The sequence below is a fragment of the Siccibacter turicensis LMG 23730 genome (assembly GCF_000463155.2).
GTDB classification, from domain to species: domain Bacteria; phylum Pseudomonadota; class Gammaproteobacteria; order Enterobacterales; family Enterobacteriaceae; genus Siccibacter; species Siccibacter turicensis.
Genome location: NZ_AWFZ01000050.1, coordinates 1 through 57,671 on the forward strand (window position 1 = coordinate 1; position 57,671 = coordinate 57,671).

The window sequence follows — 57,671 nt, forward strand, 5'->3', positions numbered from 1 at the left end:
GTCGGCGTCTCGGTCGGCGTCTCGGTCGGCGTCTCGGTCGGCGTCTCGGTTGGCGTCTCGGTTGGCGTCTCGGTTGGCGTCTCGGTTGGCGTCTCGGTCGGCGTCTCGGTCGGCGTCTGCGTCGGCGTCTCGGTTGGTGTCTCGGTCGGCGTCTCGGTCGGCGTCTGCGTCGGCGTCTCGGTTGGCGCTTGCGTCGGCGTCTGCGTCGGCGTCTCGGTTGGCGCTTGCGTCGGTTCGACGGTCGGCGTCGGCGGTTCAGGCGGCCAGACCGGCATCGGTGGCAGTGGAATCGGCAGCGCCATCAAGCCAAACCCCAGTCCTGCCAGGCTTGAAAGCGCACCGAGTCCGCCCCCGCCGCCGCCGCCGCCGCCGCAGCTGTCGCCCGGGTTCAACTGAACCTGACCACCCTGAATTACCACTTTGCTGGAACCTACGATCTTGATGACGCTGGCACTGATGGTCAGTTCGCCCCCGGCACTCATACTGATGGCTCCGCCGGCAACCAGCGTCGCAGCGCCGCCGACCGCTACCTGATGGGCCCCGCCAACCGACATCGCGTTGTATCCGCCGACGTTAGTCATGTTGGCCCCACCAACGTTCAACGAATTCGCGCCGCCGACTGACAGGGAATTTGCAGCCCCGACTATCGTGGAACGGGCCAGCCCCACCTGCAACGAGGAGAGTCCGCCGATGCATTTGCTGTAGTGCAGCCCCACCATAACATCGCGGCTGACCCCGACTTTGAGGGTCGAGTTGGCACCGATGGTCTGCACCTCGTCATTTTTGGTGACGCGATCCATATTGCGTTCGGCCTGCTCCCAGTACTGCTCGCGTCCCGGTTTGTCTTCGAAACGAATGCCGTTGAAGTTGGTGCGACCGCCGCCCACGGTACGGCTGATAAGCCCGCTCTGGGTGCTGTTGACCGGCAAATCCCACGGCGGCATGGTGACGTTGTTATAGAGACTGCCGATGATCAGCGGGCGATCCGGGTCGCCGTTGATAAAGTCGACGATCACCTCATGGCCGACGCGCGGGATGTAGATCCCACCGAAGTTGTTCCCGGCCCACGCCTGGCTGACGCGCAGCCAGCAAGAGTCAGACTCGACGTTTTTACCGTAGCGATCCCACAGGAAGCGCACCTTGACGCGCCCATATTCATCGGTCCAGATCTCCTCCCCCGGCGGTCCAACGATAATGGCGGTCTGGGGTCCGTGGGTACGCGGACGCGGGGTCAGCGTCGGATGGCGGTAGATTTTGGTGGTTGGCTGGACGGTAAAATGCGTCTCATATTTAAATTCGTCGCCGCCGCTTAGCTGCTGGATTTCCGTTACCGTCAGGCGGCTTGAGATCACCATGTACTCGCGGTTTGCTTTCTCAACCGGGCAGCCTTCCATTTCGAAGTTACATCCGCAGACGATCCCGCGGATCTCACCCGACCCGGTGGCACGCGAGCCGATCGCCCCGCGCTCTTCCGCCCTTACACGTGCCAGCTGTTCGCCGATGGACGGCTGCTCGTAGTCCCCCGGCCAGTGGAAGATCTCCATATCATTGAAGCTGGTTTTGCGCGGCTTGTTATCCAGCGCCAGAATATCGGCACGGGATTTCTGAAAGTCATAATCGTTCGTTACCCAGCGACCGCTGGTGATGGTTTCCTGGGTATGGAACTGGCTGATATACTCCTCGCCCGCTTTCGGGTTATCGGACTGATAGTGGATGACGTGGTAAGCCTCGCTAAAGTAGGGCTTATGCGCGCCCACGTTATCCACCAGCACCAGCTTATGCTTGTGATCCTGATGCTCGAAAAACCAGTAAATTCCCCACTCTTCCATCAGGCGCTGGATAAAATTGAAATCCGTCTCGCCGTACTGCACCTGGTAATCCAGCTGGGGATAGCTACCGGAGAGGCGTTTTTCAAACGGGAAGTTGTAGTCGCCCAGGATCGCTTCAATAATCTCCACTACGTTTTTTTGCTGGAAGATTTTGAAGTCTGAGGTCAGATCCGAGAGATAGAGCCAGGGGCGAATGACGATCTCAAACATCGCCTGGTTAGCATCGCGTCCGATAAAACGCGCCTGCTGCACCAGACCGGAGATTTCGCGCGTGCCTCGGCCAACACCACTTATCTCGTCCAGACCGTTGCCGTCCAACTCCAGCACGACGGTCATCTCTTTACCGATAAGCGCTTTGAGATCCACATTCGACGCCGCCTGCCAGGGAATGTCCGGATTGGCCGGCGTACGCGCGGTAAGGGTATAGGAATAAAGAGACGAGAACGCCTCTTCGCCTGATAACTGTGATAATACCAGCGCAGGTTCGCCCAGAAGGGACGGCATCGCCGGCGAGGTTAACGTAATAGTACGCGACATCTTGACCTCTGATTGTCCATTAAAAATTCTCCCTGGTACTGGCACGCGTGCCATTTACTTATGGATGAGTGAAATACGACGTGAATCGACAATTCGCCCATGCTGGTTCTGTTTCCAGAGCCACAAATAGCCACCATTATTGATAACGGCGGGCCAGGCCGCCCACGGCATACAGGCCACCCCGCAGCGTTCTGACCCGGCGTAATCCTCCTCGCAGCAATCGGCAAGCAGCGCCATCAGCGCAGGCGGCTGCTTACTGCCCGATGCCGCGCAAAAGTGCGTTTCTATCAGCCGACAGGTTCGACGCAGCCGACGGGTCGATGTTATCGGCCGGGCCACCAGCGCTCTGGCAAGCCAGAACGCTAATGAATGCGTCGGTTGCAGAAACGCCTCCAGCGCCGGTTCGGGCAGCGACACATAAAGCACCGCGCCTGTGTGCATCTGTACGGCGCCGATAAGCGGCCCGGTGTGACCGGCGACTCCCGCGGGTAAGGCAAAACACCAGGGGTAGTCCTGCGTGCTGGCCTGTTGCCCATCGCCATATTCCTTCAGCAACGTTTCAAGCGCCGTCGCGGCAGTGGCGTTCCTGCGTCGGAAACGCCAGCGCGACAGACGTCTGATGCCCGGGACGATAGGCCGGACGACGATGCGTTTTTTTCTTCTGAACCACATCGGGATTACTGGTCCCCGGGACAATGGAAGCGCTGCAACAGGCCCAGCAGGCTGCCATCCCCATAGCGCAGCCCGGTAATCTCGAGGTCGACCCGGCGCTTATCGAGGCTGAAGGTCATCAGCTCACTGTCAGAAGGCTGCGGCTCAACCTTCACGGCGCGATCGTGCAGCCGGAACAGCGCCCAGGCACCGTTGATTTGCAGGCGGCTCAGGGGCACGCTGGCTTCATCGGTGCTGGCCGATACCGGCTTCGCAAACAGTCCAATGCCGGGCCGCGCGCCAGGCCACTTCACATAGAAGGGCGTTACCGGCCCGTGGGCGTATTTGAACTTTTCACCGTCAACGGCGAGCGTCAGCTGCATCAGACCTGGGGCGAGATGCGGCACCGTCACGCTCAGATCGAGACTCAGTTTTCGCCCCTCCTCCTGCTGGAAGAACGCCGCGCGGATCTCCGCCGCCTGCTCAAAGATTTCCAGCCCTTCGCTTTGCGCCGTTCCCTTGTAACGCCACGGGGAGGCGGAGGTATCCACTTTTCCGGCAAGATTTTTGGTGAAGTAAGCATCCACCAGGCCGCCCGCGGCAAAGAAGCGGGTAAAGGCGCTGAGACTCACCTCTTTCTCGCTATCAGCAAAAGGATATTTCCCTTCAAGCGTGGTGCGGCACACCTCGCCAATGCCGGAGCTGATGGCGTCGTTATTCAAGCTAACCTGCTGGATTTCTACGTTTGAGAACGCGCTCGACAGCAGAGGCTCCACCATCTCCCGGAAAGGATCAGGCCAGGTCTGGGCCTCTGCGAGCAGCTTTTTTCCGGCTTCCGTCACCGGCGGCGTGTCGCCATTTGCCATCGCGTTTTTCGAGATAACCAGCATGGTGTACTGCTCATTGAGCAGCGCAATCATGCGGTTGAGCGGCGTCACGCCACCTGCCGCGCCGCCGCCGCGTACAAACTCGTGCAGCGCGGTAAAATGCTCATCCACACCGCTACGCACCAGTTTTTTTTGCTGGCGTTCCAGCAGAGCATCAAATTTTTTAATTCGTGACAGCGTCTGGCTGCGGTTGGTCATTTTCAGCACGTCGCCAATGGTTTCCCCCTCCTCGCTGAGGGTGGTTTGTCTGGCGACTTCTTTTGCAAAATGGGTCAGGGGCGACGGTGACGACGCGAGCGTGCGTAGCAGCCATAGCTCGACAGACAGACCGGCGGAGACATCCTGCGACGGCTCGCGTGCGAGCGCGAGATGAACGTCAGACAGGAAGCTGCGCCAGTAGCGGGTGTAGTCGCTCAGGTAGCGCGACAGTACCTTGCCGTAGAGCTCAATTTGCTGAGAGGAGCTCACCGGCTGTCCCATCACCCAGCCATTTTCAGCCGCGAACGAGGCCACCAGCGGGAGTCCTTTTTTTTTAACCACGTCATAGTAGCCCTCCAGGGTAAACAACCCTGGAATGCCCTCTTCGTTCAGCTGCGCGTCATTGAGGGCAAACACCGGGCTGGTATCGTCCCCGCTCAGGATGGCGAGCGTCATATTCGGCGGCGCATCGCGATTAAGCAGCGTGGTTACACGCTGGTAGATGCGCTGGTCTGGCGACTGCTGGGCCAGCCGGGCACGCGCCTCGCGGATAAGTTCGACGTCGGCGGGCTGCCCGTAGCGGCGCCAGTCGTCAGGCCCGAACAGACGTCGCAGATGGCCGATAAACGCCGCGTTGGTCTGGTAAGCATCCATTTTCCCGGTGGCTTCCCAGCGGTCGGACAGTCCGTCCTCCACGGTGGTGCGATCGAACTTCCCTTCGCCGAAGATCATCAGGTAGAGCTTCAGCGCCTCATAGAGGCGATCGGGATCGCCTGCCGGGATTGCATCGCGCAGCGCCTGGGTGGTTTGCTGCTCGATCTGGGGTAGCAGCAGGCGGTGCAGCAGCGCCTCGTAGAGTCCGGTAGCGTTATTGACCATGTTGAAACCAACGTACAGCCCGTAGCGCCACATCAGTTCCGGGTTGTTCACATCCGCAGGAGACATCTGCGGTAGCGCCTGGCTTAGCGCCAACAGCTCCGGGACCAGGCTGTCATTTTTGGTTTTCACAAAGCGCCCCGCGCTGCTCTCAAGCGATGCCAGCCGGTTTTCCACGACGTCCAGATAGCCGTCATTGAGGCCGAAACTGGTCACAATGCCTTTAACAAGCACCACGGTCAGCAGAATGCCGACGGCATGTCCTGCCAGGGTCACCAGACGGTTACGGTTCGCCGCCTGCAGGTTGTAGCGCACCAGCCCCGCATCCTTAACGATCACTTCGGCAAACAGCTGCTTGAGGAAGTAGTGACGCCCGCTCCAGCTGGAAATCAGCGCCTCCTCGCCGTCCGTTCTGTCAGCCTCCCTGGCCTCGGTGGCCGGCTGACCGCTCAGGGCGCGGCGCCAGCGCTGAATAAGGGTGGAGGGGTTTGCCAGCGGCACCTCGTTCTGCTGACGCGCACTGGCAAAATAGACGCCGCGCAATGTGCTGTAGAATTGGGTTTCGTCGTAACGCGAGGCAAAAAAGACGTTCTGGAGCACCGCAGCGACGTTCTCCGTCAGGGCACGGAAATCCTGCGCCAGGGTGTACATCTTGCGGCGCTCCGCCACGGCGTACTCCTCCTGCTGGCGGGCGGAAATGGTGCTGTCGATACGCGCAGTAAGCAGCGCCAGTTCGCGATCAATATGCTGCTCGGCGACGGTGGCATTGATTTTTTCGCCATAGGGGAACGTGACGCCCCAGATCTGATCCCGCCCTTCGGCAGTCAGATCGCGGAAATAGGCCTCAAAGCCCGCCAGCCTGTCCATTTTTGTGACAATGACATAGACCGGGCAACGCACCCCCAGCGTGGTACGGATCTCATGCAGACGGCTGCGAAGCAGCGCCCCGTAGTCGCGCAGCGCCGTCTTACTGGCGCCCATCACCTCCGCTGCACTAATCGCGACAATCACCCCATTGATGGCGTTGATGGGGCGATATTTGCCAATCGCATTCAGGATGCCATCCCACTCTGGCCGGGCGTCATTTGTATCGGTGAGGAGCCTGCCGGCGGTATCGACAAACAGCGCATCGTTGGCGTACCAGCACTCGCAGTGCGCGGTTGGCGCATTTCTACCTGTGGTACGCGCCAGCTGCTCCGGCAGAGGAAACTCCTGCCCGGACGAGACGATAAGCGAGGTTTTCCCCGCGCTTTCATTACCGATGACCAGATACCAGGGCAGCGCATCCTGCGCCACCATGAAGAAGCGACGCCAGCCGGGAATACCGGCGCGTACCCGGCGCGTGCGAAGCGCGGCTTTGCGAATAATTGCCACCACCTCCAGCATCTCTGCCGGTGGCCGAATTTTACCTTTGCGGAATTTATGAAAATCATCCAGCAGGTGCGGGTTGCGCGACAGCGCCAGCAGCAACAGAGCACCGGCATAGATAAGCGTCACAAAGGCGATGACGGCAATAATGATTAGCCGACGCAGGGCGCTGGTCAGCGGCCAATGTTCACCAATAAGTACAAACGGCCCCATCTCCCACACCAAAATGCACAGCGTAGCCGCGACAAGCAGGAAGAAAGGGATGCGCCAGAAGAAACGCGCAAACCAGGCACCTGCCAGCAGGATGAAGACAATGCGCGTATGTGCAGCAGCAAAAGGCCGCGTTTTGCCGAAGCCCGTGAAGGGCCCCAGATACCAGATGGCCGCCGCCAGCAAAATAAAGCAGGCGATCAGCAGTATGGTTTTCAGCGATCGTCCCGAGAACAGACGGTTTAAATAGAACATGAAGGTACTCATTTGTAGGTCACAAAAATTTCAACCCGTCGGTTCAACGCGCGCCCTTTGGCATCATCGTTCTGACTGACAGGCTGGCGATCGCCCATGCCCTCGATGCGGATATAGGATCCGGGTACGCCCTGGGACTGCAGCACATTCGCAACGTCGGTGGCGCGCATCTCAGAAAGCATCTGGTTATCCGCGATGCCCGGTTTGTGGATAGGCAGCGAATCGGTATGACCGACGATAGCGACCCGACCATTTACCCGGCGTATTTCATCCGCCACGCGCTTGAGAATGCCCATCATCTCCGGGCGAACGTTGGCCGACCCCACCTGGAACATCGCATCGCTGTGGAAAATGACTTTGCTGCGGCTGCTGGTTTCATCCACGGATACCAGTTGCTGTTTAATCTCTTCTTTAAGCAGCACCGCCAGGCGCAGGCGCTGAGCAGGCTGCACGGTAAAGCCCTGCAACTCGCTTAAGGCAGCGATGCGCAGTTCAGCGGCGCGCTCACGTGACGCAAGCAGGTATTTACAGGTGATAAACGATCCGACGACCAACAGTACGCCGAAGAGCGCAGTCACGCGCACCGGTACGGCATAGCGTGGCCGCTTTACCGCGCCGCGCAGGGCCAGCGCATGGGGTGACAGCGCGGCAGGAACCGTATCGCGCGTGCTTTGCAGCAGCGTCAGCAGCTGCTGGCGGATTTTAGTCAGCTGCCGCTCGCCGTTTTCAATAATGCTGTAACGTCCCTCAAGCCCGAGCCCGAGGATGCGCAGCATGATTTCCAGAACGTCGGCATACTCCTGCGGGTTAACGGACAGTCGCCCGACCAGCAGGAAAAACTTGTTGCCCCCGTCGTTGTCGCCTTCAAAGTGGTTAAGCAGGTTGCTCTGTGACCAGGAGCAGGCGAGCCCCCACGACGTGGCATGCGCGGCTTCATCCAGCGCGGTACACAGGCAATAGCGCACAATCGCCATCTTTTTCCACGGGATGTTGGTTTCATCACACACGACGCTGAACAAGTTGATTTCATTGACCAGCGTACGCTTGAGCACGCTGGCGTGGGCGGGCGAGGGTATCGCCTCCGGCATCTCGCTCAGCGCACGTAGCAGCGGCTGTGCCGCCTCCAGCAGCGGAATGGCCGCAGCATTAACCGCCATTACTCGTTGCTGAACGCTGTCGGTTTTCACCACCACCTCTGCCGCTGGCGCGGCAAATAGATCGGTATCGTCTGTAGCCGGACGCGGCGAGTGGCCGGAGGCAGGCCGCGAGAAGCCCTGCGACTCATTCATCAGGAACTTGCCCAGCGCCTGAAGGCTGTCGTCATCCTGCATGGTCAAATCGGGCACAGGCACTTGCGGTGAGTCGGTCATCTGCGATTCACTCATTACTCACGGATCCCCCACATCTCCATACGCAGCCCCGGGAATTCCCCTGCCACGTGAAGCGCAATCGCGCCGGCGGCGGCGATGTGCTCCCAGAAAGCGCCGCTTTTTTGCAGCTCGAAATAGACATAGCCCGCGCTATAGGGAATTTGACGCGGCGGAACCGGCAAGCTTTGCAGCAGGAGGCCTGGTAAGTGAGAGCGAACCAGATCGTGCAACTGCTGGGGAGCGCTGATTTTGACCTGCGCAAAAAACTGCTGTTGCAGCACATCGACAGGCAGTTGGGCGTTGACCGCCAGCACCAGGTTGGAGAAGGAGCGTAGCTCGTGCGGCATTACCGAAGCAGACCAGATGCCGTGCCCTTTCTCATGCAGCGGGATAACCTGACCAGCGCGCACCAGGATCTGATTAAGCAGTTCATGAACATCCTCAACCAATGGGCGGATGGACTGGTAAAGCCGGGCATGATCGTAGCCGGGTGCCGCTTTTGGACGCCGCGTCTGGGTACGCAGGAAGGTGGAGAGCTCGCCAGCAAACTTCGCCAGCTCCTGATATAGCACGATGGGCGGCAGCTCCGGAATGGTGCGCAAATGATTAAGCACCGGCTCATATTTATTAAAAATTTGCAGCAGCAGATAGTCGACGATTTCTGCACTGGCGCTGGCCTTACCGTTGCTGCCGGTGAGATGGCTCGCCAGCATACCGGCACGAATTTTGACCAGCCCGCTCAGGTGCGTCAGCCATTCGGTCAGCAGCGGATTGGCCGCGTAGCCGGTCACCGGTGGAATAAAATCTTCATCATGCAGCAGGACGCTGCCGTCCGGCTGAATAGCACGGATACGCGTTAGCGGGAGGCCGATCCATGACTCGGTCATCTCCTGCTCACACATCAACCTCAGGCGCATCTGGGCAAGTTGCACCGGTTTCGGCCCCTGATGCACGGCATTCGTATCGTTAATCTCATCTTCCAGCGCGCAAAAACGCGCCAGGGAGCGTGTATCGTAAGGATCGAAAATCGTTTCGTCGCTGTTGTCGAGGCGCAGCGGAACCGCCAGACAAATAACCTGACCCAGGTGCTCCGGGGTCACCGTCAGCGGTTCGGGTGCATCAGCATGCCCCGGGAAATCGAAAGGCGTTCCGTCAGGTAGTACGCCTCTTCCGGATCGTAATACCAGTTTGCCGTAAGCGAGTGCCTCGGGGTCGATTTCATATTGCGCAAACCCCCAAAAGAAGGGAGTAATTGTCGCAGCGCGTTTATGCGCAAAATATTCAAAATAGCGCTCTTGCTGCTGAAATAGTTGCGGACGAAGAAATAACCCTTCACTCCAGATGACTTTATTTGTTCTCACGGCTTAATCCACTTCCTTGATAGTGATCGCTAATGGTTCAATACCCACCTGCAATACGGTCGAACCTTCCGGTAACCACCTGATATACCAGGGACGATTATCCTTACGTTTAATCGGCCAGGTTTTAATCGCGTCGGCATGGTTAATATCCCGATAGGCGACAACGACGCCCAGGGCAACAGCGTCCGGCGCAGGTGTTAATTCCATTTCGCGCTTCTCGCCGGGCTTAATCATTCCTTCATAAATTTTTTGGGTTTGTGTCAGAAGTTCAGGATCGCTGGCTTCGCTAATAGTGAAATAATCACTCATGGCAAACGCATCTGTACTTTTCAGCTCGTATATACGGACGCTGACCGGACTCGCCTGCCCTTTCTCATTAGGATTAATTTTTTTGGAGGCCAGGAGTTCAAGCTCCAGGCTTCCTTCTTTTTTAGCAGGCGCACTACTACAGGCGCTTATTTGCAATACGCACCCTGATAGCAACACGCCATAAACCACCAGGCGAATCTGTTTTAATAACCTTTCCATGTCATACGTTCTCCATGCGCAAAGCGCTATCCGCAATACGAGGCAAGACCATGCATTGCGTGATAGTGCCTGAAAGCGTCCCGCAAACGCGGGACGCTTTAGACGTTATCAATTAACCGTGCAGGTTAGCTTTAACATCATAAGTAGCAGAAATAACGCCAGCTTTATGCCCTTCAGCATTCTGCATAACGTAATCCTGAGTCATCTTCGTGAAGGAGAATTTCACCAGTTCACGCGGACGTGCTTCGTCTTCCAGTGAACCCTGCATACCCACGTGGGTAATAATGACATCAGTGAATTTGATGATCAGATATTCCAGCGGATCGCCACCTGCTTTACGAACCACAAACTGAATGTTTTTGATATGCTTACCGGTCAGGCAGTAATTCAGCAGATTCGGACTGGCTTTGTCGGTATAGTGAACAAAGGCAAAGTCATCAACGCTGGCACGTCCAGAACCACCACCGGATCCGCTGTGCATATTAGAATGCTGTGACACATCCCATTTCCAGTTCAGTACCTGAATTTCATTTTTATGAGTGGCATCTAAAGACTCCCCTTCGATACCATCAATTTTAATAAACATATCTTGTGCCATAAAATCCTCTTAAGCACACACATTGCGTGTAATTGACAACTACATAAATTAAAGAGACGGGAAAATAATATTTCACCCGCTCTTTCCCATTTGTAATATTACTATTACAAAAACATAACTACGCTAATGAAGGCCGAGGCTCTCACAAGGTAGAAAAAAAGATTATGCTTCTTTCAGTGAAGGCAGTTTCGCAACCATACGCAGCGATACTGTCAGGCCTTCCAGCTGGAAGTGCGGGCGCAGGAAGAACTTAGCCTGGTAGTAACCCGGATTTCCTTCCACATCCTCAACCACTACCTCTGCAGCGGCCAACGGGCGACGCGCTTTGGTTTCCAGCGTTGAGTTAGCCGGATCGCCGTCCACATAGTTCATTACCCAGTCATTGAGCCAGCGCTGCATCTCATCGCGCTCTTTGAACGAACCGATTTTGTCACGCACGATGCACTTCAGATAATGCGCAAAACGTGAACAGGCAAACAGGTAAGGCAGACGCGCGGATAGGTTGGCGTTAGCCGTTGCATCTGGATCGTAATACTCTGCAGGTTTTTGCAGCGACTGCGCACCGATAAAGGCGGCATAGTCGGTGTTTTTACGGTGAATCAGCGGGATAAAACCGTTTTTAGCCAGTTCTGCTTCGCGACGATCGGAGATGGCGATTTCGGTAGGACATTTCATATCCACGCCGCCATCGTCTGTCGGGAAGGTATGAGAAGGCAGGCCTTCCACCACGCCACCGCTTTCAACGCCGCGGATCAGCGTGCACCAGCCGTACTCTTTGAAGGAGCGGTTGATGTTGGCTGCCATTGCATAGGCCGCGTTGGACCACACGTATTTATTGTGATCAGCGCCGTCGGTGGTTTCTTCAAAATCGAAGGCATCCACCGGATTGGTGCGGACACCGTATGGCAGGCGCGCGAGGAAACGCGGCATTGCAAGGCCGATGTAGCGTGAGTCTTCCGACTGGCGTAATGAGTTCCAGGCCGCGTACTCCAGGTTCTGCGTAAAAATTTTCGTCAGATCGCGCGGGTTTGACAGCTCCTGCCACGAATCCATTTGCAGCACGGTCGGTGACGCACCGGTGATGAACGGCACGTGAGCTGATGCGGCTACTTTTGCGATTGAGGAGAGCAGGTCCACATCCGGCGCGGTATGATCAAAGTAATAATCGGCAACCAGGCATCCGTAAGGCTCGCCGCCCAGCTGGCCATATTCTTCTTCATAGACTTTTTTGAACAGCGGACTCTGGTCCCACGCAACGCCTTTATAGCGTTTCATATTGCGACGCAGCTCGTTCTTGGAGATATCCATAAAACGAAGCTTGAGCTTCTCATCGGTTTCGGTGTTGGTCACCAGGTAATTCAAGCCGCGCCATGCGCTTTCCAGCGACTGGAATTCGCTGTGGTGCAGGATCAGGTTGATCTGCTCGGTTAATTTACGATCGATCTCCGCGATGATGGCCGCAATGCTTTTATAAGCATCTTCGGAAACCATCACGGTATTCGCCAGCGCCTGTTCGGCGAGGGTTCTTACCGCGCCCTCGACGGCAGTCTTCGTTTCATCCGTTTTGACTTTGAACTCCCGGGAAAGCAGAGAGTGAAAGTCGCTTTGTTCAGCTACAGCCGGGGCCAGTTGTTGCTTTGCAGTTTGTGCAGTCGTCATGATTCGTCTCTTCTTAATTATTCTTCATCTGGGGTTTCAGCGGCCTGTTGCGGGGCCTTTGGCGCAGATGCCAGCGTATTAAGCAGAGCTTTGTCCTGAAGCAGTTTCATCACCAGTTCTTCCGCACCAGCTTTACCGTCCATATAGGTCTGGAGGTTTGCTAACTGCGTCCTCGCTTCCAGTAAACTTGCCAACGCACCTACTTTCGTCGCGATAACGTCCGGTGAGAAGTCATCCATACTTTCGAATGTGACATCCACCATCAACTGACCTTCGCCGGTAAGCGTATTAGGTACAGCAAAGGCAGCGCGGGGTTTCATCGCTTTCATGCGCTCATCGAAATTATCAATATCAATATCGAGGAACTTCCTGTCAGCGACGCTGGGTAGCGGTTCGACTGATTTACCGGATAAGTCAGCCATCACGCCCATAATAAAAGGGAGTTCGACTTTCTTTTCGGAACCGTAGATTTCTACGTCGTATTCAATCTGAACGCGGGGTGCACGGTTTCGTGCAATGAACTTTTGCGAGCTACGTTTATTAACAGCCATGATGGTCCTTTTCACTGTGTAATTAACAAATACTCACAGCATCGCCGTACAACCGAAGACGCTGTGAATAAATATTCCTCTGAGGCAATCCTTAGAGAGAAATAAAAGAATTAAAAACTTAGCGGTAAATCAAATTAATGCTAGCCATTGCATTAACCAGTCCAGGTGTTACGCCACCAGCACTGTTTGCGTAGTACATCGCCTGATAATCATGGGAGATATCTCCTCCCGCATCAGGAATAATGTAGTCCTGCACGCTATTACGATCGTTTATAATCATCTGCGAGCCAGCGGCATTTCGTAGCCGCAGTTGAACATTGTTGCTGTATTCTGAGCCTGTCGCATTCACCATATTACCAGTAGCACTGTCCGCATCATTGCTGGCAAACCAAAGTGATACCGTTTTTTTGACAGGGCACCCTTTCAGCAAAATAGTAAAGGATACGCTGCCTGCTTCTGCGCCATTCGACTTCAATGTAGCGGTAGACAACGTAGGTAACACTACCGTTTCGGTTGATGAGCCATTATTTATAACAACGTCGCAGGTATCTTCGAGATAGGTACCCTTAAATAACACCCCGATTTTACAATTACTGCCAGAGCATGATTCGGCCTCAGCGTTGGATATGATCCACAGCATACCTGAAGCCACCAGTAAAAATGCCCGCAGACTATGTGTTACTGAATACATGTCATCTCCCGCTGTTCGATAGTGCTATTTTCAGCACTAAGTAATGATGGCCGCGTGCTGCTGTTAACCAGACGACAACGTGTTTTTCCAGCATTAAGAACCGCATAAAGGGAACTGGATAACGGATTCCAGCCGCGTATAAATGCCATGCCCCCCTGACCGATGACGCTTTGTGCGACGTTTTTATCATCGACAAGCATGGTCCCGATGGGCAGGAACTGATTGTGACTGTTACGCGCAATAATAATGATGGGTTTGCCAACCATCGTTTTCATCTCAACGTCTATAGCGGCACCTAAACGAGGGACAACGACCTTCTGGTTTTCCATAACATCGACATCTGCCGGCAAACCTTTGGTGTCGACCATGACCGTATTTTCACGGTAAGGCGTCAGGGACGGCATAATGGCGTATCCGTTGCCATCAATTTGTGTACCGTAGCCATTTATCACTCGCGCGCCCTGCGCTCCTTCTGCATGAATAATGGCAAACGGATAATCCCCAAGCTGCGCGCCTGGTGTCAGACCGCCGCGATGCGCCACCAGACTGCCATTCGCCGACAGCGAAATTTGGCGCGAAGAGGTATTGTTCGCCGAGGCAGTCATGCCAATCTGCCCTACCGGTGTACGGTAATTCATATTTCCTGAAATCGTTTCCTGTCCGTCAGAACCGTGCGTGCCGGAAGCCGCCGTCCCGATACCATAGGTCAACTCACTCTGCTCGCCCTGCGTCCCGTTCGCGTTAAGCTGGAACGTATCGCGCCCGTCGGAATCATGACTGGCGGTGGTATAAATAGAGTTAAATAACGGATGCGACGTCTGGGAGTCGCCAATCGGCACGTTCAGCCCCAGCATAATGCTGTCGTCATATTCTCCTTCGCCATCGTCAGTACGCATTGCGGTAACTGACCATGAAAAATAGCGCTGGGATTTGTTAAACGTGACCGAATATTGTTTTCCCGTCTCCCTGTCATCCCAGTAGTCATACAGGCTGGCTGACAGGGACAGCGAGCTGTTTGCCCACAGTTGCTGGGACAAGTTAGCGGTGAAACGCTGCTTTGTTCTGTAATCAATAGCCACATCATCGTCGTCATCATTACTGCCGCGACGTGCCAGCGTTGCATCCCTGAAGGTATAAAAGCCGTCAGACGAATAGCGATAAGCAGCCAACGTCATGTTGGTATCTGTTTCATCCAGATATTTGGTATAGCCGACGCTGAAACTGTTGCCCGATGCGGTTTTACCGTCGTTCAGGTCGCTTTCCGCGTGCGTAATGTCAAACGATATTCCCCCCACCGGAGTATTGATCGAGTTACCAACGGCTGCTGACTTATAATGTTCAGCGATCTGCGTACCCGCGTAAACGGTATAGTTATTGCCGAGGCCATAGTAATAGACACCCTGCAAAATTTTTGCTTTATCTCGTACCGTATCGTCATGCAGTTCACCAATGGAGGCACTAAAACGTGACACGCCTTCGTGCAGCAGCATAGGCGGCGCCGAAAAGGGAATCGTCTGTACACGCTGACGACCATCCGCTTCGGTAATAGTCATTTCCATATCGCCGCCATACCCCATAGCGCCAATATCATCGAGCGTGAATGGACCTGGCGGTACTACGGTTTCATAGACTTTTTGACCATGCTGCGTCACCGTTACGCGGGCGTTGGTTTCCGCGATGCCCTTAATAACAGGAGCATAGTTACGTAAGCCCTCAGGCAGCATGCGATCGTCCGACTGCAGCTGCGCACCGCGCAGTACATAGCTGTCAAAGAGCTCACCGGACGTATTGGTATCCCCTAGCGTGATACGGCTACGCATCGCGGTAATATCGCGCTCAACATAGCCGAGCAGGCTATCCGTGCGCATATCCTCACCTTTGATCCAACTGCTGTTTAGCCGCTTACGCACGCGCCATTCGCCGGCATTAAAGCCCAACAGTAAAGCGATGTTGCCACTATAACTTTCTTCTTTGGCATCTGAACTGGCGTCATAGAGATTCGCGTTATAATCAACGAATCCCGCCGTTTCGCCCGTCTCCCAACGTTTTGGATCAATATAGCCACGTGGCAATGCAATCGTGTTTGCCTGAGGCACCGTGATGTTGAGTTCAAAATCGCCATCGTTATAAACAACTTTCGCTTGCGGGATATGTTGTTCTAATGGGTGGCAAACGTCCCCTTTATCCTGGTTTGCACCAGGTTTTTTCTGCGCAGTTAACTTTATCCCCAGTGCCGCCAGGTCATCACGGGTGAAGCATGCCGTTCCGCTCTGACTGTCGCCCTGCGCAACAAAATTAATATCATGCAGTCCGCGATTTTCACTATTAACAATAACGGTAACAGTATGAGTGCCCGGTGCAATAACATTGCCTTTTTCATACTGTGAAACGTCTATGCCTGTGCCATGTACAAATCCGGCATTATATTCAACGTCGGAAGGCGCAGGTGCCGGTGTTTTATTCGCGTCAACCTGAACAGGAGCTGCCCACCCGCGTTGAATTAATAAAAATGAATAGAATACAGTACAGGCAAAGCGCCGTGAAGGCAGGCTCAGCTTAAATTGCAGGCACTTATCATTTGTTACTTTTTGTTTTTTATTATAATGTTTCAATTTGCTTCCCTTCCTGACAAAGCTACTGCTATTGCGATGTTGGTAGCGACAACTTCCTTATGACGCTAGTTGAAGGCGTAATTATTTTGATGTATCCGCGGTTAGCGTTAATGTATTTCCCTCACCGCTTTTAAGTTTTCTTATCATTGCTGCACCAAAATCGTTGATGATGCGAATATTCGCTGAACTTATTGTACTACCAGCTGGCATAGACGGCATGGCGTAGAACTCTTTGGACTGAAGGGGCGCAAGCATATCCAGATCAATATTCCAGACCCGCCCGCCTGCAGTGAACTCTCCTCCGTCAAAATTCATAAAGTATGCCGTCGGATTACTTATTTTTACGCCACGCCCAAATTTTGGATTGTCGATGACCTGCCATGTCACATCGTGCAGCTTCTCTACACCGCTATAACCAAGTGAGGATGGGCGGTATATGATTTTTATACGTGTCCGAAACGCTAACTCAAGGCGATTTTTGTTGTCCGATGTTTCACTTTGCGCAGGGGGGATCTCCAGCATATTAAACCAATAAAGCGATTCCCGATCCTGTGGCAGAGCCATGCCATTATAGATCACGCGTACCGTCTGCCCTTTACCCGGCTCAACACGATAAATAGGCGGCGTAACGATAAAAGGTACCTTCATGTTATTCACATCACCGGTAGTTTTACCGTCATCGACCCACACCTGAACTAATGGCGGGTGATCACCCCTGTTATTTGTTCTGACGCTGACTTCTTTTTCGCCGCCAGGATAAATAATACGAGTACCACTAATTGTCATCGCCGCTGTGGCTGAGAAAGACAACATGACAGATAACATTGCCAGTGCAATTTTATTCTTGAACATAAACAGTGCCTTATTTTATAAGTGCGTCACGCACCGTCTGTTGGCCGTTGCTAAATATCAATGAAATATATGCCCCGCCATCACTGGCGGGGCATGCCAGTTACGGATAAGCCAGGGTATAGGTTACCTGAGCTTTAACGTTACCTGCGGTAGTTTGACCGGTAGCATAGTAACCACCGAGGTACTCCATTTTTGCTGTATGCGCGGTAGCATCAACCGGGAAAGCTTTGCCCGTGGATCCAATACGGATTTGAGTTGAATCGTCATTGTACAAACGCACCTGCGCTTTGGTTGCTGATTTCGTTGGATCGTCAACTTCCAGCTGGTTAATCAGGTTGCCCGTGGACGAGTCATATTCGCTATTGAGAACCTCAAAGTGCGCGGCAACTTTGGTAATTGCTGTCGGGCAATCTTTAACATTAATGTCAAATGCGGATGAACCAGCTTCGTTGCCTGCCGTGCTTAATGTTTTAGTAGAGAGCGTTGGCAGTGTGACGATGATATCTTTGGAGTCGTCATTAATCGTACAGGTTTCATCGATCAGTTTTCCGTTAAAGGTGACGGTGCCCTGTCCAACGACATCAGCTGCGTTAACGCTTACGGATGCAACAGCCAGAGCGATGGCGCACACAGCAATTTTCATTTTTGACATAACTTCTATTCCTTAGAATGTCGTATAGTTTGTGCGGTAAATCATTACGACTTACCGTTTTCCCAAAGTGCTAATTGATTACTGCTTTTTTTGCGATTCCTCTTTAGATAAGCGCAACCGCAAATCTCTTCTTATCATTTAACGTCAGTTCAAGGTTCTTATCCGTGAGATCGTTGTTATGTCTGAGGATAAACCCACCTAACAGCGGCATAATATTTTTCTCGATATACCGTATTAATGTCCGCACACCTGTTTCCGCAACGGGAGCCTGAGCAATGATAAAATCAACGACGTCACCACTATAATGAAAACCTAACGTATATTGCTCGCCAAGCCGTTTTGCAATACGTTCCAGATGTAGGCCGACAATGGTTTTTAATGATTCATTATCCAGAGGGATATAAGGAATGACACTCATTCGCCCCATAAATGCCGCAGGGAATACGTCCAGCAACGCAGATTGCAGTGCTTCATTTATTTTGGCGTCATCGGTTCGTGTTTCCGTGTCGCTATAAGCACCACTAAGGATTTCACTCCCCACATTGCTGGTTAACAAAATAATGGTGTTTTTAAAGTCGATATAACGACCCTCACCATCTTCCATCCAGCCCTTATCGAAGACCTGGTAAAAAAGCTCATGCACGTCCGGATGCGCTTTTTCAATTTCATCAAGCAGAACGACACTATAGGGTTTACGACGGACGGCCTCGGTTAGCACACCACCTTCACCATAACCAACGTAACCCGGCGGTGATCCCTTCAGAGAGGAAACGGTATGCGCCTCCTGATATTCACTCATATTGATAGTAATGAGGTTCTGCTCACCACCGTATAAACTTTCAGCAATGGCCAACGCTGTTTCAGTTTTACCAATACCTGATGGCCCAACCAGCATAAATACGCCTATCGGCTTTTGCGGATCGCCCAATCCAGCGCGAGCAATCATAATGCTTTCGCCGATTTCGCTCAGGGCGTGATCCTGGCCAATCACGCGCGCAGACAGACGTTGTGGCAGTTCGAGTACCGCACGCACGTCGTCTTTCAGCATTTGTCCAACCGGAATTCCCGTCCAGTCAGCAACGATACTTGCTACTACCCCAGCGTTAACTTCCGACTGCACCAGTGGCTTCTCACGACGTAAGGCGTCAAGGTGCGCTTCGCATTCAGCCAGCGTAAGCTTGCGCGCTTCAATATCGTCATTATTCACATCGCCCTGTGTAACCGCGTCCTGGAGCGCATTGCGTAACGATACTACCTGTTGTACCTGTTCTTTTTCGGTTTGCCAGCGCACTTCTAAAGCACTTGCCTCCTGCAGACAGGCATCAAAACGCTGTTGAAGCAGCCCCTTTTTATCCGCATTGTCCTTACCAAACTGACTCGCTTTATCCAGTAAAATGAGTTCGTTCTGGATAGTTTCCATTCTGAATTTTAAGGTTTGTAACTCCGCCGGTAACGCGTGCTGGGCTACTGCAACACGCGCACACGCGGTATCCAGCAGGCTAATGGCTTTATCCGGTAGCTGACGCGCAGGTATGTAGCGATGCGACAAGCGTACAGCTGCCTGAAGCGCTTCATCCATAATCCAGACACCATGATGTTTCTCAAGCATAGGGACAAGGCCGCGCAGCATTGCAGTTGCGGTATCCTCAACCGGCTCGGCCACCTGAAGAACCTGAAAGCGACGCGTCAGCGCCGGATCTTTTTCAATGTGCTTCTTAAACTCGCTCCAGGTGGTTGCACCGATAACCCTGAGCTGCCCGCGTGCCAGCATGGGTTTGAGCAGGTTTGCTGCATCCCCTGTTCCGCTGGCACCGCCCGCGCCAATCAGGGTATGAACTTCATCGATAAATAACACAACCGGATCCGGTGAAGCGGTGGCTTCTTCCAGAACCCCTTTCAAACGCGCTTCAAATTCCCCTTTCATACTGGCGCCGGCCGACAGCGCGACGATATCAAGGGCCAATAAACGAACCTGTGACAGGGCGGGCGGCACATTTCCAGCAACAATCGCCAATGCGAGGCCCTCTACTACGGCTGTCTTACCCACTCCGGCTTCCCCTGTTAACAGAGGGTTGTTCTGACGGCGACGCAGCAGGATATCAATCATGGTGCCAATTTCATGATCGCGGCCAAGCACAGGATCGATTTTTCCATCTCGCGCGAGGGCAGTAAGATCCGTTGAATAGTTGGCAAGGTTGCCGCTTTGACGAACAGAAAGCGCGTTAATGGACTCACCCGGCGTGTCGGCTCCATCTTGTGCGGCTTCAAAGACTTCCGGCGATGAATCGGTGATAGAGTCAAATTCGCGGTTTAGTATTTCAAGCGCGATACGCTCTAACGACGGAGCAATAGCAAACAGAGCGCGACGCAATTCCATATTTTCAAGTATTGCAGCGAGCAGTTGTCCGCTGCGGATACGCGTACAGGCGCATTCCAGACTTGCGTATACCCAAGCACGCTCGATAGCGAGTTCGATCTGCCATGAGAAGTCAGAAATAGTACTGGACCCGCCAGGGAGGCGTGCAAGCGAAGCGGCAAGTTCACGCTCAAGGGTGTCGGCATCAATGCGGAAATAAGTAATGATAAGCTTAAGATCATTACTTTGATCCTGTGTCCAAAGCTGATTAATCCAGTGTATCAGCTCAACATAGGGGTTCCCCTTGAGCTTACACAGTGCTGTTGCGCTCTCAATACTTCTGTACAGAGTCGTATTCAGCTTGCCGAACAAACTTTTCCTTGTAATAGCCATAACCTTAACCCGAGCGTCCTTTTCGTTATATCAATAGCCAGTTGGTCATTCATTCCATAACAACCGTTTTCTGAAGATTAACGACAAAAGCCGAGAAACTAAACCCGGAAAAATCATTAAGTCTGATATTAAGAATTATGCTCGATAAACAATCCGTTTATGTACTTCATGATATAGGAAAACTCAGTGAAACAGCTTACTTTACGCGTCACCAGACCTTTAATGCTGGCTTTATAAATTGTATGACACTGCGCTTAATGCCATAGTGATTAGTGCATGACGCAGTCGCTTAGCTTCTTTACTTTCGGGACAATAACGCGCGACCACTTCCTTTGCTACATATATTTCAACGTTATTAACATAATACAGAGTATTATCCTGGATCGAACATGAGGCTGTGAAGTGAATCATAATTTCTTAGATTATTACAATAAAGAACTTACATTCATGCGGGAGATGGCTGGCGAATTTGCCGAGAAGCATCCCAAGATTGCAGGCCGTTTAGGCATGCACGGTATTGACGTTGCCGATCCTTATGTAGAGCGTTTGATAGAAGCTTTCTGCTTTATGTCTGCGCGTACCCAGTTAAAACTAGATGCCGAATTCCCCTACTTTACACAACGTTTGCTGGATGTTATCTACCCAACTTACAATGCCCCGACCCCATCAATAGGGGTTATTCAGCTTCACCCAAATATCAAACAGGGCGATCTGACCCAGGGTTATACGCTTAAGAAGGACAGCGCGTTCTGGTCACGTATCGCCCCTGGCGAAACGACGCGATGTGAATTTCGAAATGGTCAGGACGTCACGCTGTGGCCTTTAGAACTTATCGAAGCACGCCTTACATCTGTCCCGCCAGATATACCGCCCATGGAACCGTGGCGTATCAAGCAAAGCACGCTTAAAGGCGCGCTGCGTATTCGACTCAAAGTTCCCGATGACCTGGATTTTTCCCAGCTCAATGGGCTTGATAGCTTACCGTTATATATTAACGGTGATGAACGTGTGGTATCGCATATCTTCGAACTGCTGCACGCCCATACGGTTGCAATGATTGTCCGCTCCGGTAAAGGTACAGAAACAAAAGACGTTGTAGTCAACAAATCACCGCTCATTTTTGAAGGTCTGGACCCATCGCAAAGTCTTTTGCCAGGAACATGGAATATATTCCATGGACATAATTTAGTTCATGAATATTTCGCTTGTCGCCAGCGCTTTTACTTTTTTACACTGACCCAGCTCTTGCCTGCACTGCGTCAGAACAAGAGTAATGAAGTCGAACTGATCATTTTACTGGATTATCTGTCGCACGACTTGACAGGACATATTGATGCATCCCGTTTTGCACTGTTCTGTACGCCGGTGATAAATCTCTTTCCACGCCGGCTGGACAAAATAGAAATCAATCGTGCGCTGAATGAATTTCACGTTGTGCCTGACCGCAGCCGCCCGCTCGATTTTGAAGTTTACGCCGTTCAGAAAGTGTTCGGTCAGCAGGCCGAGAGCAGTGAAGAAGTGGTTTTTAATCCCTTATTCCAGACTCGCCAGGAAGATAATGGCAATTATGGGCGCTACTTCTCTCTGAGCCGGAAGCCACGCGTAAAAGATAAGAATCAGCGCAAATATGTTACCCGAACCCCCTATTCAGGTACGGAAGTTTTCATCTCATTAGTCGATCAGCTTGAAGCCCCTTACAGCGACCATATTCGTTACCTTTCGGTTGATGCGATGGTGACAAACCGGGATCTCCCTCAACTGATTACCCATAGCAGCGGCGTGGATCTGACAACGTCGGATGCAGCCCCGTTGCTTGGCGCAAAATTTATTTGCTTACCTGGACCTCCTCGCGCCCCGTTTGCCGCAGGTGAAGCATCATGGCGACTTATTCGTCAACTCAATTTCAACTACCAGCCGCTCTCTGACAGCGAGCATAAGCCCGGTGGAGAAGCGCTTCGGGACATGTTACGCCTGTTTGTTGATAGCGCAGACCATGATGCAAATGCGCAGATAAGCGGCCTGGTTGGGTGTAAAACCACACCGGTCATACGACGCCTCCCAGGAAACGGGCTATTGATTTACGGACGCGGGATTCGCTGTGAATTGACGGTCGACGAAGACAACTTTTCTGGTGTGAGCCCCTATCTCTTCGGACTCATCATGGAAAACTATATTGCCCGCCATGTTTCCATCAATGTTTTTACTGAGATGGAACTGCGGTCAATGCAGCGGGGGCTCATCGGAAAATGGCAGGCCCGTCCCGGCAGACGAGGTGCGGCATGACGATGGCGGGCTCATCCTCTACCACGGAACTCTTAGCCTCACTTCAGCTTGGTTATCAGACTGATGAACCGTGGCGTGCAGGTTTTATCAGCCTGATGCGCATGATTGCCGCCAGAACCGCCACGCTTCCTCCCCCGGGTAAAGCGGCCCTGCCGGCGCAGGAGCGTTTTCGTATAGGCCAGCAGGCACATATGATTTTCTCACCGCGCGAAGTAGCGCAGGTGAAAATAGAAGGCGGCAAGATCGGGCTTAATCTTTTCAGCCTGGGGATGTGGGGTCCGCAAGGTGCGATGCCGCTGCAGATGACCGAACAAGCCTATACGCGTGCTGAAGTGCACGATTCAACGCTGATTGACTTCTTTAACATTTTTCACCACCGCGCGCTGTCGCATTTTTATCGCGCATGGTTCGTTTCGCAGGACACGGCCTCGCTCGACCGGGTCGACGACGAACATTTCTCCTGGTATGTAGCCAGCCTGGTAGGCCTCAACCCGGAAGAGTACCGCTCAAGCCCTCTGCCGGGCCATGCCCGTCTGGCATCGGCAGCGCATCTGGTACGTGAATCACGTAATCCCGAGGGGTTACTGGGGGCGTTGCATTACTACTTTGGAATTCCCGTTGAGATAGAGGAATTTTCACCGCAGTGGATCCTGCTCGAGGGTAATGAGCAATCCCAGCTGGGAAATAATGAGAGTTCGCTGGCGCTGGGCGAGACCGCCATTCTGGGCAACACCGTGCAGGATAAACAGCATAAATTCCGGCTTATCCTTGGCCCATTAACGTTGAAGCAGTACATGCGTTTTAGCATCTGGGGGCAGGATCTTCCGGTGCTGCGGGAGTGGGTCAGAAACTTTGTGGGTTACGAATACGCCTGGGATGTAAAGCTTGTCCTTGCCGCAGAAGAGATACCAAAGGCCACGCTGGATGGCTCGCATCAATTAGGTTATGCCGCCTGGCTTACGCGCGAGGCAGCGAATACACCGGTATCCGGAATGAGTTTTGAGCCAGAGCTCAGCATGTAGTTACTACGGCATCAGCAGGGTGCCGCCAACAGGAATGATTTGAACGTAAGGACACGATGGTGAGTAATCAGAACGTTAATCTTTCACCTTTTTACCAGGCTATTGTTGATGGCGTCATTGACCAGGGCCCGTGCGGCGTGAGTCTGGAATATGACCCGGGATTCCTGCTTTTGCAGGGGCGTCTGCAGCCCAAAATGGGCGCGGAATATGGCGATTTCGTTGAAGCAGCAGAACCGATCAACTGGGGTGAGGTAGAACGAGATTGCCGTACCCTGCTGCAAAAATCGCTCGATGTCAGGCTAATCATCACGCTTGCGCGCTGCCGCATACGCCAACATGGTGCCGCCGAGCTTGCCGCGGGTTTAGCTGCGTTGATACATGTGCTCGTTACGTGGCCCGATGATTTGCATCCACAGTTAATTGACGAGGGCGAATTCGAACCCTTGATGCGCGCCAATGCGTTTTCCGAGTTGACCGACTCTGATGGCTTTCTCGCCGACGTACGACATCTTTTGCTCCCTAATGCCCTGGGGCTGACCGTAGCTATTAAAGATTACGAGAAGTCATTCTCGGTTCCGCGCGATGAAAACGCGCTTTCAGAAGCGGCGATCACGGCACTGCACCACGAATGGTGCGAACATCCTTCCCCCAACATTACCGCGCTGGGCACGGCCAATGCTCTTGTTGCGCAACTTTCGCAGTTGCTCTCATCTCAGCTTGGCGACAGCGCGCCGGATCTGGATCGCCTCGCCGTTGTGCTCAGGCTCTTTGATTTTGATAACGAACCCTGCACGACTCCATCAGAACTGCCCATGCAAGAGATAGCTACCCTGCCGGCCGAACCGGAAAGTGGATGTAACGAAATAAAGGATACGAGGAGCGAGCAAACGCCGGCCGTCGTCAACACACCTGTAATGCGTCATCGAGCCGTTATCAACAATCGGGACGATGCCCTCGAGAGTCTGAAAGACGTCCGTGCCTGGTTTAGCCGAATGGAGCCAGGCAGCCCGGTAATATTGCTGCTCCAGTTCGCAGAAAAAATGATGGGTAAAAGCTTCGGTGAATTACTGCGTTATATGCCGATGGATATGGTTTCTCAACTTGAGAATGACAAGGAGTAAAATGACATGCGTAAAATAACTATCATGATAGCCGTGTTGTGTTCCCTGGCGATGAAAGCACATGCAGACTGCGATTTAAGCCCCACCACGGGCGGTGGCCCCTGGATTGCCACTATTCCTGCCGCCATTATTACGGTGGATGCCAACCAACCTGCAGATACTACCAATCCTATTGCGCAGTACGACAGTCCGACGCAGGGTTACGGCCAAACCTATCTTCACTGTATGAAAGGCACGCCCTATGGCAGGGACGTTTATGGATTATATGGTATGGATGCGTCCACGCTTATTTATAAAACCAATGTGGATGGCATTGGCGTAAAGCTGTCATGGAGTAACGGTGCAAACCTGGGCACCATTCCTAAAGATGCGACCTATACCCCCACTGGCGAAGATAAAACCCAGGGGGATTTTATGTATCCCGCAAATTCATACTTTCGCGTTCAATTTTTTAAGACCACGGATTCCTTAACGTTGACCAACGCAGATGGCGATCTGGTTCTGCCCGCAGGCGAGATCGCGTATAGCTGGCTGAAAACGAAATCGCCTGCGGCCTACACGCAACAACTCAATATTGGTCGTATCCTTATTGTCAGTACACCTTCCTGTACCTACTCGGCCGACCAGACCATCGATTTTGGCACCGTGACCTCTAATACCTTAACCAGTAATGGCATTGAGCGCCCACTACCGTTCAATATTAACTGCCGTACCGACTATGGTTACTATTCTGCCAGCGCCACGTTGACTACCCTGACGCCCTCTTCCGACAGCAGCTACATAAAAGTAACGGACGCTGGCGGCAAAGACGACCGCATGGGAATTAAGATACGCAATAGTAAGGGCGAAGATATGAAGGTAGATGGCTCATCCAGTGAAGCTATTAACAATAAAGCCAGCACCGTTCCTGCACAGTTTAACTGGACCGCAATCCTGATCCCGACAGGCACCACGCCACCAACCGATGGTGATTTTACTGCCAAAGCAGAGATCGTTTTACAACTACGGTAAGTACCATTTAGTAACGTTTAACAGGATTATCCCATGCGGCCTGCAGAAACCCTATTTGTCAGCATCGCCAGCTATCGCGACCCGGAGCTGATACCGACATTGAAAGACATGATTGCCAATGCAGCGCATCCAGAAGCGCTGCGCATTGCAATATGCTGGCAGCATGATGAAGATATCAGCCTTTTTATCGATGCCGGAATGACGCTGTGCCAGAGTTACATTCACAGCAATAATGATATTTTTGTTTTTGAGTATCAGTCAGCCCGCATAACCATTCTTAGCATTCATTATTACCATAGCCAGGGCGCCTGTTGGGCGCGGCATATGGCAGAACAGTTTTATAATGATGAAACCTGGTTCTTGCAGATTGATTCCCACTGTCGATTTATTCATCATTGGGATAGCGAAGCCATTGCGATGATGAAATCGCTACAGAAGCGCTGCCCTAAACCGATATTATCGACCTATCCACCGTCCTATAACCCAGCAGATGAAGCCAACCGGTCAGCATTTATTAGCCGTCTGACCTTTCGGGAGTTCTCACCCGAAGGGCTGCCTATGCTGAGCTCAACCACCTTTAGCGCAGATGAGCCGCCGCGCTGCGGCTACCTGGCTGGCGGCCTTATATTCGCACCGGGAAGCTTTGTACTGGAAGTCCCCAATGACCCAGAAATATTCTTTGCCGGGGAAGAAATTGCTATGGCCGCGCGTGCGTTTACCCATGGCTATGATATTCACACACCTAATAAAATACTGCTTTGGCATTTTTATCAGCGTAGTGAAGCGAATAAGATTTGGGGCGACCATAATAATAAGGCCAAAGAAAACGGCAGTGTCGATCTCGTGTGGTGGGAACGGGATAAGGTTTCAAAAAAGCGGGTGCGATCGCTGCTGGGTCTGGAATCATCTCCCAGCGAGCCTGGTGCATATGGCCATGGCAAGGCCCGTACTCTGGCAGAGTTTGAAAGACGCATCGGGGTGCATTTTTGTTCGCAAACCGTGATGCCGGATGTTGTGGGTGACGCACGCCTCAGTTATTTCCCCGATCGCAGCTACAGCGAAAGCGACTGGCTTGAAAAACGTATCCATCCAAATCATAAGAAAATTCAGTTCAGCAAGGATGAAATCAGCCATCACCACGCCGATATCCACCGCTGGCACTTCGGCGCTTACTGCGCAAATAATGTATTACTCAAGAAAATTATCCTTACCCCTGAAGAACTTGAAAAATGCTTCGTAAGCCAAAAAGGCATTTACGAAATTGCGTTTTCCTTTACCTCTCCGCCGTCGGTTAAGCCGTCCGTTATCAGAGGCTGCCCCTTTCATCGCCAACAGGGTTGGGGCGAGGTCGTGGAGAAAAAATGGTGAACAGCCAGTACGTTTTAAATACGTTAACCACGGTCGATACGCTGCTCAATCTGGGAGGAATAATTCCTTCGCTCTCAGAACTTCAGGCAAGACTCATAGACATTATGAATGAATTTAACCGGGCGTTGAGCGATGAAGGGGTGCCCAAAGAGGACGCCGATGCGCTTCGTCGGGTCGCCTGCGCATGGATTGACCGAACAACAGAAACCAACCTGACGCGTAGCTGGCTAACCTGGAAAAACTACTCGCTTGAGTCCTATTTTTTCGACGCGCCGCGCGATGCAGCTTTTTATACGGCTTTACTCGCCAGCGCTATGCACAGCACGCATGAAAGCGTTCGGGCCAGCGCGACAAGTCTTGTGTTATTGCTTTGCGAGACTCGTTCCTCAGACGCCGGCTTGAACGAGCTCAGGGCGGAAATTGCTGTCCCCGCCGTCAACCATTCCCAACAGCCTCTGCCGGAAAAACCGGGCGTGCAAATCGAGCGGCTCTCGCCGGAACCGCCTCCGGTGACGCGCGTAGGATTCGATTGCCTCATTTTCATGACCCTGTTAGCGGCGCTGTGGCGCTGCTGCTCTCATTTTCTCGACGCGTGGTACCAATGTCTTTCTTGAAAAAATCTGGCCGTATAGCACTGCTGTGGAGCTTGTCTGGCGTAGCGATGCTGGCATGCCTGATAAATTTCTCACATCGCTATGTACCGGCTTTTGCCTGGGTGGCGTTGCTTGCCGCCGCACTTCTGGTGTTGCGCTATAACCACAGCATGCGGAGTAAGCCGGTGATTACCCGAATAACCAAAGATGAAATACGTGAAAGCGTAGTGTTCATTCTTGGCCCGTGGGCAAAAACCTGGTTCTCGGGCGCGCTGGATAATGACGGGATTCGATTAGAAAAAGGCAGGGCGTGGTTTCTGGCGTCCTCGCCGGGTGAATTAACCCGGCATCTGGAGCGTCTGAAGGCAAACCACCCTGAGGTGATACCGTTGGGATTTTTCCCGTTAATGCCCGACGGCCATGCCACGTCAGAACTTATGAATTCGCAGCTGGTGATGTGGAAAAATACCTTTGCCGCTCTCAACCTCGCCGAGCCGCTGCCCTGCACGTTTGCGTTGTACACGCAGATGACCGAAGAGCGTCATGCCTGGGATCCCGGTGGTGCAATCTGGAGCAGCGCGTTTCCGGCAGCCAATACCGGGCAGTGCGACATCAACCAGGGCCTGGCTTCAGCGCTTGGAGCACTTGCTGCTCAGCGAGACAGTAATCATCATGCGGTTCGTCGGCACGCCATGGGCTGCACCCTGCGTGAGTGGCTAAACGAGACGGCGATTCAGTCTTCGCTTGACGCACTGTTTACCCACTCTTCTCTGCGTTTGAACGGCGTATTGCTGGCGGATTACGGGACAGGGTTTGTTCGCCACGGGGCATGGTCTGCCTGGTGTGAAAAGACGCTGGCCTTATTACCTGGCCTGACTACATCACTGACTACGCCACCGTTACCGGTGCCTCAGTCTGTTTATCAGACAACGCATATTACCCACACCACGCCGCCTCGGGTGTCCAAAGGCTATAAAACCATGGTGGTGGCATTCACGGCCGCTGCGCTGGCCTTGATTTTCATTTGTTACCTTCAGGCGGAGCGAGCGCTCAGCCTGCGCCATCAAATGCAGCGTCTGGTTATCGCTGAAGCACTGAATGATGGTAATCAAACACAGCTGGCTAACGCGCTTGAACAGCATCAGGCGCTGGTCGACTGCCTGCCGGTAAAACCTTTTGGATGGACCGTGTTCGCAGGATGCGAAAAGCTTAAGCATGACGTGGCGGTTCGATTACACCCGGAGGCGTTTACGAATTCCGATGTCCCTTTCTCTGTGGTTGGGCAATTTGCCTCTTCCAGCGCGGCGTTGTCTTCCGGGCATGAAGAGCGGCTCAACGCCTTACTCCCGCAACTGCTCGCCAACGGCGCAGCACACTATCTGATTGTTGGCTATTCAGATAACACAGGCAGCGCTGAACAGAATCGGCTGCTGTCGACGCAGCGGGCCGTAGCGGTAAGAAACTGGCTGGTGCAACATTCGGCTCTGCTCCCGGAACGTTTCGTTTTGCGGGGTGCCGGCACCCGCAATCCGGTATCAGACAATACCAACAAAGCCGAGCGCGCTAAAAATCGGCGGGTTGAATTTTATACATTGCAATAACGCCATATCTGACATGGAGGGTTCCAACAGTGGCAAAAAGTACCTTAACCTACGCTCTATTTGAGGGGGCGTTTATTACGGATGCACCGGCGCTGGATCGCACGGTGAATATCTTAATGTTCAGCGATCCCGATGAAAACGCCTATCAGATTATGATCAACAGGGCGCTGCTGAATGAAGATCAAGAGCCTGAGGCATGGTGCGAGCAGCAGACGGAAGTGCAGCGTAACGAACTGCCCGGTTTCAAAACCGAAGGGAAAATGCTGACGCATGAAATTGGTCCAGCCCGCCTGCCGGTTATTCAGATAGCCAATAGTTTTTTGCAGGATGGTAAAACGATTCGTCAGGTACAGTCGATTATTCGTCTGCCTCGGAACAGCACGGTGAATCCAGGTAATCGGGGGATGATTATTTTTACCCTGCGCGCCGAGAACGAGTTCACCGAGTTTCAACGTAAACATTACGTGCAGGTTATCAACAGTTTCGATCCTGAGACTACACTGCCATAGTGCGTTGCTTGATAAAAAAAGGGCCCTTTCGGCCCTGTTTTCTTTTTACAAACATAAGGTTATTTCATCACTGTTGCCAAAGCGCGCAAGCCATGTGGCGTATTTATAGAATTCCAGCCGGTTCTCCATGCCCATTTTTTTGATAGCGTTGCGGCAGTGCACACCAATGGTACGTTCAGAACGATGCAGCAGCCTGGAGATATCGCTGGCATCATGCCCTTTACCGGTAAGCATCATGATGTTGTTTTCAGTTACCGATAGCTGCAGGTACCGCTTCAGCCCTGCTGCTTTAAAAATATCCGTGCGTGTCGATGCGCCATATCCAATACTGGCGATCAACAGAACCTTCCGGATCCGCAGGATAATGTCATCCATACTGTGAGACTTGCAGATAAAAGGGATATGAATGGTTCGGCTGGTTTCCGCCAGGCTGTTACTGTTACGACAGTCTGTGCCATGCTTAATATTAACCGTAACCATAAAATCCCTGAATATAACATCAGGTAAAGATGCGCCTCGCTGTAATAACGAAAAAGTTAACGGTACATTATCACCTTGATCGTTACGATTATTGATTTTCGAAAGCAAATGCTGCAACCCAAGCTCAAAGTAAGCATTATTACTATCAATAACAATCTGCAACATGATTATTATCCCTGATATCAATTAAGAATCCCTTCACTCACAATTACCGTACATGGGGCTCCTTATCTGCGTAAGGTTGCCTGGATGTACGCCACATTGAAAAGGGAGAGGTAAATCCCAAAGCAAACAATCGAAAACAAACAGTTATGAAGATATGAACACCGTGAAGGGCTATATAAACATGGTTTCGTCTACCCTAATTATCGGGTCGACTTTTAACGTGGTGGAGAGTACTACAACGCAAATGAAAAGTGAAATATCCAGAGGTTAGTATTTTCTCAAAAAATATGTATTACGATACCGTTTCCATTAATTTAAATCTAATGCAACACCAGGAAACCGGCCAGGTGCAGCCAGAAACAAGCGAGGCTAAGTTATTAATCTTATTCATCAAATGAAATATATATTTTTATAAGCAGGGAATTTCAAAACATCCTGCGCCAGAGCAGGCAGGGTATTCAACCCTGTACTATCAGCCCTAAAACACAGGATTAACGAAGCGGAGAACAGAAGAAATCAGATTCAAATTAAAGGAACTGGAACTGGAACTGGAACTGGAACTGGAACTGGAACTGGAACTGGAACTGGAACTGGAACTGGAACTGGAGCGGGCGAAGGGAATCGAACCCTCGTATAGAGCTTGGGAAGCTCTCGTTCTACCATTGAACTACGCCCGCACGCATTGCGAAAGGCATTATATCCCTTCACCACTTTATGGCAACCCTTCCCTCAGCTAACTGATGGATTAATCAGCGGTTACCGCCCTCAGCATGGGGGCGAGCTACCCTGACGGGGGAGATAGCGCTGGGGGTCGATTGCGGTTGCACGGTAGCGTATCTGGAAGTGCAGGCGCACAGATTCCGCCCCGGTACTGCCCATGGTGGCAATTTTCTGGCCCGCTTTTACCTGCTGACCATTGTTAACCTGGGTCGTATCGTTATGCGCATACGCCGTAATGTAATCTTCGCCATGCTTGATCATGACAAGGTTGCCGTAGCCACGAAGCTGGCTGCCCACATACACCACGCGTCCTGCACCCGCCGCATAAACGGCCTGGCCACGCTGGCCGGCAATATCGATGCCTTTGTTGCCTCCATCAGAATCAGAGAACGGCATGATCACTTTACCTGACGTCGGCCAGCGCCAGCAGCGCTGCCCTACCGGCGGCGCCGGCGATTTTGCCACGGAGGCGGAAGGGCGTGATTTGACGGCTTTATGGCTCGCGGTTGCGGTGCTTTTCGCCCCGCTGCCGCTTACGCGCACCTTTTGTCCCACCTGCAGCGTATAGGGCGCGGAAATGCCGTTCATGCGCGCCAGGGTCGCCACACTGGTGCCGGTCATGCGTGAAATGCGATACAGGGTGTCGCCGCGCTTTACGGTATAAACGGAGCCACTAAAGGTTCCGTAGTCGGGAGATTTACTGCCGGAGCAGCCTGCGATCAAAAGCGTCAGGCTAAGGCTAAGCGCCGTACCCCATCCTGTTAACTGGCCGCCCAAACTCAAATCACATCCTCTGCGCTAATTACCTGATTATTCAAGTAGCTTATATTATCAGCTTCTGTTTAATGGCCCAAACAGAGCAAAAAAAAACCGCGCAGCTGCGCGGTTTATCGAAGCGTAATGTATTACTTAACCGGACGCATGGCCGGGAACAGAATGACGTCACGGATGGTATGGCTGTTAGTGAACAGCATAACCATGCGGTCAATACCGATGCCAAGGCCAGCCGTAGGCGGCAAGCCGTGCTCAAGCGACGTCACGTAATCTTCGTCGTAGAACATGGCTTCATCATCGCCCGCATCTTTCGCGGCAACCTGATCGGCAAAGCGCTGCGCCTGATCTTCTGCATCGTTCAGCTCCGAGAAGCCGTTACCGATTTCGCGGCCGCCGATGAAGAATTCGAAGCGATCCGTGATCTCCGGATTCACATCATTACGACGCGCCAGAGGGGACACCTCTGCCGGATATTCGGTAATAAAGGTAGGCTGAATCAGATGCGCTTCCGCAACCTCTTCAAAGATTTCCGTCACGATGCGGCCCAGGCCCCAGCTCTTCTCGACTTTGATACCGATAGATTCTGCTACCGCTTTCGCGCTGTCGAAGTTATCCAGATCGGCCAGATTGGTTTCCTGACGATGCTTCTTGATGGCTTCGCGCATGGTCAGCTTCTCAAACGGCTTGCCGAAATCGAAGGTCTGGTCGCCGTACTGAACCTGGGTCGTGCCCAGCACATCCTGCGCCAGAGTACGGAACAGCGATTCGGTCAGCTCAATGAGGTCCTTGTAATCGGCGTAGGCCATGTAGAGTTCCATCATGGTGAACTCTGGGTTATGGCGAACCGAGATACCTTCGTTACGGAAGTTACGGTTAATCTCGAACACGCGTTCAAAACCACCGACCACCAGGCGCTTGAGGTAGAGCTCCGGCGCGATACGCAGATACATATCGAGGTCGAGCGCATTGTGATGGGTTACAAACGGACGCGCTGATGCGCCGCCCGGGATCACCTGCATCATCGGCGTTTCGACTTCCATAAAGTCACGTCCCACCATGAACTGACGGATACCTGCCAGAATCTGCGAGCGAACTTTAAAGGTCTTGCGAGACTCCTCGTTGGAGATGAGATCCAGGTAGCGCTGACGATAGCGCGCTTCCTGATCCTGCAGACCATGGAACTTGTCCGGCAGCGGGCGCAGCGCTTTGGTCAGCAAACGCAGTTCGGTACAGTGCAGGGAGAGCTCGCCGGTTTTGGTTTTGAACAGCTTACCGCGCGCGCCAAGAATATCCCCGAGGTCCCATTTTTTGAACTGCTCGTTGTACACGCCTTCCGGCAGATCGTCACGGGCAACGTAGAGCTGAATGCGGCCACCGACGTCCTGCAGCGTCACGAAAGAGGCTTTACCCATAATGCGACGGGTCATCATGCGGCCTGCCACCGACACTTCGATGTTCAGCGCTTCAAGCTCTTCGTTCTCTTTATCGTCAAACTCATTGTGCAGTTGGTCAGAGGTACGATCGCGACGGAAGTCGTTCGGGAAAGCGACGCCCTGCTCACGCAGCGCAGCCAGCTTTTCACGGCGTGTTTTCAGCTCGTTATTTAGTTCGGCTGCTGCGTCAACGCCTTGTGATTGTTGTTCAGACATGTTGGTTCCTCATAACCCTGCTTTCAAACTTGCTTCAATGAATTTGTCCAGATCGCCATCCAGCACGGCCTGCGTATTACGGGTTTCAACGCCGGTACGCAGATCCTTGATGCGGGAGTCGTCAAGAACGTAGGAGCGGATCTGGCTACCCCAGCCGATGTCGGACTTGTTATCCTCCAGCGCCTGTTTCTCAGCATTTTTCTTTTGCATCTCCAGTTCATAAAGCTTCGCTTTCATCTGCTTCATGGCCTGGTCTTTGTTCTTATGCTGCGAACGGTCGTTCTGGCACTGGGTCACGGTACCGGTTGGAATGTGGGTAATACGCACCGCCGATTCCGTACGGTTAACGTGCTGACCGCCCGCACCGGAGGCGCGATAAACGTCAATACGCAGATCTGCCGGATTGATTTCGATATCAATATCGTCATCCACTTCCGGGTAGACAAAGGCGGAGCTGAAGGAGGTGTGACGGCGGCCGCCGGAGTCGAACGGACTCTTACGCACCAGGCGGTGTACGCCGGTTTCGGTACGCAGCCAGCCAAACGCGTATTCGCCCTGAATACGAATGGTTACGGACTTAATGCCGGCCACTTCGCCTTCAGACTCTTCAATAATTTCGGTTTTAAATCCGCGTGCCTCGGCCCAGCGCAGATACATGCGCATCAGCATGCTGGCCCAGTCCTGCGCTTCGGTACCACCAGAGCCGGCCTGAATATCGATATAGCAGTCGGCGCTGTCGTATTCACCGGAGAACATGCGTCGGAATTCCAGCTGGGCAAGCTTCTGCTCAAGCTGATCGAGCTCGACAACGGCCTCGTTGAAGGTCTCTTCGTCATCGGCTTCAATGGCCAGTTCCAGCAGACCGGACACATCGTCAAGGCCCTGGGTCATCTGGTCGAGCGTTTCTACAATGGCTTCCAGCGCGGAGCGCTCTTTGCCCAGCGCCTGCGCACGCTCCGGCTCGTTCCAGACGTCCGGCTGCTCTAGCTCAGCGTTTACTTCTTCGAGGCGTTCTTTCTTGGCATCGTAGTCAAAGATACCCCCTAAGAACGTCGCTGCGCTCCGTGAGGTCCTGAATGCGGTTTTTTACCGGGTTAATTTCAAACATGGTTTGCGGATCTTTAAGTTGGCTAGTCAAAATGCGGCATAAGGGCAAAAGTTTACCGGATTCATGCCGCTTTTTATAGCGATTATGGCCTCAGAGCGGCCAGATGTTGTCGATAATAAGCTGAACGCTGCGGTTCCCACGAAACTCATTCACATCAAGCTTATACGCAATTTCGACCTCGCGTACCCCGTTGTCAGGCCAGCAGGTGGTATCGACATTGAAGGCTATGCCGTCAAGCAGCGGGCCGCCGCCCACGGGTTCCAGCATCAGCTTCAGGTGGCGCTCGCCCACCAGTCGCTGTTGCAGCACGCGAAAACGGCCATCGAACAAGGGCTCAGGGAACATCTGCCCCCAGGGGCCTGCGTCGCGCAGCATTTCCGCAACCTCAAGCGTCATCTCCTGCGGCTGCAACGCACCGTCTGACCAGATTTCCCCCTGCAACAGCGCCGGATCAAGCCATTCGCCTACCAGCGTGGCAAACCGCTGTTGAAACTCCTCAAAACGGGTGGCCTCAAGCGACAGGCCGGCCGCCATGGCGTGACCGCCAAACTTCAGCATCATTCCTGGATAGAGCGTATCAAGCCGCTCAAGGGCGTCGCGCATATGCAGCCCCTGAATGGATCGACCGGAGCCTTTCAGCGTGCCATCGCCAGCCGGAGCGAAAGCGATGACGGGCCGGTGAAAACGCTCTTTGATGCGCGATGCCAGTATGCCCACCACGCCCTGGTGCCATTCCGGGTGATAAATGGCAATCCCGCCGGGTAGCGCTTCACCGCTGCGCTCCAGACTATCGCACAGCGTCAGCGCTTCGGCCTGCATGCCCTGTTCTATCTCTTTACGCGTCTGGTTCAGCGCGTCCAGCTCGCTCGCCAGCATGCGCGCCTGGACAATATCGTTACACATCAGCAGCGCCACGCCGACGGACATATCGTCCAGTCGCCCCGCCGCGTTAAGCCGTGGACCCAGCGCGAAACCAAGATCGTTGGCCGCCAGCTTTTGCGCGTCGCGATTGGCGATCTCCAGCAGCGCGCGGATCCCTGGCCGGCACCGGCCCGCCCGAATGCGGCTCAACCCCTGCCAGATCAGGATGCGATTATTGGCATCCAGCGGCACCACGTCCGCTACCGTTCCAAGTGCCACCAGGTCCAGATGCTCCGCCAGATTCGGCACGGCAATGCCCTGCTCCTCAAACCAGCCTGCATCACGAAGATGCGCGCGCAGCGCCAGCATTAAGTAGAACGCGACGCCGACCCCCGCCAGGCATTTCGAAGGAAACGCACAGTCTGGAAGATTGGGATTAATGATGGCTTCAGCAAGCGGAAGCGTTTCACCGGGCAGATGGTGATCGGTGATCACCACCGGAATGCCCAGCTCATGGGCCCGGGCCACACCGCTGTGCGAAGAGATACCGTTATCGACGGTGAGGATCAGCTGCGCACCGCGTGCGTGGGCCTGATCGACTACCTCCGGGCTGAGCCCATAGCCGTCGTCAAAGCGGTTCGGAACCAGATAATCCACGTTGCCCGCGCCCAGGCTGCGCAGGGCCAGCACGCTTAGCGCGGTACTGGTTGCGCCATCGGCATCAAAGTCGCCCACCACCATGATGCGCAGGTTTTCACGCAGCGCACTGAACAGGATGGCGGTTGCCTTATCCACACCCGCCAGCTGCTGCCAGGGCAGCAGCCCCTTAACGCTACGCTCCAGGTCCGCCGCGCTTTTCACACCGCGGCTGGCATACAGACGTGCCAGGAGCGGCGGCAGCTCGGTGGGGAGGCTGACATTTTCATCCACCGTTCTCCGGCGGAGCTGTGTTTGCTGTTTCACTGATTACTGCGCCTGCTTCTTATGTTCATCCAGCAGCGTTTTCAGTTCTTTCGGTCCCTGATAACCCGGAACAACGTACCCGTCGTTCAGTACCAGCGCAGGCGTTCCCTGCACGCCGAACTGTACGCCGAGCGCATAATGCTTCGCTGTATCAATGCTGCAACTGGCTGCCGGCACATCGCCATTTTTCATCGCGGCATCAAAGGTTTTCTTCGGATCTTTTGCACACCAGATGGCGTTCATCTCTTTAGCCGTGTCGCTCTGCGGCCCCTGGCGCGGGAAAGCGAGGTAGCGCACGGTAATACCCAGCGCGTTGTAATCTTTCATCTCTTCGTGCAGCTTATGGCAATAGCCGCAGGTGATATCGGTAAACACGGTGATGACATGCTGCTCGTTTGCCGCTTTGTACACGATCATCTCTTTTTCGAGCGCATTGAGGCGACCCATCAGCATCTTGTTGGTCACGTTCACCGGCTGCGCACCGCTGACATCATAGAGCGGGCCCTGGATAATGTGCTTTCCGTCATCGGTGACGTACAGCACGCCGCTGTTGGTCAGCACGCTTTTCATACCGGCAACCGGCGCGGGTTGGATAGTTTCAGTTTTCACACCCAGCTTCGCCAGCGAGGCTTCAATGGCGGCATCATCGGCCTGCACGCCGAAGGTGGAAAGCGATGCGGCGAGCAGGGAAAACAGCACGATACCTTTATTCATAACGTTTCCTTTAACTTTATGGCACTCACGCCCGTGGGTGGTGCTGTTGGTGTAGTTGCCGTAAGCGGGCCGTTGCCACGTGCGTGTAGATTTGTGTGGTCGACAGGTCGCTGTGTCCAAGCAGCATCTGGACGACGCGAAGATCGGCACCGTGATTCAATAAGTGGGTCGCAAATGCATGACGTAACACGTGCGGAGAGAGCTTTTCGCTGTCGATGCCTGCCTGGGCGGCGTAATGCTTTATGCGATGCCAGAAAGTCTGCCGCGTCATTTGCTGCGCCCGTTTACTGGGAAAAAGTACGTCCACGGACTGCCCGTTCAGAAGCCAGTGACGAGCGTGGGTAAGATAGTATTCGATCCAGTACACCGCTTCTTCACCTAATGGGACAAGACGCTCTTTATTGCCTTTACCCAGCACTCTCACCACGCCCTGCCGCAGGCTAACGTCACTCATGGTTAAGCCCACGAGTTCCGACACGCGCAGGCCGGTGGCATAGAGCACTTCAAGCATCGCTTTATCCCGTAATTCGACGGGCTGGTCAACTGACGGTGCCTGGAGCAACCGCTCAACCTGCGCTTCGCTCAGGTCTTTTGGCAGGCGCTGCGGGAGCTTAGGCGACGCCAGCGATGCGCTGGGATCGTCGGTGCGCACTTTCTCACGGTAGAGGTGCTGAAACAGCCGACGCACGGCGCTCAGCATTCTTGCAGAGCTGGTGGCCTTATAGCCGCCTTCAACCCGTTCAGCCAGCAATGCCTGAAGGTCGGACGCCTGGGCTGTTTCAAGAGTGAGGCTGTGACGATAGAGCCACTCCGTCAGGCTCTTCAAATCGCGCCGGTACGCCTGCAGCGTATTCTCGGAGAGATTGCGCTCAAGCCAGAGCGTATCCAGAAACTGTTCAATGCGGGCTAAATCCTGCTCCACCACGACCTCCCAATGACTCCCATTGCGGCATTATGCCTGATTGACCGGTGATTCTGATACACTAGCGGCTCAGTACAGAATGAGATGAGACGTTAACGTTATGAACATTGGTCTTTTTTATGGTTCCAGCACCTGTTACACCGAAATGGCGGCCGAAAAAATTCGCGACATCATTGGCGCAGAACTGGTTTCGCTTCATAACCTGAAAGACGACGCTCCCTCATTAATGACGCAGTACGATGTCCTGATTTTAGGCATTCCCACCTGGGATTTCGGTGAGCTTCAGGAGGACTGGGAAGCCGTCTGGGATCGGCTTGATGAGCTCGATCTCGAGGGCAAGCTCGTTGCCCTTTATGGCATGGGCGACCAGCTTGGCTACGGCGAATGGTTCCTGGATGCGCTCGGTATGCTGCACGATAAACTGGCGCCGCGCGGCGTAAAATTTATTGGCTACTGGCCCACCGAAGGCTACGAGTTTACCAGCGCGAAACCCGTCATCGCCGACGGCCAGCTGTTTGTTGGCCTGGCGCTCGATGAAACCAATCAGTACGACCTGAGCGATGAACGCATCCAGGCGTGGTGTGAACAGATCCTCGGCGAAATGGCGACGCATTTTTCATAAGTCACGCCGCGTAGCAGGAAGTCACGCCAGGTTTCATACACGATAGCCGTCAATGCGGTGTACGTGTCAGGGTCTGCGTCTGCACGATAAGCCGCCGCAGATCGCGCCACTCCCGCTCGTCCATGCTGTCGGCCGCCAGCCACAGATGCCTGCAACGGCGCTTATTCGGCCGGCGCAGGCGCAGCATCATTCCACTCTGCACCATCCAGGGTTCGCCAACGATCTCCCACTCAACGCCCTGCCACTTAAACCGGTTATCCATCAACAGCTTCGCTTCGCCCTGGCGTGCGTGGATCCGGCGCTGGCTGCGAACGCAGTCAAAAACCACAAGGGACAGCAGCAGCATCCATACCGGCGTGTAGCTCAGCGGCCAGGGAATAAACAGGACGATAGCCGCGACGATGCCGTGCAGCAGCAGGGAGAGCCACTGGGAGCGCCAGGAGACGCGCAGATCAGATTGCCACAGGACCACGATCCTGATTCCGTTTCTGAATTAATTGCACCATCCGCTCCAGCTCAGCGTCCGCAGGCTTGCCGTGATTCATCAGCCAGTTGAAGAGATCGGGATCGTCACACTCCAGCAGGCGCACAAACAGACGCTTGTCGTCATCGCTCAGTGAATCGTACTCATATTCAAAGAACGGCATGATAGAGATATCAAGTTCACGCATCCCGCGGCGGCATGCCCAGTGAATACGGGACTTATTGGTTATATCCATTTTTATATTCCTGTTTAACCGGAAATCAGGTACGCCGGCTAGTGTACCGTGTTTTTGACAACGCTATCAGGGGATTGTTAGGGATTGCGAAGCGTTATCCTGAAAATTCAGCGCGATGTGCAACGTACAAAATGCCGTGCGTAGCGCCTCGCAAACCTGGCTTAAGAGCACAAACAGCGCGGTTAAAGCGCTTGCAAAGCACGTCGGCTCTTTTACCATTAAGCTTCATTCACATTGCATAGTGACACTCGGGACAAAGTTATGGCATTTACACCGTTTCCTCCGCGCCAGCCTGCTGCTTCCGCACGCCTGCCGTTGACGCTTATCTCGCTTGATGACTGGGCGCTGGCTACCATCACCGGTCCCGAGAGCGAGAAATATCTCCAGGGTCAGGTGACGACCGATGTCGCCGAACTGGCTGAAAATCAGCATGTGTTAGCCGCGCACTGCGATGCAAAGGGGAAAATGTGGAGCAATCTCCGCCTCTTCCGTGACGGAGAGGGGTACGCCTGGATCCTGCGCCGGAATCTTCGCGATGCCGAACTCACCGAACTGAAAAAGTACGCGGTGTTTTCGAAAGTGACCATTGGCCCTGATGACGGCCGGACGCTGCTCGGTGTGGCAGGCTTCCAGGCGCGGGCCGCGCTGGCAGGCGTCTTTACCACCCTGCCCGATGAACAAAATCAGGTTGTGCGTGAGGGCGATACCACGCTGCTGTGGTTCGGCCTGCCCGCCGAGCGTTTCCTGCTGATCACCCAGGACGAGAAAGCCGAAACGCTGTGCAACGCACTCAAGGGCGAAGCGCAGCTGAATAACAGCCAGCAGTGGCTGGCGCTGGATATCGAAGCCGGTATTCCGGTTATCGACACTGAGAACATGAGCCAGTTTATTCCTCAGGCGACCAACCTCCAGGCGCTGGGCGGCATCAGCTTTAAAAAGGGCTGCTATACCGGGCAAGAGATGGTGGCACGCGCTAAATTCCGTGGTGCCAATAAACGCGCCCTCTGGTATCTCGCCGGCGAGGCGAGCCGCGTGCCGCAGCCGGGCGAAGATCTGGAGATGCAAATGGGCGAAAACTGGCGCCGTACCGGGACGGTGCTGGCTGCCGTGCAGCTTGATGACGGTCGTGTGCTGGTGCAGGTCGTGATGAATAACGATATGGAAGCAGGCAGCGTATTCAGAGTGCGTGATGAGGCAAGCCACACGCTGGCGATTCAGCCTCTGCCCTACTCACTGGAAGAGTGATGCGTAGCCGGGCGCGGCAACCGCTGCCGCGCCCGATGTAACCCCTGACCGATAAAGCGTTATACCTGGCCAATATAGAGATAGATCGCCAGGAAGTGGCAGACGCTCCCACCAAGCACGAAGCCGTGCCAGATTGCATGGTTATACGGGATACGTTTACAGGCGTAAAAAATGACGCCCAGCGAATAGATAATCCCACCAGTCGCCAGCAGCGCCACGCTTCCCGGCGCCAGCTTGATCACCATCTGGTATATCACCACCAGCGACAGCCACCCCATCGCCAGATAGGTGACCAGTGACAGCACCTTGAAACGGTGAGCAATGGTGAGCTTGAAGAGAATACCCAGCAGCGCCAGGCCCCAGATAACAATCATCAGGCCTTTTGCCAGCGGTGAGTTAAGCCCCACCAGCAGGAACGGCGTATAGGTGCCGGCTATCAACAGATAGATCGCGCAGTGGTCGAGTTTTTTGAACCAGCGCTTTGCCCGGGCATGCGGTATGGCGTGATACAGCGTGGAAGCCAGAAACAGCAGAATCATACTGCCGCCGTAGAGGCTGTAACTGGTAAGCGCTACCGCGTCGGCATTGGTATCAATAGCCTGAGACAGCAGCAGAACCAACCCTACAATGCCAAATATCAGCCCGATGCCGTGACTGATACTGTTGGCAATTTCTTCTGCCACCGAATATCCCTGCGCGATTAACGGTTTATTACCCATGGTACAACTCCAGAAAACAAGATTAAAAATGCAGCACAGCTAGCCTAACTGAGAATGATTCCAGTGAACACCTGTTAGCTGAAATATATTTCCGGAATGAGATTTACGCCAGAGAAGTACTGCCGGTTTGCTTATCAGGACAGAACCTGCCCTGACCGCACTCCCAGCCAGTATGCGGTATCCTTGTGACGAAGGGCCGACGCTTTTATGACATCGCGTGAGGGCAGCGCTCCTCGCGCGGTGAAAAGGAATAGTTGCGCGAATGCATCGTCTGGTAATCTGTAGCCGCACTTAATAAGGGATATCCGTACCGTGACCATGTTTACCCACTCAGCGATCGCCAGCCTCAACAACCTTGAAATGATGGTCTACAACTACGTCATCAAAAATCCCGACAAGGTGATGTATATGACCATCCGCGAGCTGGCGGACGAGGCGGGCGTCTCCACCACCACCGTGCTGCGCTTCTGCCGCAAGCTTAACTGCGACGGCTATTCCGAGTTTCGCGTGCGCTTTAAATTGTATCTGGAGCAGAACGAGCCGCAGCAGGCTAATTTTGGTGCCAGTGAGATAATGAGTTTTTTCAGAAGCGTCAATAATGAAGAGTTCGATGCGCTGCTCGACGAGGCGGTAAATATTATTCTGCAATCTGAACGTATAATTTTTGTCGGGGCCGGGACATCTGGTGCGCTGGCAAAATATGGCGCGCGCTTCTTTTCAAACGTCGGGAAATTCAGTAACCACATTGATGACCCTTATTTCCCGGTGACCAGCGACATGGCCAAAAATGCGCTGGCGATTGTGCTATCCGTCTCCGGTGAAACCGAAGAGATCTTACGTTTTGCCAGTCAGTTCAGCCTGCATCGCTGCAAAGTGCTCTCCGTCACCAGCCATGAAAACTCCTCGCTGGCAAAGCTTGCCGACTTTAATCTCTCCTGGCACGTGCAGCCCATGCGCGTCGCCGGCGTGTATGACATCACAACCCAGATCCCGGTGATTTATATTCTGGAATCGCTGGGTCGGAAACTGGCCCGTCGGCTGGGATAAAAAACATATTGTTTTTTTGATGTAACAAGTAACCGAAACGGTTATTTGTTATATCGTGACTTTTGACCTTCGTTTGTTAGACTCGTTTTCAGCATTTATTCAGCGCCCGGTAATAACTGTGTAATTGACATTTATTTACCCAACGACGACGAGATAACAAGTATGAAAAAACTGACACTACCAAAAGACTTTTTATGGGGCGGCGCCGTAGCCGCACATCAGGTTGAAGGCGGTTGGGATAAAGGCGGCAAAGGCCCGAGCATTTGTGACGTGTTAACCGGCGGCGCACACGGCGTGCCGCGTGTCATCACCAAAAGCGTCGAACCCGGCAAGTATTACCCTAACCACGAAGCGATCGATTTTCACGGTCACTACAAAGAAGACATCAAACTGTTTGCCGAGATGGGCTTCAAATGTTTCCGCACCTCCATCGCCTGGACGCGTATCTTCCCGAAAGGGGATGAGACCCAGCCGAACGAAGAGGGGCTGCAGTTCTATGACGATATGTTTGATGAGCTGCTGAAATACAACATCGAGCCGGTAATCACCCTCTCCCACTTTGAAATGCCCCTGCACCTGGTGCAGGAGTACGGCGGCTGGACCAATCGCAAAGTCGTTGATTTCTTTGTACGCTTCGCCGAAGTGGTGTTCGAGCGTTACAAAAGCAAAGTGAAATACTGGATGACCTTTAACGAGATCAACAACCAGCGTAACTGGCGCGCGCCGCTGTTCGGCTACTGCTGCTCTGGCGTGGTTTACACCGAGCATGAGAACCCGGAAGAGGTGATGTACCAGGTGCTGCATCACCAGTTCGTTGCCAGCGCTCAGGCCGTGAAGATTGGTCATCGCATTAATCCGGACATGCAGATTGGCTGCATGCTGGCGATGGTACCGCTCTATCCGTTCTCCTGTAAGCCAGAAGACGTGATGTTCGCTCAGGAGTCTATGCGTGAGCGCTATGTGTTCACCGATGTGCAGCTGCGTGGCTACTATCCGTCCTACGTGCTAAACGAGTGGGAGCGCCGCGGATTCAACATCAAAATGGAAGAGGGCGACGAACAGATCCTGCGCGAAGGCTGCTGCGACTATCTGGGCTTTAGCTACTACATGACCAACGCCGTGAAAGCGGAAGGCGGCTCCGGCGACGCGCTGACCGGCTTCCAGGGCAGCGTACCTAACCCACACGTGAAAGCCTCCGACTGGGGATGGCAGATTGACCCGGTTGGCCTGCGCTATGCCCTGTGTGAGCTTTACGAGCGCTACCAGAAACCGCTGTTCATCGTTGAAAACGGCTTCGGTGCCTACGACAAGGTTGAGGCCGACGGCAGCATCAACGACGACTACCGCATCGACTACCTGCGTGCGCACGTGGAAGAAATGATGAAAGCGGTCACTTACGATGGTGTGGACCTGATGGGCTACACGCCGTGGGGCTGCATCGACTGCGTCTCCTTCACCACCGGGCAGTACAGCAAGCGTTACGGCTTTATCTACGTGAACAAACACGACGACGGCACCGGCGACATGTCACGTTCGCGTAAGAAGAGCTTTGACTGGTACAAGCAGGTTATCGCCAGCAACGGCGAGCAGCTCTAAACGAGGCGCTGACCGCGTTTCCGGCGGACGCGGTTCTCACCATCACGTTCTCGCGCCCCTCTTTGCATGAAAAGAGGGGCAGACATTATTTCCCGCCCGCCATATCAACAAAAGTGCCGGTCACATACGATGCCTTCTCGCTCAGAAGCCAGGCGATAGCCTGCGCAACCTCCTCCGGCTGACCGCCGCGCTGCATCGGTATCGCGCTTTTCACCCGATCGACCCGACCTGGTTCACCGCCCGAGGCGTGCATGTCGGTATAGATAAAGCCGGGGCGTACGCAGTTTACCCGGATCCCCTGCCCTGCCACTTCCAGCGACAGCCCTGTAGTCATGGAATCTATCGCGCCTTTCGAGGCGGCATAATCAACATATTCGCCCGGCGCGCCGAGACGCGAGGCCGCGGACGACACGTTAACGATCGCGCCACCTTTGCCGCCGTGCTGGTGCGACATGCGCTTCACCGCTTCGCGGCAGCAGAGGAAATAGCTGGTGACGTTGGTCATCAGCACCTCGTTGATCCGTGCCGCTGACAGATCCTCCAGCCGCGCCTGCTGAAAAAGAATGCCGGCGTTATTCACCAGCGCATCCAGCGGCCCCATAAAACGGTCGATCTGCTCGAACATCGTCACGACCTGCGCTTCATCCGACACGTCCGCCCGGATGGCCTGCGCCGTGCCACCCGCAACACGGATGTCGTCAACCACCGACTGCGCTGCCGCGTCGTTGGCATGGTAATTCACCACTACGCTATACCCCTGCTGGGCCAGCAGCAGTGCGGTAGCACGTCCAATTCCACGGCTTCCACCGGTCACCAGTGCAACAGCCATCATTTCCTCCAGAAATAAAAAAGGGCACCGAAGTGCCCTTAGATTACAGCAGGATAGCGGTTACTGGTATTCGCTCATCGGTACGCATGAGCAGAACAGATTGCGATCGCCGTAGACATCATCAAGACGTTTTACGGTCGGCCAGTACTTATTGGCAAAGCCTGCCGGGAAGGCGGCCAGCTCGCGGGTGTACGGGTGATCCCACTCGCCCACCAGCTCAGACTGGGTGTGCGGGGCATTAACCAGCGGGTTGTTATCCGCCGGCCATTCGCCGGCCGCCACGCGATCGATCTCGCTGCGGATCGTCAGCATCGCATCGATAAAGCGATCCAGCTCGACCTTACTTTCAGATTCGGTCGGCTCTACCATCAGCGTGCCGGCAACCGGGAATGACATGGTCGGCGCATGGAAGCCGTAGTCGATCAGACGTTTGGCAATATCCAGCTCGCTGATACCGGTCGCTTCCTTCAGCGGACGGATATCCAGGATGCATTCGTGCGCGACGCGGCCATCGCGGCCGGTGTAGAGCACCGGATACGCCGACTGCAGGCGGGTAGCGATGTAGTTAGCGTTGAGAATGGCGACCTGGCTGGCTTGTTTCAGCCCTTCAGAGCCCATCATACGAATATACATCCAGCTTATCGGCAGGATTGACGCGCTGCCAAACGGCGCGGCGGATACCGCACCCTGGCGAGTCAGCATGCCTTCGATCTGCACCACGCTGTGGCCCGGTACAAACGGTGCCAGATGCGCTTTGACGCCGATTGGCCCCATGCCCGGGCCGCCGCCGCCGTGCGGGATGCAGAAGGTTTTATGCAGGTTCAGGTGCGAGACGTCCGCGCCGATAAAGCCTGGCGTGGTAACACCCACCTGGGCATTCATGTTGGCGCCATCGAGATACACCTGGCCGCCGAACTGGTGCACGATCTCGCACACCTCACGAATGGTTTCTTCGTACACGCCGTGGGTAGACGGGTAGGTCACCATGATGCAGGAGAGCTTGTCGCCCGCCTGTTCGGCTTTCACACGCAGATCCGCCAGATCGATGTTGCCCTGCTTATCACAGGCCACAACCACAACCTGCATACTGGCCATCTGCGCCGATGCCGGGTTAGTACCGTGCGCGGAGGCCGGGATAAGACAGATATCGCGATGCCCCTCGTTGCGGCTTTCGTGATAGCGGCGAATCGCCAGCAGTCCCGCATACTCCCCCTGCGCGCCGGAGTTCGGCTGCATACAGAGCGCATCATAGCCGGTGAGTTTCACCAGCCAGTCGGAGAGCTGGCCGATCATCAGGTGATAGCCTTCCGCCTGATCCGCCGGACAGAACGGATGCAGTTCGGCAAACTCAGGCCAGGTGATCGGGATCATCTCCGCCGCGGCGTTAAGCTTCATGGTGCAGGAGCCGAGCGGGATCATCGCCTGGTTGAGGGCCAGATCTTTACGCTCCAGGCTGTGCATATAGCGCATCATTTCCGTTTCGCTGTGGTAGCGATTGAACACCGGGTGGGTAAGGATCGCATCGTTGCGCAGCATGGCAGAAGGAATCGAGCGGCTGTCGTGCGCCACGTCGCGATCGAGCACGTCGATATCCAGGCCGTGCGCATCGCCCAGCAGAACGGTAAACAGATTCGCCACATCCTCGCGGGTGGTAGTTTCATCCAGCGTGATGCCGACCGCATTGAGCACGTCGCTACGCAGGTTAATCTGCGCCGCCTCGGCACGAGCCAGCACCGCGGCTTTATCGGCCACCTCAACGCACAGGGTGTCGAACCAGTGGGCGTGACGCAGCTTCAGGCCGCCTTTTTGCAGACCCGCCGCCAGAATATCGGCAAAGCGGTGAATGCGGCTGGCAATACGCTTCAGCCCTTCCGGCCCGTGGAACACGGCGTAGAGGCTGGCGATATTGGCCAGCAGTACCTGGGAGGTACAGATGTTGGAGTTCGCCTTTTCACGACGAATATGCTGCTCGCGCGTTTGCATCGCCATGCGCAGCGCGGTGTTACCCGCCGCATCGCGGGAGACGCCGATGATGCGGCCCGGCATGGAGCGCTTGAACTCATCTTTCGCGCCAAAGAAGGCGGCGTGTGGGCCGCCGTAGCCCATCGGCACACCAAAGCGCTGTGCGGAACCGAACACGATGTCGGCGCCCTGTTTGCCCGGCGCGGTTAACAGCACCAGCGCCATCAGGTCGGCCGCCACGCTGACAATCACGTTGCGCGCCTTCAGTTCGCCAATCAGCGTGCCGTAGTCATGCACCTCCCCGGTGGTACCCACCTGCTGAAGCAGTACGCCGAACACGTCCTGGTGGTCGAGCACCCGGTCAGCCTCATCGACAATCACGTCAAAACCGAAGGTTTCCGCGCGGGTACGCACCACGTCGAGAGTTTGTGGGTGCACGTCGGCCGCCACGAAGAAGCGGTTAGCCTGTTTGAGCTTGCTGACGCGCTTCGCCATTGCCATCGCTTCGGCGGCGGCGGTCGCTTCATCAAGCAGCGATGCGGAGGCGATGTCCATCCCGGTCAGATCCAGCGTAACCTGCTGGAAGTTGAGCAGCGCTTCGAGACGCCCCTGGGAGACTTCCGGCTGATACGGGGTGTAGGCGGTGTACCAGCCCGGATTTTCCAGCATGTTACGCAGGATAACTGGCGGCAGGTGCACCGGGGTGTAGCCCATGCCAATGTAAGACTTAAAGCGCTTGTTCAACCCGGCGATGCTTTTCAGTTCCGCCAGCGCGGCGAATTCGGTGGTGGCGTCGCCGATGTGCGGCGGCGCATCAAGCTGGATATCCTTCGGCACGATCTGTGCGATCAGGGCGTTTAACGAATCCGCGCCAACCGCATTTAGCATCTCCTGCTGTTGCTGTGCATCCGGCCCGATGTGACGTTCGATAAAGGCGCCACGGTTTTCAAGCTGGCTTAAAGTCTGTGTCATGAGCGATGGTTCCTGAAACGTGCGGTGAATAGAAGGATCCCCTCCCGGCGGTGAGGGGCAAGGCGAGAAAAAACGGTGCCTTCCCGCCCCTGCGCGGACCCAACGTGGGCGCGCGCGACAGCAATTACTCGTCTAACAGCGCTTCGTACGCCGCGGCATCCAGCAAATCGGCGATCTGCGACTCGTCGCTGGCTTTGATTTTGAAAATCCAGCCCTGACCATAAGGCTCGCTGTTAACCAGTTCCGGGTTGTCGCTCAGGGCGTCGTTTACCGCCACGATTTCACCGCCAATCGGCGCATAGATATCGGAAGCGGCCTTGACGGACTCGGCCACTGCGCAGTCATCGCCCGCACTGACGGTGGTGCCCACGGCCGGCAGATCGACAAACACCATATCGCCCAGCAACTCCTGCGCATGCTCGGTGATCCCTACCGTCCAGGTGCCGTCGGCTTCCTGACGCAGCCATTCGTGCTCTTTGCTGTACTTCAGTTCTGCTGGAACATTGCTCATTGTTTTTCTCCTGATCCTGATAGCGATATCACTGCGCGACGGCTTTACCGGCGCGAACGAAAACGGGTTTGGTCACGCGAACCGGCATTTCACGGTTGCGGATTTGTACAATAGCGGTCTCGCCGATGCCCTGCGGGACACGCGCTAATGCAATGCTGTAGCCCAGCGTCGGGGAAAACGTGCCGCTGGTGATAACGCCTTCCTGCGGGTTGCCCTGGGCATCGGTGAAGCGCACCGGCAGGCCGTTACGCAGCACGCCTTTTTCGGTCATCACCAGCCCGACCAGCTGTTCGGTGCCATGCTCGCGCTGGGATTCGAGCGCATCGCGCCCGATAAACTGGCGATCGGCCGGTTCAAAGGCGATGGTCCAGCCCATGTTGGCGGCGAGCGGAGAGATCCCCTCGTCCATCTCCTGACCGTACAGGTTCATGCCGGCTTCCAGACGCAGCGTGTCGCGCGCGCCGAGGCCGCACGGCTGAACGCCCACCTTCACCAGCGCCTGCCAGAAATCCGCGGCCTGCTCGTTGGGCAGCGCAATCTCGTATCCCGCCTCGCCGGTATAACCGGTAGTGGCAATGAACAGATCGCCGGCCTGAACGCCAAAGAACGGCTTCATGCCGTCAACGGCCTGACGCTGCGCCTCGGTAAACAGCGTGCCCGCTTTCTCTTTTGCCTGCGGGCCCTGCACCGCGATAAGAGCCAGATCGTCGCGAACGGTGATCTCAACGCCGTAGGCCGCGGCATGCTCTTCAATCCAGGCGAGATCTTTCTCGCGGGTAGCGGAGTTCACCACGAGGCGGAAATAGTCTTCCGTCATAAAGTAGACAATCAGATCGTCGATCACGCCGGCGGAGGCGTTAAGCATGCCGGAATAGAGCGCTTTGCCCGGCGTGGTCAGTTTTGCCACGTCGTTGGCCAGCAGAAAACGCAGGAATTCCCGGGTGCGCGCGCCGCGCAGATCGACAATGGTCATATGGGAAACGTCGAACATGCCGGCGTCGCGGCGTACCGCGTGGTGCTCGTCGAGCTGCGAGCCGTAATGCAGTGGCATCATCCAGCCGTGGAAATCAACCATGCGTGCACCGCAGAGGGTGTGTTGTTCATACAAAGGGGTTTGTTGAGCCATCTTTTCCTCGGATTGTCAGCGGGTACGAAGGTGGGACGCCAGCCCGTAAACTCACAGGATGAACCCCCGAGCCACGACCCGTCCCGGTCGCGACGCAAACGTTACCTTTGGCCTGAACTTATCACCGAAGTAAGGGATTAACCATAAGTAAAAATGGGTCATCACATTAGCTTATGGCGCAAAATCGCCAAACGCGCCGCAGAGCTTTACGCTGAAGAGTGACGGCATTACCGCTGTAAAACATCGGCTATCGAGGGGGCAATGCGCATAAGTCAGCATTAAGCATGGAAAGCGGAGAAAAATGAGCGGATCGCAAAAATCGTCACATGAGTAAATCTAATCCGAAAAAATGGGTGAAATTAGAATATTTCAAACGAGGAGATTTTCCCTTTCCGCGGACGGAAAAGGGAAAGTGTGACGCAGTTAACGTAACCAGTCGGGGAGATCGTTCAGGCCCATCGCCTGGCGAATAAGCTGCGGTTTTACCCCTGGCAACCTGTCGGCAAGTTTAAGGCCGATATCGCGCAGCAGTTTTTTCGCCGGATGGGTACCAGCAAACAGTTCCTGGAAACCCTGCATGCCTGCCAGCATCAGCGCGGCGCTGTGCTTACGGTTGCGCTCGTAGCGGCGCAGATAAAGATGCTGGCCGATATCCTTGCCCTGGCGCTGCAAACGCCGCAGTTCGTCAATCAGCTCAGCGGCATCCATAAAGCCAAGGTTTACCCCCTGCCCCGCCAGCGGATGAATGGTATGGGCCGCATCGCCCACCAGCGCCAGACGGTGCGCGGCAAACTGACGCGCGTAGCGCCCGGTCAGAGGATGTACATGACGTTCGCTCTCGACGTGGCACAGGCCAAGCCGGTTATCAAAGGCCACGCACAGCGCCTGATTAAAGGTCTCCTCGTCGGCCTGCTGCATGCGCTGCGCCTCATCCGCCGGCAGCGACCAGACGATAGAGCAGAGATGCGGGTCGGCCAGCGGCAGGAACGCCAGAATGCCGTCGCCGTGGAACACCTGCCGCGCCACCTGCCGGTGCGGCTCGTCGGTACGGATGGTGGCGACCAGCGCATGGTGGCGGTAGTCCCAGAAGGTCAGCGGAATGTCCGCCCGCTCGCGCAGCCAGGAGTGCGCCCCGTCGGCGCCCACCACCAGACGCGCGGTGAGCATGGTGCCGTCGGTCAGGGTCAAAAACGCTTCGTTTTCACCAAAGGCGACCTGCTGCATCTGCGCCGGCGCGATAAGCGTGACGTCAGCGCAGCGCTGCGCCTTGTCCCACAGCGCCTGATGAATCACGGGGTTTTCGATGATATGCCCCAGATGGCTGTAGCCGAGCGATTTGTCATCGAAGGCGATCTGCCCAAAGCTGTCTTTGTCCCACACTTCCATGCCGTGATAAGGACTGTTGCGTCCACGCTGTATCTCGTCCCAGACGCCCAGCTTTTCCAGCAGTTTTTCACTGGCGGCGTTAATTGCCGACACGCGCAGCGCCGGCGGCGCATCGGCAGCCAGCGGCTCTGGCGCATGCTGCTCCAGCACCGCAACGCGAAGACCACTGCCCTGCAACCCGCAGGCAACCGCGAGGCCGACCATCCCACCGCCGACAATTGCCACATCTACGCTTTGCACATTCGTCTCCTTAACGTGCGACCCAGCCAAGGGTTCGCCTGGCCAGCACGTTTCGTGCTGGCGTAATCAGTTCCATCGCCATCAGGCCGAGATTACGGCCTGCCACCAGCGGCGCCCAACGGTTGGCGAAAAGATGCACCAGCCCGTCCGTCATGCCGATAGTGGCGGCTTTGTCCGCCTGGCGCTGCTGCTGCCAGGCCTGTAACACAGTGTAGCGTCCGCAGTCCGGATCGTCGTTGAAGGCGTCAGCAAGGTTCTCCGCCAGCGAAATGACGTCGCGCAGCCCCAGGTTGAAACCCTGTCCGGCAATCGGATGCAGCGTCTGCGCCGCGTTTCCCACCAGCGCCACGCGATGTGAAATCGTGCTGTCCGCCTGGCTAAGCGCCAGCGGATAGGCATTGCGAACCCCGGCGTGCACAATGCGACCAAGCCGCCAGCCGAACGCGCGTTGCAGCTCGTTGCAGAAGCGCTCGTCGCTCCAGTCAATTACCGCCTGCTGTTGGTCGCGGGGATGACACCACACCAGCGAGCAGCGGTTGCCCGACATCGGCAGCAGCGCCAGCGGACCATGCTCGGTAAAGCGCTCGAACGCGCGACCGCGATGGGGAACGGCGGTGGTCACGTTAGCGATCACCGCGACCTGATGATAATCCTGTTCGTGACGGGTAATGCCGCTTTGCGCACCGAGCGCCGAGCGGGCACCGTCGGCGGCGACCAGCAGACTGGCACTGAGCGTTTCGCCGGTATCTAGCGTCACGTGAACGCGCTGCGGGTCGCGGTCAAACTGCGCCACCCGCGCCGGGCAGTGCAGCGTCACGCCGGGTGCTTTGCGGAGCAGGGCAAAAAGGCGTTGGCCCACGTCATGCAGCTCAACGACCTGCCCCAGCGCCTGAATGTGGTAATCCTTCGCATCAAGCGTGACGAAGCCGGCATGGCCGCGATCGCTGACGTGGACGGTATGAATCGGCGTGGCGCGATCGGCAATGGCCTGCCAGATGCCGGTACGCGCCAGCTGCTGCGTGGTGCCGTGCGCAAGCGCAATGGCGCGGGCGTCAAAGCCCGGATGGCTGGCCGCTGACGGGTTGCTGGCTTCCACCAGATGCACTGGCAGCGCGCCGTTGGTCAGATGCGACAGGGTCAGGGCAAGGGTCGCACCCGCCATGCCGCCGCCCGCGATAATCACGCTCATGACTGACGCGCCGCCGCCATCAGGGCTTCAATATCATCGGCACGCTTCACGACGCTGGCGGTCAGGTTCTCGTTGCCGCTATCGGTAATGAGAATATTGTCTTCAATGCGGATGCCAATCCCGCGGTACTGCGCCGGGACGTCGGCGTCCGGTGCGATATACAGCCCCGGCTCCACCGTAATCACCATCCCCGGCTCCAGCGGCCGCGAGCGGTCCGGGCCGTACACGCCAACGTCATGCACGTCGAGCCCCAGCCAGTGGCTAAGTCCATGCATAAAGAACGGACGGTGGGCGTTTTCAGCAATCAGCGTCTCCACCTCACCGTGAAGAATGCCGAGATCCACCAGGCCGGTGACCATGATGCGCACCACCTCACCGGTGACGTCCTGAATAGAGACGCCGGGACGGAACAGGGTAAGAGAGGCTTCCAGCGACGCCAGCACGATGTCATAAACGGCACGCTGCGCCGGAGTAAATTTGCCACTCACCGGGAAGGTACGCGTGATATCACCCGCATAGCCACGGTATTCGCACCCGGCGTCAATCAGCACCAGATCGCCATCACGAAGCTCGCTCTCATTTTCGGTGTAGTGCAGGATGCAGCCGTTTTCACCGCTGCCGACGATGGTGTTATAGGCCGGATAGCGCGCGCCGTGGCGGTTAAACTCGTGATGGATTTCGCCTTCGAGATGATATTCGTACATTCCTGCACGGCACGTTTCCATCGCACGGGTATGCGCCAGCGCGCTGATTTCGCCGGCGCGGCGCATCACCGCCAGCTCCTCATCGGACTTGAACAGGCGCATCTCGTGCACCCAGGGACGCCAGTCGGTGAGCGTGGCCGGGGCGGTCAGGTTCTGACGCGAGCCCTTGCGCAGTTTATCCAGCGCGGTGAAGAGGATGGTATCGGCATAGCCATACTCGCCCTGAGCGTGGTACACCACGTCCAGTCCGTTCAGCAGCTGATAGAGCTGCTCATCGATTTCGCTGAAGGCCAGGGCGCGATCCACGCCCAGCGCGTCGGGTGCCGCATCCTGCCCAAGACGACGACCAAACCAGATCTCGGCGTTTTTGTCGCGCACCCGGTTGAACAACACGCTGTGGTTATGGTTTTCATCGCTTTTGATCAGCAGCAGCACGGCTTCAGGCTCGTTAAAGCCGGTGAAATACCAGAAATCGCTGTTCTGCCGATACGGATACTCGCTGTCCGCGCTGCGCGGCGCTTCTGGCGCGGCGAAAATCAGTGCCGCGCTGGCCGGAGCCATCTTTGCCAGTAACGCCTGGCGACGTCGACGATATTCCTGGGGCGTCATGACCTCTCCTCAAAAGCGATGGATATGAATTAGTGTAGCGTCGGCTTTTGCACTTCCGGTGCCGTAGGCGGCTGGCGGTTGAAGCGGTCATGGCACAGCAGGGCCGCCACGCGGACGTACTCCACGATCTCTTCCAGCGACATCTCCAGCTCTTCCTGATCTTCATCTTCGTCGTAGCCAAGCTGAGCGATGTTACGCAGATCGTCGATCGCCTCGCCCGCTTCGCCGGTGACCTTGTCCAGCTTCGGCTGGGTCACGCCCAGGCCCAGCAGGAAGTGGTTCACCCAGCCAGCTAACGCATCGGCGCGATCGAACACCGTCACCGCATCGCCGTCCGGAAGATAGAGCTGAAACTGAAAGCCGTCGTCTTCCAGCGCATCGCCGGTGGCCGCGTGCATCTGACGCAGCATCTGCGCCAGGTTCTGCCCGAACGCGAGGCCTTCGTTAGTCAGGTCGTGCAGCAGCGGCTGCCAGGTGCTGTCGTTGTTGCCGCCGCACAGCATGCCGCTGATAAGGCCGTGCATTTCCGCAGGCGTTAAGCCGACATCCTGCTGGGAAAGCAACTGGCCCAGTTCCTCGTAGCCAGGTAATTCGTTATTTGTAGACATAGCATTCGTCGTCGTTGGGAGGTTAAGATCGTGATATGCTACCACTTTGGACCCTGGTGAACCAGAAAGGGCTTGTGTCATCAAATCAGGGTAGCTATAGTGTCGCCCCTTCGCAGCCCAGGCAGGCCGGCGGTGAGGGTCGCGCAGTCAAACAGCAGGAAGGTGTCATGTCTGCACAACCAGTCGATATCCAAATTTTTGGCCGTTCTCTGCGGGTGAATTGTCCGCCTGAACAGAGAGATGCGCTGAATCAGGCAGCAGAAGACCTGAACCAGCGGTTGCAAGATCTGAAAGTTCGCACTAGAGTCACAAATACAGAGCAACTGGTCTTCATCGCAGCACTTAACGTCTGTTATGAGCTCGCACAGGAAAAGACCAAAACCCGCGACTACGCCTCCAGCATGGAACAGCGTATTCGGATGCTACAGCAGACCATTGAGCAAGCGTTACTTGACCAGGGTCGCATTAGCGAAAGATCGGGTCCAAAGTTCGAATAACGGATAACACTTCAGGGTTCTTTATGTTAGAGTTACCGTGAAGTACAAAATTTCTCTGAGATGTTCGCAAGCGGGCCAGTCCCCTGAGCCGATATTTCAAAAAAACAGAATGTGACGCTCCACGGTCGGTGAGCATGCTCGGTTCGTCCGAGAAGCCTTAAGACCGTGACGACGCATTCACCTTGAACCGCGGGTTCAAGGGTTACAGCCTGCGGCGGCATCTCGGAGATTCCCTCTCTTTTACCACAGCCTTGTTCCTGCGCAACGCGCGCTTTTCCAGATAAGCGTATGACATGACGCAACATCCTCTCCCGGCATCATCCCGACAAGAAATTCGTAAGCATATCCGGCAATTACGTCGTGCCTTAACCCCTGAACAGCAAGCCCATTTCGCCGATCTGGCTGCCAATCGCATGATGGCATGGCCCCCTGTGGTGCTGGCGCATAACGTCGCGGTATTCCTGTCGTTCGATGGCGAGCTCGACACGCGTCCGCTGATTGACCGCCTGTGGCGCGCCGGTAAGCGCGTGTACCTGCCGGTGCTGCACCCTTTCAGCCCCGGAAACCTGCTGTTCCTGCATTACCATCCCGAGAGCGAACTGCAGATCAATCGGCTGAACATCCACGAGCCGAAGCTGGATGTGCGCGACGTGCTGCCCCTGGATCGGCTGGACGTGCTGGTGACGCCGCTGGTAGCGTTTGATATCCACGGCCAGCGCCTGGGCATGGGGGGCGGATTTTACGACCGCACGCTGCAAAACTGGCAGCAGCACGGCATCAGCCCGGTGGGCTATGCGCATGACTGCCAGCAGGTGGCGCAGCTGCCCGTAGAGGAGTGGGACGTTCCGCTCCCGGCGGTGGTCACCCCATCCCGCCTATGGGAGTGGTAAACGGCAGCGCTCTACCGATAAAAAAAAGCCCCCGCATCGCGAGGGCTTTTTTTTCAACGCCTGAAAATGTGAAACAAAACTTATCAATAAAGCAGGCGAGCGCGGATGGTGCCCGGAATCGCCTTCATGCTTTGCAGCGCTTTGTTCGCCACATCTTCCTGCGCATCGATATCAATGACCACGTAACCCATCTGCGGCGTTGTTTGCAGGAACTGCGCGGCGATGTTGACGCCCTGCTCGGCAAAAATCTGGTTGATGGCGGTCAGCACGCCGGGACGGTTCTCGTGAATGTGCAGCAGACGACTCACGGTACCACCGTGCAGCGGAAGCGACACTTCCGGGAAGTTAACCGCTGACAGCGTAGAGCCGTTATCGGAATATTTGGCCAGTTTGCCGGAGACTTCGAGGCCGATGTTCTCCTGCGCTTCCTGGGTGGAGCCGCCGATATGGGGCGTCAGGATCACGTTATCGAACTCGATCAGCGCTGAGGTAAACGGATCGCTGTTGGTGGCAGGCTCTTCCGGGAACACGTCGATGGCCGCGCCGGCCAGATGTTTCGTACGCAGCGCGTCACACAGGGCGGGAATGTCCACCACGGTACCGCGTGCGGCGTTGATCAACAGCGCGCCTGGCTTCATCAGTGCCAGCTCTTCTGCACCGATCATGTCTTTGGTCGAGGCGTTCTCCGGTACGTGCAGGCTCACCACGTCGCTCATGTTCAGCAGATCGGAGAGATGCTGCACCTGGGTAGCGTTCCCGAGCGGCAGTTTGCTTTCGATATCATAAAAATAGACGTACATGCCCAGCGATTCGGCGAGGATGCCAAGCTGGGTGCCGATGTGACCGTAGCCGATAATCCCCAGCTTTTTCCCGCGCGCCTCATAGGAACCGGCCGCCAGTTTGTTCCAGATACCGCGGTGCGCTTTCGCGTTCGCCTCGGGGATCCCACGCAGCAGCAGCAGCAGTTCGCCGATGACCAGCTCTGCGACCGAACGGGTGTTAGAGAACGGCGCGTTGAACACCGGAATACCCCGGGTTGCTGCCGCGTTGAGGTCGACCTGGTTGGTGCCGATGCAGAAGCAGCCTACCGCGACCAGTTTTTCGGCGGCGGCGAAAATCTCTTCAGTCAAATGGGTACGGGATCGAATACCAATGAAATGCGCATCGCGAATCGAGGCTTTCAGCGCCTCGCTGTCCAGCGCGCCTTTGTGAAATTCGATGTTGGTATAACCGGCTGCGCGCAGGTTATCGATTGCTTTCTGGTGCACGCCTTCCACCAGCAGGAATTTAATTTTGCTCTTATCCAGCGATACTTTTGCCATTTCCCGACCCTGTTTGTCTGTACTGAGAGTGTGCTGAGCTTGTCACCCGCGTCGATTCAACATATCAAAAAAAACTATCGCGGCAATATGAACGTTTGCGCAGGTCATTTGAGCAAACGTCATGCAGCGGCGGAAAGCAGCAGAAAATACTGGCTGTTGAAAGCTAACCGGAATGAAGTTGAGAAAGGGTGGGGATATGTGACAGATGTCACCAAATATGCCGGTGTCGTTTTTTTTACAGTGCGGGGGCGCCGGGGCACCCCCTTCAGATCATTTTACGATGGTTTTCACGCCGTCGGGGCCGCCGATAAGTGCAATGTCCGCACCACGGTTGGCAAACAGCCCGACGGTCACCACGCCCGGCAGGCCGTTAATCGCATTTTCCAGCGCGATGGGATCGAGGATCTCCAGACCGTGCACGTCGAGGATAATATTGCCGTTATCCGTCACCACGCCCTGACGGTACTCCGGACGCCCGCCCAGCTTCACCAGCTGGCGCGCCACGGCGCTACGCGCCATCGGAATTACCTCTACCGGCAATGGGAACGCACCGAGGATCGCCACCTGCTTTGAGGCGTCG

At 55.0% G+C, this 57,671-nt stretch carries 48 protein-coding genes, 1 tRNA gene and 1 other RNA gene (1 of these 50 running past the window's edge); 15 read left to right on the forward strand and 35 right to left on the reverse strand.

Annotated elements, in window-relative coordinates; translation table 11 throughout:
- The 14 genes from DW58_RS15920 to tssH form a co-directional block, all read right to left on the reverse strand.
- A partial coding sequence (locus DW58_RS15920; RefSeq protein ID WP_029593096.1) for a type VI secretion system Vgr family protein occupies positions 1-2,333 on the reverse strand: 2,333 nt, incomplete at its 3' end.
- A gap of 87 nt (positions 2,334-2,420) precedes the next feature.
- Complete coding sequence (locus DW58_RS15925) at positions 2,421-3,038, reverse strand: hypothetical protein (RefSeq protein ID WP_152525609.1); 618 nt, start codon at positions 3,036-3,038, stop codon at positions 2,421-2,423.
- A gap of 5 nt (positions 3,039-3,043) precedes the next feature.
- Positions 3,044-6,811 carry a type VI secretion system membrane subunit TssM gene (tssM, locus tag DW58_RS15930; RefSeq protein ID WP_024549361.1) on the reverse strand — a complete coding sequence of 1,256 codons (3,768 nt, stop codon included), beginning with the start codon at positions 6,809-6,811 and terminating at the stop codon, positions 3,044-3,046.
- Between the two features lie 8 nt (positions 6,812-6,819).
- Complete coding sequence (gene tssL / locus DW58_RS15935) at positions 6,820-8,181, reverse strand: type VI secretion system protein TssL, long form (RefSeq protein ID WP_409371869.1); 1,362 nt, start codon at positions 8,179-8,181, stop codon at positions 6,820-6,822.
- A 14-nt stretch (positions 8,182-8,195) separates the two neighbouring features.
- Positions 8,196-9,542: a type VI secretion system baseplate subunit TssK gene (gene tssK, locus DW58_RS15940; RefSeq protein WP_024549363.1), complete on the reverse strand. Its 1,347-nt coding sequence runs from the start codon at positions 9,540-9,542 to the stop codon at positions 8,196-8,198.
- Positions 9,543-9,545: 3 nt separating this feature from the next.
- On the reverse strand, positions 9,546-10,070 hold the full coding sequence (gene tssJ, locus DW58_RS15945; protein WP_024549364.1) for a type VI secretion system lipoprotein TssJ: 525 nt from the start codon (positions 10,068-10,070) through the stop codon (positions 9,546-9,548).
- Positions 10,071-10,182: 112 nt separating this feature from the next.
- Entirely contained in the window at positions 10,183-10,668 is a 486-nt protein-coding gene (locus DW58_RS15950; protein ID WP_024549365.1) for an Hcp family type VI secretion system effector, read from the reverse strand.
- Between the two features lie 162 nt (positions 10,669-10,830).
- Positions 10,831-12,327 (reverse strand): type VI secretion system contractile sheath large subunit, encoded by a 1,497-nt coding sequence (gene tssC / locus DW58_RS15955; protein ID WP_024549366.1) that lies wholly within the window; start codon positions 12,325-12,327, stop codon positions 10,831-10,833.
- 17 nt (positions 12,328-12,344) lie between these two features.
- On the reverse strand, positions 12,345-12,878 hold the full coding sequence (tssB, locus tag DW58_RS15960; RefSeq protein ID WP_029593098.1) for a type VI secretion system contractile sheath small subunit: 534 nt from the start codon (positions 12,876-12,878) through the stop codon (positions 12,345-12,347).
- A gap of 118 nt (positions 12,879-12,996) precedes the next feature.
- Positions 12,997-13,569: a fimbrial protein gene (locus DW58_RS15965; RefSeq protein ID WP_024549368.1), complete on the reverse strand. Its 573-nt coding sequence runs from the start codon at positions 13,567-13,569 to the stop codon at positions 12,997-12,999.
- Positions 13,557-16,181, reverse strand: coding sequence for a fimbria/pilus outer membrane usher protein (locus DW58_RS15970; RefSeq protein ID WP_071789266.1), 2,625 nt, complete (start codon positions 16,179-16,181; stop codon positions 13,557-13,559). The genes DW58_RS15965 and DW58_RS15970 overlap by 13 nt, the downstream gene beginning before the upstream one ends.
- 81 nt (positions 16,182-16,262) lie before the next feature.
- A complete protein-coding gene (locus DW58_RS15975) occupies positions 16,263-17,033 on the reverse strand; it encodes a fimbria/pilus periplasmic chaperone (RefSeq protein ID WP_024549370.1) in 771 nt (256 codons plus the stop codon).
- Between the two features lie 100 nt (positions 17,034-17,133).
- Positions 17,134-17,685, reverse strand: a complete 552-nt coding sequence (locus tag DW58_RS15980) for a fimbrial protein (protein WP_024549371.1) — start codon at positions 17,683-17,685, stop codon at positions 17,134-17,136.
- 103 nt (positions 17,686-17,788) lie between these two features.
- Positions 17,789-20,434, reverse strand: a complete 2,646-nt coding sequence (gene tssH / locus DW58_RS15985) for a type VI secretion system ATPase TssH (RefSeq protein ID WP_024549372.1) — start codon at positions 20,432-20,434, stop codon at positions 17,789-17,791.
- A gap of 402 nt (positions 20,435-20,836) precedes the next feature.
- On the opposite strand from tssH, the gene tssF reads away from it, so the two are divergent.
- From tssF to DW58_RS16025, 8 genes are read left to right on the forward strand one after another with little or no spacing between them, the layout of a single operon-like run.
- A complete protein-coding gene (tssF, locus tag DW58_RS15990) occupies positions 20,837-22,717 on the forward strand; it encodes a type VI secretion system baseplate subunit TssF (RefSeq protein ID WP_024549373.1) in 1,881 nt (626 codons plus the stop codon).
- Positions 22,718-22,719: 2 nt separating this feature from the next.
- Complete coding sequence (gene tssG / locus DW58_RS15995) at positions 22,720-23,739, forward strand: type VI secretion system baseplate subunit TssG (RefSeq protein ID WP_029696368.1); 1,020 nt, start codon at positions 22,720-22,722, stop codon at positions 23,737-23,739.
- Between the two features lie 59 nt (positions 23,740-23,798).
- Positions 23,799-24,860: a type VI secretion system protein TssA gene (locus tag DW58_RS16000; RefSeq protein WP_024549375.1), complete on the forward strand. Its 1,062-nt coding sequence runs from the start codon at positions 23,799-23,801 to the stop codon at positions 24,858-24,860.
- 6 nt (positions 24,861-24,866) lie between these two features.
- Positions 24,867-25,871, forward strand: coding sequence for a fimbrial protein (locus DW58_RS16005; RefSeq protein ID WP_024562404.1), 1,005 nt, complete (start codon positions 24,867-24,869; stop codon positions 25,869-25,871).
- Between the two features lie 33 nt (positions 25,872-25,904).
- On the forward strand, positions 25,905-27,239 hold the full coding sequence (locus DW58_RS16010) for a GlcNAc-transferase family protein (RefSeq protein WP_024549344.1): 1,335 nt from the start codon (positions 25,905-25,907) through the stop codon (positions 27,237-27,239).
- Positions 27,233-27,853, forward strand: coding sequence for a DotU family type IV/VI secretion system protein (locus DW58_RS16015; protein ID WP_024549345.1), 621 nt, complete (start codon positions 27,233-27,235; stop codon positions 27,851-27,853). The genes DW58_RS16010 and DW58_RS16015 overlap by 7 nt, the downstream gene beginning before the upstream one ends.
- Positions 27,841-29,433 (forward strand): OmpA family protein, encoded by a 1,593-nt coding sequence (locus DW58_RS16020; protein ID WP_081706497.1) that lies wholly within the window; start codon positions 27,841-27,843, stop codon positions 29,431-29,433. Before DW58_RS16015 ends, DW58_RS16020 begins: the two co-directional genes overlap by 13 nt.
- Positions 29,434-29,462: 29 nt before the next feature.
- On the forward strand, positions 29,463-29,942 hold the full coding sequence (locus DW58_RS16025) for a DcrB-related protein (protein WP_024549347.1): 480 nt from the start codon (positions 29,463-29,465) through the stop codon (positions 29,940-29,942).
- 45 nt (positions 29,943-29,987) lie between these two features.
- Here DW58_RS16025 and DW58_RS16030 read toward each other — a convergent pair whose 3' ends face one another.
- From DW58_RS16030 to xerD, 8 genes are all read right to left on the reverse strand, one after another.
- Positions 29,988-30,587 (reverse strand): helix-turn-helix domain-containing protein, encoded by a 600-nt coding sequence (locus tag DW58_RS16030; protein ID WP_024549348.1) that lies wholly within the window; start codon positions 30,585-30,587, stop codon positions 29,988-29,990.
- Positions 30,588-31,190: 603 nt separating this feature from the next.
- Positions 31,191-31,264: transfer RNA gene (locus DW58_RS16035), tRNA-Gly, on the reverse strand.
- A gap of 88 nt (positions 31,265-31,352) precedes the next feature.
- Complete coding sequence (gene actS, locus DW58_RS16040; protein ID WP_051195598.1) at positions 31,353-32,090, reverse strand: amidase activator ActS; 738 nt, start codon at positions 32,088-32,090, stop codon at positions 31,353-31,355.
- A gap of 122 nt (positions 32,091-32,212) precedes the next feature.
- Positions 32,213-33,730: a lysine--tRNA ligase gene (gene lysS, locus DW58_RS16045; protein ID WP_024549938.1), complete on the reverse strand. Its 1,518-nt coding sequence runs from the start codon at positions 33,728-33,730 to the stop codon at positions 32,213-32,215.
- A 9-nt stretch (positions 33,731-33,739) separates the two neighbouring features.
- A protein-coding gene (prfB, locus tag DW58_RS16050) for a peptide chain release factor 2 (protein ID WP_106876477.1) occupies positions 33,740-34,838 on the reverse strand; the annotation gives its coding sequence in 2 pieces (ribosomal slippage) (positions 33,740-34,762 and positions 34,764-34,838; 1,098 coding nt in all).
- 90 nt (positions 34,839-34,928) lie between these two features.
- Complete coding sequence (gene recJ / locus DW58_RS16055; protein WP_024549936.1) at positions 34,929-36,662, reverse strand: single-stranded-DNA-specific exonuclease RecJ; 1,734 nt, start codon at positions 36,660-36,662, stop codon at positions 34,929-34,931.
- A 3-nt stretch (positions 36,663-36,665) separates the two neighbouring features.
- Positions 36,666-37,376 carry a bifunctional protein-disulfide isomerase/oxidoreductase DsbC gene (dsbC, locus tag DW58_RS16060; RefSeq protein ID WP_024549935.1) on the reverse strand — a complete coding sequence of 237 codons (711 nt, stop codon included), beginning with the start codon at positions 37,374-37,376 and terminating at the stop codon, positions 36,666-36,668.
- A 25-nt stretch (positions 37,377-37,401) separates the two neighbouring features.
- Entirely contained in the window at positions 37,402-38,298 is an 897-nt protein-coding gene (gene xerD / locus DW58_RS16065) for a site-specific tyrosine recombinase XerD (protein ID WP_024549934.1), read from the reverse strand.
- Positions 38,299-38,398: 100 nt separating this feature from the next.
- On the opposite strand from xerD, the gene fldB reads away from it, so the two are divergent.
- Positions 38,399-38,920 carry a flavodoxin FldB gene (gene fldB, locus DW58_RS16070; protein ID WP_024549933.1) on the forward strand — a complete coding sequence of 174 codons (522 nt, stop codon included), beginning with the start codon at positions 38,399-38,401 and terminating at the stop codon, positions 38,918-38,920.
- Positions 38,921-38,969: 49 nt separating this feature from the next.
- Here the strand turns inward: fldB and DW58_RS16075 are convergent, their stop codons facing one another.
- Positions 38,970-39,392: a protein YgfX gene (locus DW58_RS16075; protein WP_024549932.1), complete on the reverse strand. Its 423-nt coding sequence runs from the start codon at positions 39,390-39,392 to the stop codon at positions 38,970-38,972.
- Positions 39,373-39,639: an FAD assembly factor SdhE gene (gene sdhE / locus DW58_RS16080; protein ID WP_024549931.1), complete on the reverse strand. Its 267-nt coding sequence runs from the start codon at positions 39,637-39,639 to the stop codon at positions 39,373-39,375. The genes DW58_RS16075 and sdhE overlap by 20 nt, the downstream gene beginning before the upstream one ends.
- Positions 39,640-39,900: 261 nt before the next feature.
- Between sdhE and ygfZ the strand changes: the two genes are divergently transcribed.
- Positions 39,901-40,884 (forward strand): tRNA-modifying protein YgfZ, encoded by a 984-nt coding sequence (gene ygfZ, locus DW58_RS16085; protein WP_024549930.1) that lies wholly within the window; start codon positions 39,901-39,903, stop codon positions 40,882-40,884.
- 59 nt (positions 40,885-40,943) lie between these two features.
- On the opposite strand, the gene trhA is transcribed toward ygfZ, so the two are convergent.
- Complete coding sequence (gene trhA / locus DW58_RS16090; protein ID WP_024549929.1) at positions 40,944-41,603, reverse strand: PAQR family membrane homeostasis protein TrhA; 660 nt, start codon at positions 41,601-41,603, stop codon at positions 40,944-40,946.
- A gap of 318 nt (positions 41,604-41,921) precedes the next feature.
- On the opposite strand from trhA, the gene DW58_RS16095 reads away from it, so the two are divergent.
- Together DW58_RS16095 and DW58_RS16100 are read left to right on the forward strand one after the other, a co-directional pair.
- Positions 41,922-42,650, forward strand: coding sequence for a MurR/RpiR family transcriptional regulator (locus DW58_RS16095; RefSeq protein ID WP_029696367.1), 729 nt, complete (start codon positions 41,922-41,924; stop codon positions 42,648-42,650).
- 162 nt (positions 42,651-42,812) lie between these two features.
- Positions 42,813-44,246: a 6-phospho-beta-glucosidase gene (locus DW58_RS16100; RefSeq protein WP_024549927.1), complete on the forward strand. Its 1,434-nt coding sequence runs from the start codon at positions 42,813-42,815 to the stop codon at positions 44,244-44,246.
- An 85-nt stretch (positions 44,247-44,331) separates the two neighbouring features.
- Here the strand turns inward: DW58_RS16100 and DW58_RS16105 are convergent, their stop codons facing one another.
- The 8 genes from DW58_RS16105 to DW58_RS16140 form a co-directional block, all read right to left on the reverse strand.
- Entirely contained in the window at positions 44,332-45,075 is a 744-nt protein-coding gene (locus tag DW58_RS16105) for an SDR family oxidoreductase (RefSeq protein ID WP_024549926.1), read from the reverse strand.
- 60 nt (positions 45,076-45,135) lie between these two features.
- Positions 45,136-48,009, reverse strand: coding sequence for an aminomethyl-transferring glycine dehydrogenase (gene gcvP / locus DW58_RS16110; protein WP_024549925.1), 2,874 nt, complete (start codon positions 48,007-48,009; stop codon positions 45,136-45,138).
- 124 nt (positions 48,010-48,133) lie between these two features.
- Positions 48,134-48,520 (reverse strand): glycine cleavage system protein GcvH, encoded by a 387-nt coding sequence (gcvH, locus tag DW58_RS16115; RefSeq protein ID WP_024549924.1) that lies wholly within the window; start codon positions 48,518-48,520, stop codon positions 48,134-48,136.
- Between the two features lie 28 nt (positions 48,521-48,548).
- Positions 48,549-49,646 (reverse strand): glycine cleavage system aminomethyltransferase GcvT, encoded by a 1,098-nt coding sequence (gene gcvT / locus DW58_RS16120; protein WP_024549923.1) that lies wholly within the window; start codon positions 49,644-49,646, stop codon positions 48,549-48,551.
- A gap of 423 nt (positions 49,647-50,069) precedes the next feature.
- A complete protein-coding gene (ubiI, locus tag DW58_RS16125; protein ID WP_024549922.1) occupies positions 50,070-51,272 on the reverse strand; it encodes an FAD-dependent 2-octaprenylphenol hydroxylase in 1,203 nt (400 codons plus the stop codon).
- Positions 51,273-51,282: 10 nt separating this feature from the next.
- A complete protein-coding gene (ubiH, locus tag DW58_RS16130; RefSeq protein WP_024549921.1) occupies positions 51,283-52,461 on the reverse strand; it encodes a 2-octaprenyl-6-methoxyphenyl hydroxylase in 1,179 nt (392 codons plus the stop codon).
- Positions 52,458-53,774: a Xaa-Pro aminopeptidase gene (pepP, locus tag DW58_RS16135; protein WP_024549920.1), complete on the reverse strand. Its 1,317-nt coding sequence runs from the start codon at positions 53,772-53,774 to the stop codon at positions 52,458-52,460. The genes ubiH and pepP overlap by 4 nt, the downstream gene beginning before the upstream one ends.
- A 29-nt stretch (positions 53,775-53,803) precedes the next feature.
- A complete protein-coding gene (locus tag DW58_RS16140) occupies positions 53,804-54,382 on the reverse strand; it encodes a YecA/YgfB family protein (protein ID WP_024549919.1) in 579 nt (192 codons plus the stop codon).
- Positions 54,383-54,549: 167 nt separating this feature from the next.
- On the opposite strand from DW58_RS16140, the gene zapA reads away from it, so the two are divergent.
- The 3 genes from zapA (at position 54,550) to DW58_RS16150 (ending at position 55,769) form a co-directional block, all read left to right on the forward strand.
- Positions 54,550-54,879, forward strand: a complete 330-nt coding sequence (zapA, locus tag DW58_RS16145; RefSeq protein WP_024549918.1) for a cell division protein ZapA — start codon at positions 54,550-54,552, stop codon at positions 54,877-54,879.
- A 49-nt stretch (positions 54,880-54,928) separates the two neighbouring features.
- Positions 54,929-55,112: non-coding RNA, 6S RNA (ssrS, locus tag DW58_RS20360), on the forward strand.
- A 60-nt stretch (positions 55,113-55,172) separates the two neighbouring features.
- Positions 55,173-55,769 carry a 5-formyltetrahydrofolate cyclo-ligase gene (locus DW58_RS16150; protein ID WP_035885449.1) on the forward strand — a complete coding sequence of 199 codons (597 nt, stop codon included), beginning with the start codon at positions 55,173-55,175 and terminating at the stop codon, positions 55,767-55,769.
- Positions 55,770-55,852: 83 nt separating this feature from the next.
- Here DW58_RS16150 and serA read toward each other — a convergent pair whose 3' ends face one another.
- Both serA and rpiA read right to left on the reverse strand, forming a co-directional pair.
- Entirely contained in the window at positions 55,853-57,091 is a 1,239-nt protein-coding gene (serA, locus tag DW58_RS16155) for a phosphoglycerate dehydrogenase (RefSeq protein WP_024549916.1), read from the reverse strand.
- 270 nt (positions 57,092-57,361) lie between these two features.
- Positions 57,362-57,671, reverse strand: partial view of a ribose-5-phosphate isomerase RpiA gene (gene rpiA / locus DW58_RS16160; protein ID WP_035885448.1) — the 3' end only. 350 nt of this gene lie beyond the right edge of the window; the window shows 310 of its 660 coding nt (coding positions 351-660); its start codon lies off the right edge, out of view — the gene reads right to left on this strand; the stop codon is at positions 57,362-57,364.

Excerpts from the sequence above, each read along its gene's own strand:
- DW58_RS15980 (WP_024549371.1), bottom strand. The coding sequence starts at position 17,685 with ATGTCAAAAATGAAAATTGCTGTGTGCGCCATCGCTCTGGCTGTTGCA.
- trhA (WP_024549929.1), bottom strand. The coding sequence starts at position 41,603 with ATGGGTAATAAACCGTTAATCGCGCAGGGATATTCGGTGGCAGAAGAA.
- tssL (WP_409371869.1), bottom strand. The coding sequence starts at position 8,181 with ATGACCGACTCACCGCAAGTGCCTGTGCCCGATTTGACCATGCAGGAT.
- fldB (WP_024549933.1), top strand. The coding sequence starts at position 38,399 with ATGAACATTGGTCTTTTTTATGGTTCCAGCACCTGTTACACCGAAATG.
- zapA (WP_024549918.1), top strand. The coding sequence starts at position 54,550 with ATGTCTGCACAACCAGTCGATATCCAAATTTTTGGCCGTTCTCTGCGG.
- DW58_RS16020 (WP_081706497.1), top strand. The coding sequence starts at position 27,841 with ATGTCTTTCTTGAAAAAATCTGGCCGTATAGCACTGCTGTGGAGCTTG.
- serA (WP_024549916.1), bottom strand. The coding sequence starts at position 57,091 with ATGGCAAAAGTATCGCTGGATAAGAGCAAAATTAAATTCCTGCTGGTG.
- DW58_RS16015 (WP_024549345.1), top strand. The coding sequence starts at position 27,233 with ATGGTGAACAGCCAGTACGTTTTAAATACGTTAACCACGGTCGATACG.
- DW58_RS16140 (WP_024549919.1), bottom strand. The coding sequence starts at position 54,382 with ATGTCTACAAATAACGAATTACCTGGCTACGAGGAACTGGGCCAGTTG.
- gcvP (WP_024549925.1), bottom strand. The coding sequence starts at position 48,009 with ATGACACAGACTTTAAGCCAGCTTGAAAACCGTGGCGCCTTTATCGAA.
- tssC (WP_024549366.1), bottom strand. The coding sequence starts at position 12,327 with ATGACGACTGCACAAACTGCAAAGCAACAACTGGCCCCGGCTGTAGCT.
- DW58_RS16105 (WP_024549926.1), bottom strand. The coding sequence starts at position 45,075 with ATGGCTGTTGCACTGGTGACCGGTGGAAGCCGTGGAATTGGACGTGCT.
- DW58_RS15950 (WP_024549365.1), bottom strand. The coding sequence starts at position 10,668 with ATGGCACAAGATATGTTTATTAAAATTGATGGTATCGAAGGGGAGTCT.
- pepP (WP_024549920.1), bottom strand. The coding sequence starts at position 53,774 with ATGACGCCCCAGGAATATCGTCGACGTCGCCAGGCGTTACTGGCAAAG.
- ubiH (WP_024549921.1), bottom strand. The coding sequence starts at position 52,461 with ATGAGCGTGATTATCGCGGGCGGCGGCATGGCGGGTGCGACCCTTGCC.
- tssG (WP_029696368.1), top strand. The coding sequence starts at position 22,720 with ATGGCGGGCTCATCCTCTACCACGGAACTCTTAGCCTCACTTCAGCTT.
- DW58_RS16095 (WP_029696367.1), top strand. The coding sequence starts at position 41,922 with ATGTTTACCCACTCAGCGATCGCCAGCCTCAACAACCTTGAAATGATG.
- tssB (WP_029593098.1), bottom strand. The coding sequence starts at position 12,878 with ATGGCTGTTAATAAACGTAGCTCGCAAAAGTTCATTGCACGAAACCGT.
- DW58_RS16010 (WP_024549344.1), top strand. The coding sequence starts at position 25,905 with ATGCGGCCTGCAGAAACCCTATTTGTCAGCATCGCCAGCTATCGCGAC.
- tssJ (WP_024549364.1), bottom strand. The coding sequence starts at position 10,070 with ATGGAAAGGTTATTAAAACAGATTCGCCTGGTGGTTTATGGCGTGTTG.
- sdhE (WP_024549931.1), bottom strand. The coding sequence starts at position 39,639 with ATGGATATAACCAATAAGTCCCGTATTCACTGGGCATGCCGCCGCGGG.
- gcvH (WP_024549924.1), bottom strand. The coding sequence starts at position 48,520 with ATGAGCAATGTTCCAGCAGAACTGAAGTACAGCAAAGAGCACGAATGG.
- DW58_RS15965 (WP_024549368.1), bottom strand. The coding sequence starts at position 13,569 with ATGTATTCAGTAACACATAGTCTGCGGGCATTTTTACTGGTGGCTTCA.
- DW58_RS15975 (WP_024549370.1), bottom strand. The coding sequence starts at position 17,033 with ATGTTCAAGAATAAAATTGCACTGGCAATGTTATCTGTCATGTTGTCT.
- DW58_RS16100 (WP_024549927.1), top strand. The coding sequence starts at position 42,813 with ATGAAAAAACTGACACTACCAAAAGACTTTTTATGGGGCGGCGCCGTA.
- ygfZ (WP_024549930.1), top strand. The coding sequence starts at position 39,901 with ATGGCATTTACACCGTTTCCTCCGCGCCAGCCTGCTGCTTCCGCACGC.
- DW58_RS16005 (WP_024562404.1), top strand. The coding sequence starts at position 24,867 with ATGCGTAAAATAACTATCATGATAGCCGTGTTGTGTTCCCTGGCGATG.
- gcvT (WP_024549923.1), bottom strand. The coding sequence starts at position 49,646 with ATGGCTCAACAAACCCCTTTGTATGAACAACACACCCTCTGCGGTGCA.
- dsbC (WP_024549935.1), bottom strand. The coding sequence starts at position 37,376 with ATGAATAAAGGTATCGTGCTGTTTTCCCTGCTCGCCGCATCGCTTTCC.
- tssH (WP_024549372.1), bottom strand. The coding sequence starts at position 20,434 with ATGGCTATTACAAGGAAAAGTTTGTTCGGCAAGCTGAATACGACTCTG.
- tssM (WP_024549361.1), bottom strand. The coding sequence starts at position 6,811 with ATGTTCTATTTAAACCGTCTGTTCTCGGGACGATCGCTGAAAACCATA.
- lysS (WP_024549938.1), bottom strand. The coding sequence starts at position 33,730 with ATGTCTGAACAACAATCACAAGGCGTTGACGCAGCAGCCGAACTAAAT.
- DW58_RS16030 (WP_024549348.1), bottom strand. The coding sequence starts at position 30,587 with ATGTTGCAGATTGTTATTGATAGTAATAATGCTTACTTTGAGCTTGGG.
- DW58_RS15925 (WP_152525609.1), bottom strand. The coding sequence starts at position 3,038 with ATGTGGTTCAGAAGAAAAAAACGCATCGTCGTCCGGCCTATCGTCCCG.
- DW58_RS16150 (WP_035885449.1), top strand. The coding sequence starts at position 55,173 with ATGACGCAACATCCTCTCCCGGCATCATCCCGACAAGAAATTCGTAAG.